We start from the raw sequence: 47,929 nt of genomic DNA, 5'->3' as shown, positions 1-47,929 counted from the left end.
TCAAATCCGGTTGCCGCCTCCAAATGTAATGCCGGTGTGGCGGAATAGGCAGACGCGCACGACTCAAAATCGTGTTCCTCTGGAGTGCCGGTTCGACCCCGGCCACCGGTACCACATCGCGGGTGTAGTTTAGTGGTAAAACCTCAGCCTTCCAAGCTGATGATGAGGGTTCGATTCCCTTCACCCGCTCCAACTTACATACGACAGGCTTTCTCATATGAGGAAGTCTTTTTTATTGTCTAATTATGAAATTCATCTGTTTAGCATGACTTTCATCGTTATTGACGTTTATCTAATCGACTTCGCTCCATTTACTTTCGATCAAGACAAATATATTTTCAAAACTGGACCATTTATTTTCAATTCCACGATTTTATTTTCAAATTTTCCACTTTTATTTTCAATTCCAGGATTTTATTTTCAAAAACCCATTGCACGCTGGGGTCACCTAACTAAACCAAAGAAGTCCAACCATTTCATTTACCCATACCACACACGACCAAAACCCATCTAGTCAAAATTTTACACCTTCTTTGTCAATTGAGTTCCCCTTTTTAAGTAAGCGCTACCATTATAATATAAGAAAGCGATTACATAATTAAGGGTGGTGAGACGGGTGGAACCAAAGATTCAGACTGGACCGGTAAGTAGAGACGTACAAATGAAAGCAGTGACGAAGAAGAAGTTCAAGTATAAGAGCTTGCTGACGTATGCTGCCTTTGTTGGACCGGCACTTATATTTTTCTTAGTGATTCAGATTCTTCCATTTTTGATGGGTGTGTATTATTCGTTTACCTCATGGAATGGTGTCAGCTCAGTTGTAGAGTGGGTTGGATTTGATAACTACAAAAAGATCTTCACAGATGATAAGACATTCTTTAATTCCTTTATGTTCACGACGAAGTTTATGTTTGCGGCCGTGATTATTAGTAACTTGATAGGTTTCGGGTTTGCGCTGCTGCTGAATGCAGCATTGAAGACGAGAAACATTTTGCGGACAGTGTTTTTTATTCCGAACGTGATCGGTGGATTGCTACTCGGGTTCATCTGGCAGTTCATTTTTGTTAAAGGGTTTGCCTCACTTGGGAATATGACGGGGATTGGATTCTTTAAGATGCCTTGGCTGGGTGATGAGACGACGGCATTCTGGGGGATTGTCATCGTGTTTGCATGGCAGATTTCGGGATACATGATGGTCATTTACGTAGCAGCTTTACAGGGGGTGGACAACTCACTGCTTGAAGCAGCGAGGATAGATGGGGCATCAAACTGGACGTTGTTGACGAAAATTATCATTCCATTGATTTTACCGGCGTTCACGATTTGTTTCTTCTTGACGATTTCAATGGCCTTTAAGATATTCGATTTGAACATCTCGTTAACAGGTGGGGGACCATTCAATTCTACACAATCTGTGGCGATCAATATTTATCAAGAGGCGTTCCAGAACAACCGCTATGGCCTCGGGACAGCCAAATCGATCCTGTTCTTTGTGGTAGTGGCAGTGTTTACTACGGTTCAGGTGATGGTGACGAAGAAGAAGGAGGTTCAGGCATAATGGGCAATCGCTATACGAAAAGAACGTTTGTATTAGAGATCATCGGTATTGTCATAGGGCTCATTTTCCTTATTCCTTTCTACTTCGTACTGATCAACTCGGTGAAGCCATTTGCAGCGATTTTGATCGATGCGGCTGCGTGGCCAAAGGAATTTGTTTTCTCTAACTATGCAAAAGTGTGGGAGATCATCAACTTCCCACGTGCATTCTGGAACTCCTTGGTCATCACCGTTTTCAGTAATATTGGATTAGTGATCATCAGCTCGATGGCGGCGTGGAAAATGGTTCGTACGCCAGGGAAGTTCAGCAAAATCTTATTTGTCATCTTTGTATCAGCCATGGTCATTCCGTTCCAGACAGTGATGATCCCTCTTATGAAGGTAGGGGGAACGTTAGGGCTTACGAATAGCATTCCAGGTTTGATCCTTATGTACTTCGGATTCGGCGTACCACTTTCCCTTTTCTTGTATCATGGATTTGTGAAAACCGTTCCGATTGAGATTGAAGAATCCGCGATGATTGACGGGTGCAGTCAGTTTGGTGTGTTCTGGAGAATTGTCTTCCCATTACTTAAGCCGATAACAGTGACTGTGATCATTCTGAACACTTTATGGATATGGAATGACTATCTGCTTCCGCTTCTTGTTTTACAGGATGCAGAGCTGCGCACGATTCCACTCGCAGCAAGCTCGTTCTTCGCTCAGTATACGAAGCAATGGGATATGGGTCTGGCAGCATTGGTGCTTGGCATTACTCCCATTATCATTTTCTTCTTGTTTTTACAGAAGCATATCATCAAAGGTATTGCTTCAGGGTCAATTAAGTAGATATAAAGTTTCTGTCAAGATGGTCTATCATTGATACAGAAATTTATATAAAATATTTTATATCAGGGAGGTCAATCCATTTATGAAACGTATACTTTTACTTTGTATGTCTTTGGTTTTAGTATTTGGAATTATTGCCGGCTGTTCTTCTAAAGACACTACAAGCAAATCAGGCGGAGAGTCTGGATCAGGTGACGATGTAGTAACCCTTAATTTCTTCCAGTTCAAGGTTGAAATTGCTGATCAGCTTCAAGAAATGATCAAGGAGTTCGAAGCTGAGCATCCAAACATTAAGATTAAGCTTGAAACAGTAGGTGGAGGTGCCGATTACGGTGCCGCTTTAAAAGCGAAATTTGCTTCTGGTGAAGAGCCGGACATTTTCAACAACGGTGGTTTTAAAGAGTTAGAGCTTTGGAAAGAGAAATTAGCGGATCTTTCCGGTGAGCCATGGGTTGAGCATGTTCTTCCAATCGGTAAAGTTCCGATGACGGATGAAGACGGTAAGCTTTATGGTATGCCGGTCAACCTTGAAGGCTATGGATTTGTATACAATAAAGATTTATTTGAAGAAGCGGGTATCACTGAGCCGCCAGCAACGATTGATGAGTTAAAAGACGCTGCGAAGAAGCTTGAAGCGAAGAAGATCACACCATTCTCAGCCGGTTACGGCGAGTGGTGGGTAATTGGTCAACATTTACTTAACATTCCGTTTGCTCAGCAGGAAGATCCGGATGCGTTCATCGCTGGACTTTATGATGGTTCTGAGAAAATCGTAGGAAATGAAAAGTTCAAGCAATTCAAAGAAGTGTTAGATGCTGAACTTAAGTATGCAAATGATAACCCATTAACGACGGATTATAATACACAAGTAACGCTTTTCGCTTCTGGTGAAACTGCGATGCTTCAACAAGGGAACTGGACGGAGAACATGATCACTGAGATCAATCCTGAGATCAACATGGGCTTCCTGCCAATTTCTATCAGCAATGATGATAGTGCTGATCGCCTTCCTGTAGGTGTACCGAATAACTGGGTATTAAACAAGAACTCAGAGCATCTTGAAGAAGCAAAAACTTTCTTGGAGTGGATGGTTTCATCTGAAACCGGTAAGCGTTATATCACGGAAGAGTTTGCGTTCATCCCGGCATTCGATAACATCGAGCCGAATGGTCTTGGTGACTTAGGTCAGTCCATCCTTGACTACTCTAAAGAAGAGAAGACGATTCCTTGGACTTGGTTCAAATGGCCGGATGGAGCGAATAAGGAATTCGCTGCAACGATCCAGGAATATGCTGCGGGCAAAATTGATTACGATACTGTACTTGAGCGATTCCAGCAAACATGGGATAACTTGAAGTAAGTGAAATAATAGAAAGCATGTCTACCCGGCATGCTTTCTATTTTATAAGTTTAATAGGAATATTTCGAAAAAATACTTCCAAGAGCGGGGAAAAACACTTTATACTAGTGTATAAGTGAGACCTGGGAGGTCCGTCCCTCATGTTAAAGACCAGCATTCGGAATAAGTTGATTGTGTTGTTGATGATTACGACGATTGTGCCGTTCGGCAGTTCGATTATTATTACATATTTGTATACGAAGGATTCCATAGAGGAGCAGGTGGTGGAGGAGAGCAGCAATCTTCTTTATCAGGGAAAGGTGAATCTGGAGAGCTATATTAATGAGCTCAACGGGTTAACGCTATCACTTTATAATAATCCTGATTTTATTAATTTCATGAGATCACCCGGCCAAGAGAATAATTACTTGACGATCGGCATTGTAAAGAATGTTGTGCAAACGATTCTCTACACGGGTGATACCATTAACGGGGTACGAATTTCCTTCGCAGATGGTGAACGCGTCATTTCGGCAACAAAGCGCTCTACTGTCGTATTTTCCAGTAAGGTAAGGGATTCTCAATGGGAATCCTTCAGAAATGCAGAACGCAGCCCTTATAACATGTATATTGAACCCACACATAGTCAGGAAGAAAAGAATATTAACCGTTCGAAGGATATTGTCACGATTCACCGGGCATTCCGAAACGTTCCCGGTGATGAGGTGCTTGCGTATATTTCACTGGAGGTCTCTCCTGACAAAATCATAGATTTGAGTAGAAACCTGTATAACGCTAAGTCAGAGGAATTTTATCTTCTTTCTTCGGAAGGGGAAATGATTTATAGCTCGGACCGGGATGTGTCGGACGATGGCAACAACCAGAAGTGGATTAAGAGGATAATGGAATCAAAGGATGTATCAGGCACCCTCGAGTGGAAGGAGGACTCCTTCAACGGGGTTATGATGTACGACCAGCTACCAGCTTCGGCCGGCGGTTGGCTGTTAGTGAAGCGGGTTCCTTACGTAAATCTTTATGAAAGCGCATTTAGTGTCGCAAAGATTAATATCCTGTTTGGAGTTCTTGGGCTATCCCTTGTGGTGCTTGCGACACTATTTGTTTCTTTTAAAATTACTTCACCCATACGGATTCTGCTTCAAAATATCCAACAGGTTGAAAAAGGGAATATGAAGGTGCAGCCTGAATCGTTCGGTTCCGATGAAATCGGGATCCTTGGCTTCAGGTTTCAGCAGATGATCGAGCGGATCAATCATTTGATCAATCGTGAGTACAAGCTCGAACTTGAGAACAAGACGAATCAATTAAAGGTCCTCCAGTCTCAAATCAATCCGCATTTTCTCTATAATGCCCTGCAATCCATTGGAACGATTGCTTTAAAGAACAAGGTTCCGCAAATCTACTCCCTGATCACCCACCTTTCCAAAATTATGAGGTACGGGATGAATATGGAGGAGGATGTTGTTCCATTAAGCAAGGAAATCAATTACACGAACGCCTACCTTCTTTTACAAAAAGAACGTTTTGGTGAAAATCTGGATTACAGTGTAGAGGTAGAAGATGAGGTGATGGAGATCCCAGTACCGAAGATGATCCTTCAGCCTCTCATTGAAAACTACTTCAAGCACGGATTCGATATCCGGGACGGGGTAGGGCGTATACGGCTATCTTGCTTTCAGGATGAGGAAGAGTTGGTGATGGTTGTCCGTGATAATGGTGTTGGAGTAACGGAAAGCAGACTTCTTGATATAAGGGACCATTTTAAAGCAGATGCATGGAATAAAACAGGGGATGAGACCAATATTGGGCTGAAGAATGTTTACGTTCGCTTAAAGCTCTACTATGATCACCATGCCACTTTACAGCTTGAAAATCATGATGAGGGAGGCTTTATGGTCACCATGAGACTGCCAATAAGAATGGAGGGTGAAGCAAATGAAAGCAATCATCATTGACGACGAAAAGCATGTGCGTGAGGGGTTACTTTTATTAGCGGAATGGGACAAGCATGGGATCCACACCATTCTGGAGGCAGAAGATGGGGACGAAGCCATCGAATTGATCACAGAGCACCGGCCGGAAATCATTTTCACTGATATGAGGATGCCGAAGCGGGATGGCATCAATCTTTTGAAATGGCTTCATGCCTCTGACCTTAAAAGCAAAACCATCGTTGTAAGCGGGTATGATGATTTCGAGTATATGAGAAACGCGATCTTTTATAAAAGCTTTGATTATATTCTGAAGCCGATTGAACCGGATGTGTTAAATGAAACGCTGGATAAAGCGGTAAAAGAGTGGAATGACCAGGCTCGATCAAGAAAATCCCAAGTCGAGGAAAATCGAGTGATGAATGAGGTAAAGCCCCTATATTGGGATCGGTTATTCTCAAGTCTCTGTGCGAAGGAGAGTATTACCACAGAAATGGTAGAAAAGGTTGAACAGGAGTTTGGGATTGCCATTACAAAGTTGCAAAAGACCGTTGCCCTCATCCCCATCAAACCGATCGTGGAGAAGCTCTTTCAAGGAGACCGGGACCTTGCCTTCTTTACCCTTAGCAATATTTGCAATGAATTGCTGCGAAAGCAAAATGATGGGGTTTGCTTCCGTAATGGGAACAAAGAGGAAGAGCTTGTGATTCTCTTCTGGAACGATAAAAATGTGACGTATCTGTTAGAAGAAATCTATTCATTGATCTATCAATATAGTAAACTCTTTACGATCATTGCACTTGGACAGAAGTCTAAGAAAGTAAACGAAGCGTATGAATCTGCTTTACAGGTTTATCTTAAGCATTCCCTGCTTGATCAAAAGAAAATCGTCACCCATAAAGATGTCAATAGACAGCCCCTTCTGCATTTGCTGGATCACTCCAATGAATTGAAATGGGCAATCCGTTCAGGGAGCCGGGAGCAGGTTCAATCCCAGTTGGACAGGGTATTTTCACAGCTGGAAACAGGTCATGCACTCTCACTGGAGCAGCTCCAGGTATGGGAAAATCAATTTGAGTTATTACGGAATAATTGGTTGAAAGAGTATGAGATTCAGCATCAAGCACAATTTTATAGAGGCCTGGATTATTGGAATGAAGACGGCTCGTTTTCGTTCAGGAAATTTAAAGAGGAAAAAGCGAAAGAATTCAGTGAATTAATTCAAACCCTCTCAAAGGCAAAGTATCAGCGGGAAAAGAACAATATGCAGCATATTGAAGAATATCTTCAGCAGCATTATCAAGAGGAAATCAATCTTCAAGACATTGCCGATCGCTTTTACCTAAGCAGGGAATATATCTCACGTAAGTTCAAACAGGATTATGGATCTACCATCACGGATTACGTTACGAATATCCGGATGGAAAAAGCAAAGAAACTGCTTGAAAATCCTTATTTAAAAATCTATGAAGTCGCCTATGGTGTAGGGTATGGGAATGAGAAATATTTCAGCAAAGTATTTAAGAAGCACGTCGGTATGACACCGAATGAATACCGGCACTTACAATCAAACACATAACTTGGAGGTTTTACAATGTTGAACGTTACAGTATGGAATGAAAATCGTCATGAACAGAAGAATCCGAAAGTGAGAGAGGTGTACCCTGAAGGAATTCATGGCGCCATTGCCTCCTTCCTGGGAGAAGCATCATTCAATGTGAAAACGGCTACATTAGACGAAAATGAGCATGGATTGACGGAAGATGTGTTGGATGGTACAGACGTATTGGTGTGGTGGGGACATATCGCCCATGATGAAGTGTCTGATGAAGTGGTTGAAAGAGTGAAGCAGCGTGTCCTTGACGGAATGGGCTTAATCGTCCTTCATTCAGGCCATTTCTCTAAAATCTTCAAAACATTGATGGGCACTTCATGTGATTTAAAATGGCGGGAAGCTGATGAGAAAGAACGCATCTGGATTGTCGATCCAAGCCATCCGATTACAGCCGGTTTAGGGGAATACTTCGAACTGGAAAAGGAAGAAATGTATGGGGAGCATTTTGACATCCCGGCCCCTGATCAGCTTGTGATGGTGAGCTGGTTCGAAGGTGGGGAAGTATTCAGGAGCGGGTGTACGTATCAGCGTGGTAACGGGAAAGTATTCTATTTCCGTCCGGGGCATGAAACGTATCCGACCTATTACAATGAAGACGTTCAGAAGGTCATCGTCAATGCAGTGAAATGGGCATCACCTGTAGATCATGCGAGACCGGTATACGGAAACGCACAGCCGTTAGAAGAAATCAAAGGATCTAACTAAAGAACAAGAGGAGGAAAAAATCATGAGTAAATTAAAAATCGGGGTTATCGGGTGTGGAAGCATCGCCCAGCATCGTCATCTGCCGGAATATGCAAACAATGAAAACGTTGAAGTGGTAGCAGTGTGTGACATCGTGGAAGAACGGGCATGGAAAATAGCCGATGCCGTCGGAGCGAAAGCGTATACCAATCATAAAGAACTACTGGCAAACGCTGAAGTGGAAGCTGTGAGTGTGTGTACACCGAACTACCTGCATGCTCCGATTTCCATCGATGCACTTAACGCGGGTAAGCATGTATTATGTGAGAAGCCTATGGCCACTTCAAGTGAAGAAGCTCAAGGCATGATCGATGCCGCTGTTAAAAACGGTAAAAAACTGATGATCGCTCATAACCAGCGATTTGTCCCTTCTCATCAAAAAGCGAAGCAGCTGATTGAAAGTGGTGAAGTAGGTAAAATCTACAGCTTCCGTTCTGCATTTGGTCACGGTGGACCTGAAGGCTGGAGTGCTGACGGGAAAGACAGCTGGTTCTTTAAAAAAGATGAAGCGTTCATCGGTGCCATGGGTGACCTTGGTGTACACAAAACCGATCTCCTTCGGTACATCTTAGGGGAAGAATTTGCAGAAGTCGGTGCCTTTGTTGAAACAAGTGCAAAGGAAAATGCAAATGTGGATGATACGGCTGTCTGTGTATTGAAAACCGAAAGCGGTACAATCGGTACCCTTGCAGCAAGCTGGTCTTATGTTTCGAAAGAAGACAACTCTACGATCATTTATGGAGAGAAGGCCATCCTACGTTTAGAGGATGATCCGGTCAACTCTCTCATCGTTCAATACTCAAGCGGAGAAGTGGTGAAGTATGAGCTTGGCGGTATTCAGACAAATGACGAGGGCGGTCAGACGAATTCCCGTGTGATCGATCAATTTGTCGACAGCATCCTTCATGATGCAGAGCCTCCTGTTCCAGGGGAAGAAGGAAAGAAATCGTTAGAAGTGGTATTATCTGCCTTGGAATCAAGTGAAACAAAACGGATTGTAAAATTGTAATAGAGGTGAATGCAGCAATGACTAAACTTCGGATGGGAGTGATCGGCGTAGGGGGCATTGCCCAAACGCGCCACATCCCTACTTTTATAAAACTTTCAGATTCTGTATCCATTGAAGCGATCAGTGATATCAATCCTGTCACTGCTCAAACCGTGGCAGAAACCTTTAGCATTCCGAACGTGTTCAGTGACTATCGGGACATGTTCGGGCATGTGGATGCTGTGACGATCTGTACTCCGAATAAATTTCATGCGGAAATCACGATTGCAGCGCTCAAAGCCGGGCTCCATGTGTTTTGTGAGAAACCGATGGCCATGACTCCTGAAGAATGTGAAATGATGATCGAAGCTGCGGAACAGTCAGGGAAGGTTCTGGCTATCGCCTATCATTATCGTTTCATGAAGGATTCACGTGCGGCAAAGCGTGTCATCCTGGAAGATGAAATCGGTGAACCAATGGTCGCACGGGCAAGGGCGATACGTCGCCGCAAAGTTCCTGGCTGGGGAGTATTTACCAATAAGGAGCTTCAAGGTGGTGGCAGCCTGATCGACTACGGGTGTCACTTTCTGGATCTATCCATATGGCTCCTTGGGAACCCTGCACCTGTCGAAGTAACAGGGACGGCCTATAACAAGCTTAGTAGAATGCCAGATCAAGTGAATCTGTGGGGAGACTTTGATAAAGAGAAATTTGAAGTCGACGACCATGTCACGGCTTATATCAAGTTCGATAACGGTGCTTCCATGCTCTTTGAAACGTCTTGGTCTGCAAACGTCAAGAGCGATGAAGAAAGCATGAGCATTTCAGGCGAAACGGGGGGAATCGATCTATTCCCGTTCCAAATGAACCAAATGAAACATGGCATGCTTTTGAATAGTGAAGCGGATTGGGTTCCCGGTGAAGATGATCCGAGTCTTCCACAAGCCCGGAACTTTATCAACAGCTGTCTCGGTTTAGAGGAGCTGGTTGTGAAGCCCCAGGAAGCCATGCAAGTGTCTCAAATCATTGATGCCATTTACAAAAGCAGTGAAACCGGACAAAGCATCCGATTGAAATAGGAGGAAGCACAAATGAAACTAGGTGTATTTACTGTATTATTTTCACAGAAGAATCTTGATGAAATGCTGGATTATGTAAAAGAAGCCGGACTTCACGCAGTTGAAATCGGCACGGGAGGATATCCTGGAAATGCTCACTGTGACCTGGACGCTCTTTTAGAAAGTGAAGAAAAGAGAAACGAATACTTAGAAAAAGTAACATCGAGAGGACTTCAAATCAGTGCCTTCAGCTGTCACGGAAATCCGATCTCGCCAGATGCAGCTTTTGCGGAAGAATCCCATGTGGCACTTCAGAAAACGATCAAGCTTGCCGGACTGATGAACGTACCTGTCGTGAATTGTTTCTCAGGAACGGCAGGCGACCATGAAGGAGCAAAGCACCCAAACTGGCCTGTATCCCCTTGGCCGAATGAATATGGGGATATCCTTAAATGGCAATGGGAAGAAAAGTTGATTCCATATTGGAAAGAGATGGGTCAGCTTGCAGAGGATCATAATGTTAAGATCGGTCTTGAACTGCACGGAGGTTTCCTTGTCCATACTCCATATACGTTGTTGAAGCTTCGTGAAGAAACATGTGACGCGATCGGTGCGAATCTGGATCCCAGTCACCTTTGGTGGCAAGGAATCGATCCGGTTGCCGCGATTAAAATCCTGGGAAAAGAAAATGCGATTCACCATTTCCATGCGAAAGATACGTATATCGACCAGGATAACGTCAACATGTACGGTCTGACGGATATGCAGCCCTACGGCAGCATCCAGACAAGAGCTTGGTCATTCCGCTCAGTGGGCTGTGGGCACAGCTTGCAGGAATGGTCCGACATGATGAGTGCGCTGCGCACATTCGGATACGATTATGTCGTAAGCATTGAGCACGAGGATCCGATCATGTCGATTGAAGAAGGCTTTGGACGTGCGGTGAAGAATTTGAAATCTATCTTGATTGAAGAGCAGCCGTCGGATATGTGGTGGGTGTAGATTGGTAAGAAGGGAGTCCATTGGGCTCTCTTTTTTTTGTGGGGTACTGGCGCGATAGTGATAGTCGCTCATATGCAGTGTTTAATTTGCAGTTAATGTAAATCGGCTGGATTATTTGTAAAATCGACCGGATTTTCACAAGAAATGGCCGGATTAATTGTGATTTCGGCTGGATTATCGGGAAAAACGGCTGGATCATCGTGGCTTTCCGCCGGATTGACTCGCGGCCATGGTCGAAATCGGGCTGGAAATGCCACTTTGTCTATGGAATATGCTTTAGAACTTTAAGATCGGCTGAGATTTCTGAAGATCAGCAATGGATTATCGTACAATCTCCATAAAAAAACAAGACCCCAACCAGGGACCTTGCACAAATTTCTATCCGCACACCACTTCAAACGATCCTTCTCCACCATGGATCCTGATGAACATATCCATCAACGATTTCGTCAGTTTCCCGCTTTCTTCTATAGAAAGGAAAGGCTTCAGAAAGATGATCTGAACGGCATTTTTGGTTCCCTCACCGACGGGGGCCCGGTCTGAGTCGACGAATGGACTTCCGAAAGGTCCGTCCCCGTCACATGCGACAATCAGGTTTTCAAGGGAATTTTCCCGCCCGTTGAGCCCTATGTAGGTTTGTCCTGTTTCCCCCACTTTTAACTCGATGCCATCCCCCTTGAGACCTGAACAGTCGTAGATGCCGATGGGCACTTCGTATTGAAGGGAGAAGAAGTTGTTGAGATCGATGGCTGAATTTATGGTGCTCAGGTAGTTCTGTTTTTTAACCCGGCGAAAGAGGGCTTCGGCTGAATGACGGTAGCGATTCGGATCTTTTCCTGTTTTCTTGAAGATATCCCTCCACGCCGCGATCCCTTCCAGTTCTGTCACATTTTTATCATGAAGATCAAAGAAGATGGATTCCTGGAATAGCTGAAGTCTGCCTTTCAGCATTTGAGGAGAAGCTCCGACTTCGATATGATGGTATTGAATGAAGCCCACTTTAAAATCAGGGATTTTGGACGTTATGGATGAATCGATCGTGATTTCCACTTATTTTCCCTCCACATTTGTTTTAAAATAGTTTATCATAATACACATTGCTATTTCACGTAAGCTTATTTATAAGCGCTTATAAAATATATCATCAGAATCAGAAAGGAGGAAAGGGCAATGGATATGGATCGATTAAAGCAGGATATTATTGCGTACAGCAAGGAAATCGGCATTGATAAGATTGGCTTTACAACGGCGGATACGTTTTCCGAAATGAAAAACAGACTCCTGCGCCAGGAAATGCTCGGATATCAATCCGGGTTCGAGGAAAAGGACATAGAAAAGCGGGTTGATCCTTCTTTGATATTCGATAAACCGAAATCGATCATCGCCATTGCTCTCGCCTATCCTTCCAAGATGAAGGACGCTCCACAAAGCAAACGGGGAGAGAGACGGGGGATATTCTGCCGGGCATCATGGGGGACGGATTATCACCATGTGCTCCGGGATCGTCTTTCAAAACTGGAAGAATATATCGTATCAAGAGTTCCTCAGGCACGTTTCAAATCGATGGTAGATACGGGTGAACTCGTTGACCGTGCCGTGGCAGAGCGTGCCGGGATTGGTTGGAGCGGAAAAAACTGTTCGATTATCACACCTGAGTTCGGATCCTATGTATACCTCGGAGAAATGGTGACGAACCTTCCGTTTGCCCCTGATACACCGATGGAAGACCAATGCGGCACATGCAATAAATGCGTGGATGTCTGTCCAACGGGCGCCCTCATCGAAGGCGGTCAGCTGGATGCTCAGAAATGCATTGCCTTTTTGACGCAAACAAAGGGCTTTCTTGCGGATGAGTATCGGGTAAAGCTTGGGAACCGCCTTTATGGATGTGACACCTGCCAAACGGTATGTCCTGAAAATAAAGGAATGGACTTTCACTTCCATGAAGAGATGGAGCCTGATCCAGAGATTGCGAAGCCGCTATTAAAACCGCTGTTAACGATCAGTAATCGTGAGTTTAAAGAAAAGTACGGTCATGTATCCGGTTCATGGAGAGGAAAGAAGCCGATTCAGCGAAACGCGATCATCGCACTCGCCCATTATAAGGATACAACCGCCATTAAAGATCTCGTTGATGTGATGAAAAAAGATGTGCGGCCTGTCATCCGGGGTACCTCTGCCTGGGCCCTGGGCAAAATAGGCGGGGGAGAAGCACAAGAGGCACTACTGAAACAACAGTCAGTGGAAACAGATGACGATGTACTAAACGAAATTCAAAAGGGTCTAAACCTTATAATCAAATAGTCCAAAAGGATAAGCTCAATTCACCTGAGTTTATCCTTTTTTGTTTTGAACAGTCCTCTCCCCGCATAACCATTAGGGAGGAGGGAAGACAATGATCAGAAAGCTGTTAATGGAAAATGTCCAACATGTGATTGATGAATACACATCACGCAGTCAGTCAGACTATCACAGTGACAAAGTGAAAAGAAAGAAGGAATCTTGTCTTCAGCGGAATGCGGAGATTGTGAAGGTGGATGCAGCAGGGAAAATCCGAGGCATGACACCACAGCGTAATGAAACACAAACCATTTTATACGATGTTCACTATAAATATCTTATTAAGCAGGGTGATCTTCTTTATTTGGAAGAAGAAGTAGAGAAGAGGTGTGCAACTTTTTATAAGGATAAAATCTATGAAGACAGAGAGATTCCGATTCACTATGAAGAAATGGAACATGAAGATAGCTTCTCCCTCTACGAGAATGAGGAAAGAGTGAACTACCATTATGATCGTCTGAGTGCGGTGCGGTATGCTGAACGATGGTGGAACAGCTATAATCCTGCGTATAAGAAGTTTGAGAATGATTGTACGAATTATATTTCTCAATGCCTCCATGCCGGGGATGCCCCCATGCGTGGATATCCGGCCAAGGGAAAGGGCTGGTGGATGAGAAATCAGAACTGGAGCTATAGCTGGACGGTGGCGAATTCCATGAGATGGTATATCCCGAACTCGACGGTGGGGTTAAGGGGTAGACAGGTGAATGATGCTAAAGAGTTAAAGCTCGGAGATGTCATTTGCTATGACTTCGAAGGGGATGGGCGCTTTGACCATACAACGATCGTAACGGGTAAAGATGCTGCAGGGGAGCCTCTGGTGAATGCCCATACGTTCAATAGCAGAATGCGATATTGGAAGTATGAGGACTCGACTGCCTATACACCAAATATCAAATATAGATTTTTTACAATAGTAGATGACCGCTAAGTCTTGTTCTGTGGGGAGGAAATGGTATAATGTCACTTAGAGTTTTATGAATGAGGTGACAGTAACATGGGAGTACATGTTGTATTATATCAACCAGAGATCCCTGCCAACACAGGGAATATTGCGAGAACGTGTGCAGCAACGGATACCACTCTGCACTTGATCCGTCCGCTCGGATTCTCTACAGATGATAAAATGTTAAAGCGGGCCGGCCTTGATTATTGGCAGTTTGTAAACATTGTATACTATGATTCGCTTGAGGAGTTTTTCGAGAAAAACGATGGCGGTGAATTCTTCTACTTAACAAAATATGGAAAGATCCCTCACACTGACTTTGATTACAGTGTGGAAGAGAAGGATTACTTCTTTATTTTTGGAAGGGAAACATCCGGATTGCCGGATGACATCATCCAAAATAACTTAGATCGAGCCCTGCGGATTCCAATGAACGAAAACGTCCGTTCATTGAACCTCTCCAATACAGCGGCAATTTTGATTTATGAAGCATTAAGGCAAAGAAATTATCCGGGTCTTTTATAAAAAACGAGGAATGAGGATCATATGATTTTCATTCCTTTTTTTATTTGGATTATACTAAGGGAAAGAATGTGAAGGAGAGAGTACATAATGAACGAAACCATTGAAACGATTCTTAAGCATCGGTCCATTCGTCATTTCAAGAATGAGCCTTTAACAGAGGAGCAAATCCGGACAATTGTCTCGAGTGCCCAGGCTGCGAGTACGTCGAGTTATATTCAAGCATATACCATCATCGGTGTAAAGGATCCTGCTAAAAAGAAGAAGCTTTCAGAGCTTGCCGGTCCACAATCATATGTAGAAGAAAATGGTCATTTCTTTGTATTCTGTGCCGATTTGTACCGCCACGAAAAAATAGGAGAATGGGAAAATGCAGATGTCATTCCAACACTTGAAAGCACGGAGAAATTCATGGTGGCTTTGATTGACGCTTCCCTAGCGGCTCAAAATGCGTCCATTGCCGCTGAATCCATGGGATTGGGCATTTGCTATATTGGTGGGATCCGGAATGATCTGGAATCAGTGAGTGAACTGCTGGAGCTTCCTGATCGCGTCATTCCTTTATTCGGGCTGGCTGTCGGTTTCCCTGAAGGAAGTTCTGATATGAAGCCGAGGTTGCCGATGGAAGCCATTTACCATGAGGATTCATACCAACGTGAGGAAGGGGTCATGAAAGAGGGACTCGACCGTTATGACGAAACCATCTCTTCCTATTATCATGCACGAACGGCGGGTAAACGATCAGATCGATGGACAGAGCAAATGGCCAAGATGCTGTCAGGAAAGAAACGCATGTATATGAAGGAATTTGTGGAGAAGAAAGGGTTTAATAAAAGGTAGAAACCGTGTTCAGATAAATAATCATAGAAAAAGCCCGAAAGGCTCAAATCCTTTTCGGGCTTATTTCAATCCATCTCCGGAAACTCGACTTTAAAATGTTCTGTGACTAACCGTATGAACTCCCTTGTTGTCTTAGGCAGATAGAAGTCTTTTTTCCATACGATCCCGTAGCTTGCGTTGTTCATGTTCTCGATTTCCAACAGTTGAACATCTTTATGCTTAAATACTTGCAGAGCACTATGGGGAACGATGGAGGAAGCGAATCCCTGTTCTACAAGATTGGCAAGGAGGACGGTATCCGAACATTCTGCCTTTATATAAGGCGTCAACCCTATTGATATAAATGACTGGACGATCATTTCGTACAAGCCCAAACTTTGTGTACTGGGAAGGATCAATGGCTTTTGAACAATATCTTCTAATGTAATCCTGTCATGACTTGAAGTCGGAACATTTGTGATGTAGAAAAATGGCTCATCTTGAAGGATCACCTTCGCTATATTGTCTGCTGAAAAAGGCAGTCGGATCAGAGCAGCATCAATCTCGCGTAATTCTAAAAGATGAATGAGCTGTGAGGATTCGTTTTGATGAATGTTATAGGTGATGTTCGGGAAGTTCTTTTCATACTTTGTTAAAATATGTGGCAAATCACTATCAGATAATGTATTTACACCAATCCTCAGCTTGCCTTTTTCTCCTGAACCAACTTCTTTTACTTCTGCTTCTGCAGCCTCCATTAGCTTGAGCATTTGATAAGCATGCTGGTATAGGGCTTTACCAGCCTCAGTAATCACCAGTTTTCTTCCCCTCCGGTAAAACAAGCTCACACCGAGATCCCTTTCCATCGTGCGAAGCTGCTGACTCAGGGGGGGCTGAGACATATGCAGTCGTTTTGCTGCAGCAAGTATAGTTTTCTCTTCCACAATCGTCATGAAGTAGCGCAGTTGTTTAAGGTCCAGAATGGAAATCACCTCTCTTATATAAAAAATATATAATAATACAATTTAATAGATATTATTCATATAAATCAAGCCGTGATACCCTAAAAGTTGTTAGGGGGAGTGAAAATGAAGAAAATGCTCATTGCTATCTTTATCAGTTCTCTAGCTGGATGTTCGTTAAATGCACAAGAGGAGGAAAAAGAAGTGATTTTCACCTATATAAAAGAAGGATATATTGAAGAGGTAGAAACGTTAATTGATGAAGGAGCCGATATTAATCAACAGGATGCCCTTGGTAGAACGCCTGTGATGCTGGCGACGTATCAAAATAATCCGGATATGGTCCGATTGCTTATTGATAAGGGAGCTGATATTCATTTAAAGGATGAATTAAAAAACAATCCCTTCCTGTATGCTGGTGCAGAAGGAATGAATGACATCCTTCTTCTCACGATCGAAGCGGGAGCAAATCCTGCTTTACTGAACCGATATGGCGGAACCGCTCTCATTCCAGCTGCGGAAAAAGGCCACGGTGAGACCGTCAAACTTTTACTGGATAAAACAAACGTCGATATCAATCATGTAAATGATCTTGGCTGGACGGCCTTGATGGAGGCCATCGTATTGAGTGATGGTGGAGAGGTGCATCAAGAGATCATTGCCACATTAATCGAGCATGGTGCAGATGTAACGATTCCTGATCGGGAAGGGAAATCACCAATTGAGCATGCCAGGGAAAGAGGTTATGTTGAAATGGAGAAGATGCTCTTAAAAGCAGGAGCCGTTAAAGGATCATGAAATACAAAGGGCAGAGCGTAGGAATCGCTCTACAAAGCATTCAATGGCTCATGTTTTTAATCGGAACGTCGATTGCTCTTCCGGTTGTAATCGGTAGCGTGTTTGGATTAAGTGAGACCGAGATATCAGGGTTAATGCAAAGAACACTTTTCCTGGTTGCTCTCGGCTCGATACTCCAGAAAGTGATTGGACACTCCCTTCCGATCATTGAAGGACCGGCTGGATCCTGGGTAAGTGTGTTTGTTATTTTGGCAGCCTTTTCCGAGCGAAATGGTCTGTCGGTTGAAGAATCACTATCACTTGGTATGGGCTCACTTGCTTTAGCAGGTTGTATACTGATCCTCATGGGAGCAGTGAAAAATAAATCATTTTACCAAAGAGTATTTCCACCATTGGTTTCAGGTGTATTTTTGTTTCTTCTAGCGATTCAGCTTAGTGGTATCTTTTTTAATGGGATGATCGTGCAGGAAGAAGGAAACGTTGACTGGAAACTGACGATGCTTTCCATATTCGTTTTTGTCTTTATTGTGATTCTGTCAATTAAAGCAAAAGGATGGGGGAGGCAGTTTTCACTCTTGATCGGCATTATTGTCGGCTGGGGTGTGTTTGCCATGTTCGGTGGGGCTGCCAACCCTTTTGGACAGAGAAGTCTTAATAGTGCAGCTGTGCCTGAATTATTTTCATGGGGGACGCCTGCAATCAATGGTAGTATCATCATTGCGACCATTCTTTTTTCTTTTACCTTGATTCTAAACAATATTGCAGCTATTGATTCGATGTATGATGTTTACGACGGGGAAAAAATCAATAAACAAGACAGTATAAGAAGAGGGTTTGTTGTCGGAGGGATCAATCATTGGTTATCGTCCATTTTCTCTGCTCTTGCCATTGTGCCCTTACCGGTTACATCCGGTTTCGTACAAACGACGAAACAAAGAAGCGGGTTGCCATTTCTTATAGCAGCAGGCAGTTTATTACTCATATCCTTTATACCACAAGTGGTGCATGTAGTATCTACTTTGCCCGTAGCCATCGCAAGTGCAGCGTTACTTTCAACAATTGTGAATATGTTTATCATTTCGGTAAAAAAGATAACTTCGATTGAGTTGAAACAAAGGGAATTATCGATCATTGGTGTTTCGCTTTTGGCTGGCACGAGTCTCTTCTTTCAATCCCAGGATCTTTTCAAAGACCTTCCGAATTCGCTTCAAATTGTAATGAGTAATGGGTTGATCGTGGGGACGGTTGTAGTGATAGCTCTTAATTTAATATGGCGCAATAACTAAAAAAACTGGCCAAGGCCAGTTTTTTTGGTTATGAATTAGTTAGAGCCGGGTTTATCATTGTATCCAGCAGTGAAAATCGCTACTAAAAACGCTAAAGATACACCTAAAATCATTACAGTACCCATGTTTGGTAACCTCCCAGTTTCACTTATTCCACAGTCTGTCTTTAGTATAGCCTATTTTTTATTTGATGTGAATGAAATCAGTCATTTTTTTACTGAAACGATGGCAGCTTGATGAATTGAAAATGGAAACCTTTTTATTCCACAGGCAGGCCCTATTGTTTGCCATGAATATCGGACCTTTGTCTGTAATAAATATATCTTGTTAACATGTTCAGTTGACCAAGCGCATACAGTATATTAATCGTCTCTCATTAAGCGACAGGGGGAGGTCCTTATGGATATTTTAAAAAAAATCGAACATTACCGAGAAGAAGAAGAGAAACTGAAATGGGAAGGGACGTTTGCTCAGTATTTAGACCTGCTGAAAGAGAAGCCTTGGGTTGGGCAATCCGCTCATTCAAGAGTCTTTAATATGATTAAGGATGCCGGGGTTGAGGAGGTCGAGGGGAAACGAAAGTATAAGTTCTTCAGCAATCAATTATTTGGCTTAGAAGAGGCGCTGGAAAGACTCGTTGAAGAATACTTTCATCCTGCTGCGAAGCGATTAGATGTCAGAAAGAGAATCTTGTTATTGATGGGGCCAGTCAGTGGAGGGAAATCAACCCTTGTTTCCATGCTTAAACGCGGGTTGGAGCAGTATTCCCGGACTGAAAGAGGAGGCGTCTTTTCAATCAAAGGCTGTCCGATGCATGAAGATCCATTGCATTTGATTCCTCAACATTTACGTGAAGATTTTTACAACGAATATGGCATTCGAATTGAAGGGAATCTCTCTCCGTTAAATACAATGCGTTTGGAGAAAGAATATCATGGCCGCATAGAAGACGTCCAGGTTGAAAGAGTCTTTTTCTCTGAAGATAAACGTGTCGGAATCGGTACGTTCAGTCCATCTGATCCAAAGTCACAGGATATCGCCGATTTAACGGGAAGTATCGACTTCTCCACTATTGCTGAATTTGGTTCTGAATCAGATCCACGGGCTTACCGATTTGATGGTGAATTAAATAAAGCAAACCGGGGATTGATGGAATTCCAGGAAATGCTGAAGTGTGATGAAAAATTCTTATGGCATTTATTATCCCTTACTCAGGAAGGGAACTTCAAGGCAGGGCGGTTTGCACTGATTTCGGCTGATGAGCTGATTGTGGCCCATACGAATGAAACGGAGTATCGATCCTTCATTTCCAATAAGAAGAATGAAGCCTTACACTCCCGTATCATCGTCATGCCTGTCCCATATAACCTGAAGGTCACCCAGGAAGAGAAAATATATGAGAAAATGATTAACGAAAGTGATGTGTCAAACGTCCATGTCGCTCCTCATACGTTAAGGGTCGCGGCGATGTTCACGATTCTGACTCGTCTGAAAGAACCAAAACGCGGTGACATTGATCTGATCAAGAAAATGCGCTTGTATGACGGTGAAAATGTCGAAGGTTTTAACTCTGCTGATGTGGATGAAATGAAGAAGGAGTACCAGGATGAAGGGATGAGTGGAATCGATCCGCGTTATGTCATTAACCGTATCTCATCTACGATCATCCGAAAAGAGATACCGACCATTAACGCGTTAGACGTTCTCCGTGCCCTGAAAGAAGGACTGGATCAGCACCCATCCATTACGAATGAACTTCGTGATAAGTATTTGAACTTTATCTCTCTTGCCCGTAAAGAATACGATGATATTGCCAAGAAAGAAGTTCAGAAAGCATTCGTGTATTCATATGAGGAGTCCGCGAAGACGCTTATGGATAACTATCTTGATAACGTTGAAGCATACTGCAATAAGGCAAAGCTTCATGATCCGTTAACCGGTGAAGAAATCAATCCGGATGAAAAGCTGATGCGTTCGATCGAGGAACAAATCGGTATTTCGGAAAATGCGAAGAAAGCATTCCGTGAAGAAATTCTTATCCGTATTTCTGCTTATGCCCGTAAAGGGAAGCGATTCGACTACAATTCACATGATCGTCTGCGAGAAGCCATTCAGAAGAAGCTATTTGCTGACTTGAAGGATGTAGTGAAAATCACGACTTCATCCAAAACGCCAGACGAACAGCAGCTGAAGAAAGTAAACGAAGTCGTTGCCCGTCTCATCGATGAACACGGCTACAACTCAACTTCCGCAAATGAACTTCTGCGCTACGTAGGAAGCTTGTTGAATCGATAATAGAAGTGAAATCGGGAGGTGCCAGTCACCTCCCGATTTCACATTGTAGTTTAAATCTCTCACCTAACGGGAAAAGTAGTAGCCAAGAGGTGAGAAAAATGAGTAAAAACAAACATGAACTGGATAAAAACTATGAACCTGAAAATGGTTCCATGGCACATGATATGGAAGAGATGGAGCAGCTGGGGAAGCAAATGGACAAGCTCAGAACGAATGAAGAGCTAAAAGAAGACCAGAAACAACCCGATCCTGTTCAATTTAAAGACAAAGACAAGGAATAGTTGACAGAAAACTCTGAATATAATAGTCTATAGATAGAGAGCTGGGCCCATTATCTTAAATGAAAGTGGGTGGAGAGGATGTCTTCTAAACCTCATCGTCGAGAAGAAGCAGAACCTCTTAACGGAAGCATGGCCTCCAATATGGAGGAAGTCATTAAGTTAGGGAAGCAAATGGATAAATTACGTTCCAGTGGCGAATTAAAGATACACAATCGAGTATCAGACCCGGCTCAATATGAAGAAGAAGCTTAATCAGGTGTTTCTGCCTGGTTATTTTTTTTGCCTGAGCGCGCCTTTTAGTCATTTCTATAGAACGATCAATGACTTCCACACAACCTGTCAGAAAAATAGGCTTGTCCAATCAAAAAAGAACGTTTAATTGTCGAAATTATTTGTAAATTTATCAATACTTCTGCATAGGATAGAGTAATCCCCGTTTCACTTCATGGGATAAAAGCAGTTTAGACAGTCAACATAGTGTATGCAGGAGAATGAAGAAATGTGAAAAAACTTTAAGGAGGGGAATTATTTGAGTCAAATGGATAATCATCAGTTTGTCATTTCCAAGGAAGATTGGGCCCTCCACCGCAAAGGTCACGATGATCAACAAAGACATCAAGAGAAGGTACAGGATGCGATTCGAAATAACTTACCTGATTTGATTACGGAAGAAAACATTGTCATGTCCAATGGTCGAGACGTCGTCAAGATCCCGATTCGTTCTTTAGATGAATATAAAATTCGTTACAACTATGATAAGAATAAACATGTCGGGCAGGGAGACGGTGAGAGTCAGGTAGGTGACGTCATTGCAAGAGACGGCTCACCACAGCAGCAGGGTCCTGGAAAAGGTCAAGGGGCCGGAGATAAAGCCGGTGAAGATTACTATGAAGCAGAAGTGTCGATGCTGGAGATTGAAGAAGCCTTATTTAGCCAATTGGAACTTCCGAACCTAAAGAAGAAGGAGCAAGATGTTCAAACCGTCGAGCACATTGAATTCAACGATATCCGCAAAACAGGCCTAATGGGGAATATAGATAAAAAGAAAACGATGATGTCTGCCTTTAAGAGGAATGCCATGAAAGGAGCACCAAGCTTTCATCCGATCTATACAGAAGACTTGAAATTCAGAACATGGAATGAAGTGTTGAAACCTGAATCCAAAGCGGTCGTATTGGCCATGATGGATACGAGTGGAAGTATGGGAGTATGGGAGAAATATATGGCACGAAGCTTTTTCTTCTGGATGACCCGCTTCTTACGCACTAAATATGAAACCGTTGAAATTGAATTCATCGCACATCATACCGAAGCCAAAGTGGTGTCAGAAGAGCATTTCTTCTCCAAAGGGGAAAGCGGAGGAACCATCTGTTCATCAGCTTATCGTAAAGCGTTGGAACTCATCGATGGAAAGTACACACCGAGCCGCTACAACATCTATCCGTTCCACTTCTCTGATGGAGATAATCTAACGTCTGATAACGTGAGATGTGTCAAGCTTGTAGAAGAATTAATGAAAGTATCCAGCATGTTTGGATACGGGGAAGTAAATCAGTATAACCGTCATTCCACTCTCATGTCAGCCTACAAGAACATTAAAAACGACGATTTCCGCTACTATATTCTCAAACAAAAAGCCGATGTGTTCCACGCAATGAAAAGTTTCTTCCACAAGGAACAGGACAAAGCATTCGCATGAGAAAACCAGCCGATGAGGCTGGTTTTTCATTGTCATCTACTTATCTGCTTACATATTAAAAAATTAGGCTATTCTGTATGCAAAATGCTAGAATAGAGAAAGGTACTTTTAAAAACATTCTATAAGTGGTGAGGTTTATCATGATAACTGAAGGTCAAGAAACTCAACAATTAAAGCAGGAAATTAAAGAATTGAAAGAACAGCTTGCTCAATCAGAGCAGCTAATCATGGAGATCTCTGCCCCCATCATCCCATCCATCATCCCGGAAACGATCTTGATCCCGATTACGGGCAGACTGAGCCCAGAGCGGTTTGAAAAAATCATTTCAAAAATATTGGATGTATCGTATGGAGAGGATATTAACACAATCATTGTAGACTTCTCAGCCATATCAGAAAAAGAAATCGGCGAAATTGACATCTTCGGTACTTACATCCACAATATAGAAAAATCTGTCAGCTTAATGGGGATCGAAACCCTCTTTGTCGGATTTACCCCGTCTCTGACTCGAGTGATGATCAATTCAGGTGTAAGGGAGCTTCACAGTATCAAAAGCTTCTTGACATTCCGTACAGCTTTGCAGTACTTAATGAGGGAAAAGAACCTTACATTTCAAAAGATAAATGAGTAAAAGAACCAGCCTAAACGGTTGGTTCTTTTTTATAATTGGAAAAAGCCTTCATGATTGATGTGTGATAGGGAAAGCTATCCTTAATTGACACATAAAGGATTTGAGTTGCGTTGGTAGATATTAAAGACTTAGGTATCGTAGGATTAAGGATCTTTACAATTCTTCCATTTATGATTTTTGTCACATTATATATGGGAAAGCGATCGATTGGGGAATTGCCGGTATTTGATTTTTTAGTGGTACTCGTATTCGGTTCTGTCGTAGGAGCTGATATAGCGGATCCTGACATTAATCATATCCATACGATCGTGGCAATGATTCTGATTGGTATACTACAAAAAATCTTGACCAAAATGAAAATTTCCTCGCGAAAAATGGGAAAACTTCTTTCCTTTGAACCTACTGTTGTCATTGAAAACGGTCAGATTCTAAAAAAAGAATTAAAGAAAACTGGTTATACAATTGATAATATCTTGATGCTCCTTCGGGAAAAAGAAGTTTTTCTACTGGAAGATGTGCAAATAGGAATCATTGAGCCGAACGGAAGTTTATCGATTCATAAGATGCCTTCAAAGCAAACAGTTACAGCTGAAGACGCAGGAATCATGAAGCGATCGAGCCTTGCATACCCCCTTATTGTAGATGGAGTACTGCATACCAGCGTTTTAGATAAATTAAACGTGGAGGAAAAGTGGGTATGGGGGGAAATAGAAAAAGCGGGCTTCACTTCAATCGATGAGGTATTCTATGCCTCCATCAATGCAAGGAAAGAAATCCATATTGTGAAAACACCTGATATTCATACCTATCCTGATTTCTTTAACTGAGCATTCATAAAAGAAAAAATCAGGTTAGAGGAGTATACTAGAAGCAAAAAAGGTGATGCCTGTGCAAAAGCTACTCAAATGGACTGTAGTTGTTCTTCTGGGGATTTTAGTTGTAGGTGGCCTCGGATTTTATGTTTGGTCAGAACAGACATATTCAGCTACAGAAGAGGTAATGAAGACAATCAGAATCAAAGAGGATCCATTGATTCAAGAAAAAAACGACTGGCTTATTTTTGATAGCCGAGAGTCTAACGGCAAAGGGCTCATTATATATCCAGGAGCAAAGGTGGAGGTCGAGGCCTACGGGTATTTAGGTAAGTCACTTTCTGAGAAGGGATATACCGTCGTCATTCCAAGGATGCCCCTTCATATCGCTTTTCTTGGTGTTGACGAGGCTGAAAAGATCATAAACGGTATTGATGAGAAGCTTGATTGGTATGTGTCAGGTCACTCATTAGGTGGCGTTGCAGCTGCTTCATACGCGTATGATCATCAGGATGTGGTAAAAGGGGTCATTTTCCTGGCTTCCTATCCGACAAACTCAGCGGATTTTTCCTCTAGTGATGTTCCTTTCCTCAGCATCTTTGCCGAGAATGATGGGCTTACTACAGGGGATGATATTGAAGAAAGTAAAAAGTTATTGCCACCATCAACGGTTTACCACGAAATTGAAGGGGGAAATCATGCAGGCTTCGGAATGTATGGTCCGCAAAAGGGAGATCTGGAAGCGGATATTCCATCTTGGGAGCAGCAGGATGAAATCATACGGACGATGGATGAATGGATCAGAGAACATTGATTCCATTTTTATCATGAAAGCTGTTGAGCACGCTCAACAGCTTTTTTACATGTCAAGATGGAGGAATCCTGTTAAGGGAGGTAGTATATATAGAGAAGAAGGAGGTTCGATACAGATGGAATTTATCTATGTTTTAAAGCTCATCCCGCGCTTACATAAAGAAGAAAATTGGACAACCGTGGATGAGGGGATTGTACAACGTCATTTTGAGAGGCTGAAGGAGCTTACGGGCTCCGGAGAGGTGATCCTTGCCGGCAGAACTTTAAATGAAGAAGAAAATGCTTTTGGAATCGTTATTTTTGAAGTGGAAGATGGGGAAAAAGCCAGGGCTTTCATGCAGGAAGATCCCGCCGTGAAAGAGGGGATCATGACAGCAGAACTGTATCCGTATCGAGTGGCTCTCCTGAGAAAAGAATCCAATACTTTAGTAGAGTAGGAGAAGGTTCGATGGAAAAATGGATTGAAGAACTTTTTACAGAAGGGGTATTGGCGGAAGCAGCCTCACGATATGGCTGTAACACTGCCAAAGCGAAGAAACTCGGAGACTTTGAAAATTATGTGTATGAGGTGCATAAGGGAGACACCCCTTATATCCTCCGCCTCACCCACTGCTCTCATCGATCAGAAAGAGAAGTGACAGCAGAACTGAAGTGGATTAACTACCTACATAAACACGGAGTGAATGTATCATTAGTCAATCAATCTGATAAAGGAAAGCTCGTAGAAGTGATCAAAGCAGAAGACACGTATTTCTATGTGTGTTTGTTTCATAAAGCCCCAGGCAGTCCGGTTAAAATAATTGATCCATTGTTCGATGAGGAACTTTTCTACAAATGGGGGAAAGTCACCGGACATATGCATCGGGTGACAAAAGAATATGTCCAGGGTGAAGATCGTCGTGACCGCTGGGAAGAGGATGATGTGTTGAATTATGAGAAGTATTTATCTCCTGTGAAAGATGAGTACATCATTGAAAAAGGTGAGATAAATAAAAAAACGATCAAAAGCTATGAGGAAACGAAAGATACCTTTGGACTGATTCACTCAGACATCCATCCAGGGAACTTTTTTTATGATGAGGGTACTATTCATGTGTTTGACTTTGATGATAGTACACAGTTCTTTTTTATAAGTGACGTCGCCATTCCACTTTACTACTCCGTATGGTGGAAGTTTCGTAATGAGAACTTAGATATCCGCAGTGAATTTGGCAGAAAGTTTCTCGTTTCATTTTTAAAAGGATATCTGACAGAGTGTGATTTAGAAGAAGAGTGGGTGGGCCGAATCCCTCATTTCCTGCTGCTCAGGGATTTAACACTGTATTCTGTTTTTCATAAAAAGTGGGATCTTGAGAATTTATCGGAGGTCGAAGAGTCGCTTCTTTCTCAGGTCAGGGACAGATTGCTCAAAGATGAGCCAATCGTTGATCTGGACTACGGTGAAATTCTTGAAAAAGCGAGAGCGGAATGATTTGGGCACTCCTTATGACAGGTGTGATCATCGGATTATTAGTCCGGCTTATGAGGACGACCTATAAGAGTGGGTATGGTATGTCTGAGGATTTATTTGATCAGCCTGTGTATGTGAAGACATGCAATCATTGTCACAGGAAGATTCCAAAGGATTATCAAAAATCTCTTTGTCCCCATTGCGGGAAGCTGGTGGAATGATGGAAAGGTTTGAAGGATTTCTCCTTTGAACCTTTTTAAATGCCGTTCATTTTATATTTGGAGATAAATTTGATATGATGCTAAAGACTATTTACATACAAACTGAAGAGGTGGAAAAATGGATAAAACCATTGGATTTATAGGGTGTGGAAATATGGCACAAGCGATCATGGGTGGAATATTGCAGTCCGGTTTAGTTGATAAACGTTCGGTTAAAGCAAGTGCCAGAACCGAAGAGACGCTGGAAAAAGTAGCAGGTGAATTTGGAGTAGGTGTTACGAGAGATAATAAAAGCGTAGCAGCCTTTTCAGACATTGTGTTTTTATCAGTGAAACCTGACCAATATCAAAGCATTATCGAATCGATAAAGGATTCTTTGAAAGAGGATGCCATCATCATTACCATTGCAGCGGGAATCACGATTGAATGGATGGAGAATCAGCTTTCTAAATCGATGAAAATCGTCCGGACCATGCCTAATACACCGTCTCTTGTCGGGGAAGGCATGACAGCCTATTGTGTGAATGAGGAAGTAAAAGAAGTGGATCTCGAAGCTGTGCGAGCTATTTTAGAAAGCTTCGGAAAGGCTGAGAAAGTGGAAGAAGGCTTGATGAATGCCATTCCTGCTGTTAGCGGATCATCTCCTGCATATGTATTTATGTTCATAGAAGCACTCGCTGATGGAGCCGTTCTCGAGGGCATCCCGAGAAATCTAGCCTACCAGCTGGCATCACAGGCTGTACTTGGAGCGGCGAAAATGGTCCTTGAAACGGGCACTCATCCAGGGGAACTGAAGGATGCCGTTTGTTCACCGGGCGGAGCAACGATAGAAGCAGTGTCAGCTCTGGAGAAAAATAATTTTAAAGGAGCCATTTTAACGGCAATGGAAGCATGCAGCCGTAAATCGAATTCCCTGGGTGAGTAGAGTGGAAACCATTGACAAATACTCATGACTGATGTAGTTTGTACATACAAACATAAACGGAGGTCGAGGATAGTGGAAGATCAATTCTGTAACTGTCTCTATTTCTCTGCCAATCACTTGGCAAGAATGATGAACAAGATGGCGGAGGAAGAGTTTGCCCCAATCGGTTTGTCTCCCACTTATGCATTTTTGTTGATGACCTTAAAGGATAAAGACGGTCTAACACAAAAAGAGCTTAGTGGAGCTTTAAATATCGCTCCTTCAACAAGTACCCGATTTGTAGATAAATTAGAAATGAAGGGACTTGTTACACGAAAGAACAAAGGAAAGCTAGCAATCATTGCCCTGACGGACAAAGGCTATAGCATGCAGGATGACATTTCTCAGTGCTGGAAGAACCTGTTTAAACGCTATGCTGAAATCATGGGTGAGGAACAGGCCCGGAAGCTGACGCGTGATGTGAACGAAGCAAATTCGATATTGGAAAATAAAAAATAAAATTTTTTAATGTTATATTTGTATGTACAAACAAATGATGATATTATTTGTACATACAAATAAGGAGTGATTGAATTGAAAACACTAGTTTTAGTAGGACATCCAGATTTACAAGAATCAACAATGAACAAAGCCTGGTCAGAACGTTTGGAAAAGGAAGAGAACGTTACTGTGCATGACTTATATAAAGAGTATCCGAACATGAACATTGATGTTAAGAGAGAACAAAATCTTTTATTGGAACATGACCGAATCGTCTTCCAATTTCCATTCTTCTGGTACAGCACACCGGCGATGTTGAAAGAATGGCAGGATAAGGTGTTAGAATATGGATGGGCTTATGGGGCAGAGGGGACGAAGCTTCACGGAAAAGAATTCTTAGTCGTGACTTCAACCGGTGGTCCGGGCGGAGCTTACCGATCAGGAGGCTTTAATCACTACTCAATGAGTGAACTGCTGAAACCACTGCAGGCTACTGCCAACTTAACGGGAATGACTTTCTTGCCTGCTTATGTAGAGCATGGGGTTCGAATGATGAGTGACGATGAAGTGGTTGCGTCTGCTGAAAAAGTGGCAGCACATGTGGTGAATCCTGAGTTGAAGTTTGGTCGATAGGATAGGAAGAGCTCATTCGTTCTGGGGAGGGGCTCTTTACTATTTTCATGGGGGAAGAGGGTTTTGATACATAAAAGAAGAACCCTTCTTATAAAACACAAAGCCTGAAGGTCCGTCCACCTTCACTTTATTCAAACTGCCAAAGTAGTGATCTGCTTTGGCAGTTTATTGTTTAGCTGCTATGAAATTCTACTGTCAGGATGGCTGTGACGGCAATTTGTCCTGGCTGGACGGCTGTACTTTCTTCAGCGGCTTTCACAAATCCGGTAGTCATAAAGGGGGTGACGATTGGGCTTGATTGCTCTGTGATGGACTTTGGCTGGGGATTGAGCTGCTGCCCCGATTGGCTGGATAATGTGAGTGCTTTTTGATAGGCCTTTTGATATGCGATAGCAAGGGCCTGCTGATAAGATTCGATGGGATTTGAATTGACAAATGAAATGTTTTCTACACGATTCGCACCGCTCTTTATAGCATCATCAATAATCATCCCGACTTTTTCAATGTCCTGAATGGTAACCCTGAATACTTGGCGAACCTCATATCCTGTGAAAATCTGCTTCCCGTCCTCATAGTTGTATTGTGGGAACACTTGATAGGTGGTGGTTTGGATATCCTTTTGTGACACTCCATTGTTTAACAGGGATTGAATGACTTTACTCGATTGTTGCTGGTTCTGGCTTTGGGCCGCTTCAAGCTCTTCATCTTTAGTGACGACGCCGATAGAGACAATGGCTTGATCAGGATCTACATAAAGTGTATGCTCACCTGTTACAGTAATCGTCCCATTGGTGTTGCCGGTCCTATAGTATGGATATGAATACATGAGCAGTCCTACACGCACGTAAAGGATTCAATTTTATCCAAGTCGATACCGAAGTAAACCCATGTGAATCCGATCCATCTCCATCCGGCAATGGAACGGCGTCCGACAAAGACAGGATAGAACCAGAAAGCATCTCTTCTTAACCAAATATAAGTGTACCTGAATAAACATCTCCTGATGGCACCTGGATCTACTGCAAAGACACTAGGTCCACCTTGGGTTCCTTGCATCACCGTTTTTTGCGGTTGGAAGTTCGGTGGTGGTCCGGGTGGTGGTTGATTTTGTCCGCCTGCAGGTGGTGGAGAGCTCGGGGCGCCTTGTCCTCCACCAGGAAAACCGGGAAAGCCGCCACCTGAACCTTGGCCACCTCCAGGGAATCCAGGAAAGCCGCCGCCTCCTCCGCCTGGAAAACCAGGGAATAATTGTCTGTGATCGTACATAGAAGAACCTCCTCATAAAGAATTCTCTTTATCTTATGAGGAGGTTGGGTGGGCGTGCGTGTCTATTAAGTTAGCTAAGGGAATGAATCAAGTCTCCATCGCTTTTTTCATCACATGTTTGAGTGTTTCGGCTGAGTGAGCGAATTGAGCTTTTTCTTTATCATTTAATGGAAGCTCGACGACTTTCCTGATGCCCTCACGATTAATAATCGCAGGAACACCGATGTAGATATCGTCTTGTTGATACTCTCCTTCAAGGAGGGCGGAAACGGTTAATATACTATTTTCATTGTTAAAGACCGCTTTGGTAATCCTGGCAAGGCCCATGGCAATGCCATAATAGGTTGCGCCTTTCCGTTCAATGATGTGATAGGCTGCGTCCCTTACATTGATGAATATGTCATCGAGCTGTTTCTGCACGTCATCCCTGTGGAGGTCAATTAACTCACTTAGATGACTTGCTCCTACAGTTGTGTGGCTCCAAACGGGAAATTCCGTGTCGCCGTGCTCTCCCATAATATAGGCGTGAATATTCCGTGTATCAATATCAAAGTGCTCTCCTACTAAGTAACGAAGTCTGGCTGTGTCGAGAATCGTTCCTGATCCTATGACTCTTTCTTTCGGCAGGCCGGAAAATTTCCACGTTGCATACGTTAAGATGTCGACTGGATTCGTCGCCACAAGGAAAATGCCGTTGAACCCACTATCCATAACAGAGTCTACAATATTTTTGAAGATTTTCACGTTCTTTTCCACCAGGTCCAGACGGGTTTCGCCAGGCTGCTGATTCGCTCCTGCAGTAATCACGACCAGGTCAGCATCCTTACAATCACTGTAATCTCCTGCAGATATTTTCATAGGGGAAGCGAAAGCAAGACCATGGTTTAAATCACGTGCGTCTCCGTCAGCTTTCTCCTTATTCAAATCAATCATTACAAGTTCATGTGCGATTCCTTGATTTAGAAGAGCAAAGGCATAACTTGAACCCACAAATCCTGTACCGATTAAAGCTACTTTGTTTGTGCATTTGGTTGTCATACGTCATCACCTATTCATAAGTTTTTTGGTAGTATGATTCATAGCAATGTTAAGTTTTTAAAGAATGAAATGAGAGTTGAAAGATATTTGGTCAGTACATTGTGAAGTAATTCACAACCAAATGATAACATGAAACACATTGATATTCTACTCTGAAATATAGCATAACATACTTGATTGTGAATTAATTCACAATATTGACATATACAAAGACTTGTCCAGGTGACTTGTCCCTCAAAGAAAAAAGGGTTTTTTCTGATGTGTGATGAATGTATAGAGGAAGATGAGAGTTATGGGAGGTGTGTGTATGAATGTCAGGAGTGGGGACTTATTTATCCGCCCTTTAGTGGAGGGGGATAAATACACGTTGGCAAGGTGGTTGCAGGATCCCGAAGTACTGGAGTTTTATGAAGGGAGGGACCGCCCCTTCACCCTTCAGCTGGTGGAGGAGAAATTCCTTGCGGAAAGGGACGTCTCAGGTTGTCTGGTTGAGTATAAGGGGGATGAAATCGGTTATCTCCAGTATTACCAGCTCGATGAAGAAACAATGATCCGGTATGGTTACTCGAATTTAGATGAAGTGATCTACGGTACGGATCAATTCATCGGAGAAGCGACATATTGGAACCGGGGAATAGGGACGCAACTCATTCGAACTGTAGTAGAGTACTTGCTTAAGAAAGAGGGGGTCCACCGCCTTGTGGTGGATCCCATGACCTGGAACACCAGGGCGATCCGATGCTATGAGAAATGTGGATACTGTAAAGCGAGAATACTGCGGGAGCATGAGCTTCATGAAGGGGAACATCATGATTCCTGGCTGATGGAGTTCATTCCCGAATAAATGGGAGACTTTAAGATGAATAAAAAAATAGAAGAAGCCATTGAATTGAGAGAGTCGGGAGAATGCCAAGCTTCCATTGAAAGGTGGAAGCGATTGATTCAGGGAGACCCAGATAATGGTTTTCTGCATTACCAATGTGCATGGACCCATGACAAAATGGGACTCGAAAGCGAAGCCGTTCCTTATTACGAGAATTCGATTCAATTGGGACTGGATGATAAAGATTTACAAGGCGCCTACCTTGGATTGGGTAGTACATATCGGACATTGGGTGAGTATGAAAAAAGTAAATCCGTGTTCGAGGAAGGAATCCGACGATTCCCTGAAAATAAAGCGATGTCGGTCTTTTATGCCATGACCCTCTACAATTTGAACAAACACAGTCAAGCGATGGAGCTGCTATTGATAAGTATTTGTAATACATCTTGTGACGCTGACATACAAGCTTATCATAAGGCGATTTTATACTATTCCAATCAATTGGATAAGGTGTGGAAATAGTAAGCGATACATTTATCGAAACATATTTAAGACGTGAAGGGACACAATATGAAAACATTTTTATATTTTATCAGGCACGCACATTCTGTATATACTCCGGATGAATTAAACAGACCGTTATCGGAACGAGGAAAGCGTGATGCAGAAAGAATCACCGATAAGTTAAAAAAAGAAAAAATAGAAGTCGTCTGTTCAAGTCCTTATAGAAGAGCCATACAAACAGTAGAAGGACTGGTGGTCGATAAGGATAAAGAAATAATCCTTCTAGATGGCCTTAAAGAGCGATTGTTGTCGACAAAACCGGTGGAGGACTTCGATTCAGCTATTTGTAAAGTTTGGAAGTGTCCTTCTTTTGCGTTTCAAGGAGGAGAATCAAATCTCCTTGCCCAGAAAAGAGGTGTGAGTGCTACTTTTTCGTTGTTGAATACATATCGGGGGAAAAGAGTGGCCGTAGGTACACATGGAAATCTTATGGTCCTTGTTTTGAATCACTTCGATAAACGATTTGACTATGATTTTTGGAAGAATCTTGAGATGCCGGATGTCTATAGGCTTACATTTGATCATGAAAGGCTGGTCGACGTGGAAAAACCTGTGTATTAGTTATGCACAGGTCATTTTTATTAGCGATTATTAAAAATAAATCGATTGACTAAAGGTAGGATTAAAAGCAACACTGCAAGGGTAGCTACAAAAACCGCTCCCGACTTATTCCCATCCTTCCAAACGAACTTTGTAAATCTGAAAGTGTAGAGGGAAATCAAGACGATAAAAAAATACAAAAATGTGTCCATGCCCATCCCTCCATCAATCTCTAATTTTTTCAAGATTCCTCGGTCGTAAATGTTTTCCGAATTGATCAAGCCTGATGTGGAAGTTCACATCCACATCTGCATCGGGATAGGATTTCATCCAGTCGTATTTTTGATAATCATCCAATGTTAAAAATTGTTTCCTACCTTCTAAATACCATCTAAAGGGCTCTGCGCCTAATTCTTGAGTTTTTATGATGAACCTGTTACTGATTTCTTTATACCGTTCTTGTAGATGCTCATCAAGTAGCTCTTGCTTACGGATGTCTTCAACGTAATTGACGGCACTTGGAATAGAAAGAATCGTCACGGACATCCACACATCGACTTGGATGGATGGGGACGGCTTTGAAACATCGACATGAACCTTCGTACTAATATTTCTTGAATTCCCTATCACTCTAAATTCCTCATTTAAGGGATCGGGAAAGGAAAAGCGCATTTGTTGAGGTTTTTTTCCAGTGGTCAATACGGAAATCAGCCTGACTTCTTCCCCGGTAAAAGTATCGATCATCTTCCCTTCTTTAAAAACCGCTGCTCCAATCATTTGTGTGGGTGTCCCCCCTTTTTTATCAAGCTGTCCAGAAAGAATATCATCTTCATTCAATGTGTTTTTTGCTTCTTTTTTAATCCCGGTAGAATAAATACTGAGTGAAAGACCTGCATCTGCTTCTGTCTGAGTTAAAAATTGGTGATAAGTTGAGGGTGGGACCATGGAGCTGATATCCCACCTACGCGACATGAAATCGTAATATTTGTGTGGACTTGTTTCAAATGCGGGCTTGTTGTTTCTGAGATAATCTTCAGCCCTTTCTTTCGACACAATCATAAACATATCCCTTCTGACTTGTGGATCCCTGGCTAGTGTACTGATTAAAGGGAGGAACTCCTTTGATCTGGCGAATTCTTCACCTACTACCATGGCTTTAGTATGGAAAAAGTTAATCTTCCTCGTTTCAGATACGTTTAATAAGTATTTAGCCGTAATGAGGTCTGGAGCCTGGAGGGTGATTGTTTTTTCCTCTTGTTGACCTGCAGGCTGACTTCCAGGACTTCCCGACAACGGGTCTGCCAGTTGAAATGTAATGACGATTCCCTTTCCGTCAACAGGTTTGTCCAAGCCGATGACCAGTACAAAACCAGCTTCCTCTATTTCAATTTTATTGGCACATCCACTTAAAAACACGAAGACTATAAAAATGGACAGCACCTTAGCCCTTTTCATTCTTTAAAACCTCTTTTCCTTTAGAAACAAGGTAAATCAATATAGGAATCAAGAAAAGCAGCAGGGAACCGAATGTTAAAATGAAATCTCCCCTAAAGTAAAGCATGTTTTTGATATTGTTCTCAGGTAATATGCCAATGACCACAGTCAGGGCTGCCAAAGGGAGCAATAAAGGTTCAAATTCTTTTATTTTAAGCGTAGCAGAGAATACATAAGCAGAGATATACAGATAAAATGAAAAGCGAATAATGCTCGCTACACACCAAAAAGCAAAGAAAAGAGATTCAACATGAGAAACAAACCTTCCCAACCTAATCATGCGTAATAGTTCATGAAAAGGATAAGCGATAAATTCGAATGTAGGGTAATCGAAGAATGCGATGAATACGGCAAGAAATAAAGACAATTCCATTACAACGATTCCATAGCCGATAAGAATTCCCTTTTTAAAGGAGTTGAAACCTTTAACGAATGGAAAAATCATGGCCATATACAATATATCTCCTGATATGGATGAGTATTTTGCGCTTTCCATCAGCAATGGCTTGAGCCCGGGACCCAGTATAGGAAAAAGATGACTGAAATAGAGTTTATTCCACATTAGAATGATGACCAATAATAACGAGATTTTTACATATGGAATACAAATCCAAGCTGTACGCCCAATAGCCAATAATCCACGATTTGCTAAATAATAGGAAGCTCCTACGAGTAGAATATAGTAGGTTAGGTTTGTAGATTCCTGGAAGTACATTGACGTGATAATATCAACATAACCTCTTGTGTTTACGATAGTTGAAGAATAAGCAATCAGAAATAATATCATCCCTATGAAGAACCCTATATACTTGCCGGTTACCTGGTTGGCAATTTCAATAATGTTTAAATCTTTGTACTGCTTCACTAAGGAAAGAATAGTCACAAGTGGAATGATGATAATGACCGCTGATATAAACGGAATCATCCAGGTTGCAGTAGTCGTCTCTTTAAAAAGGATGGTAGCGGTCATATCAGTGAACTTTATCCCAAGAATCAGCATGATAATCGCAACAAATTCCCTTGTTCTTACCTTCTGATCCTCCTTGATTCTCATAAACTTATTCTCTCCTTTCTGGTTTTCTCATACGCTGAGTATCCGTTTGCCATAGGTTTTTGGGACGCATCCATTCTCTCCAAGCTACTCTCCTGAATACCATGTCACTAGAGGATGCATAATGGGGAGCCATGGGTGATAAGAAAGGGACATCGAAAGAAGTGATGGAGGTCAAGTATCCGATACTGACGGTCAAACAGACCGCAATTCCAAAAAAGCCCCATAAGCCCGCGAATAGTAGAAAAATATAAGTGGACATACGAACCATATAATTAAGGGAGAGGTTAGGAATCGCAAATGAAGCTAAACCAGTAATGGCAATGACTATCACAAGGATGGGACTGATAATACTTGCTTCAACTGCAGCCTGACCCAATATCAATGCCCCTACAATCCCAATTGTCGGTCCAATTGGAGTTGGTACCCGAATTCCCCCCTCCCGGATCAATTCAAATGAACCAAGAAGGAGTAAAACTTCCAAAATGGCCGGAAAGGGGACTTCTTCTCGTGTGGAGGAGATGGCTAATGCCAGATCGGTCGGTAGCATTTCAACATGATAATTCGTTGCTGCAATATAGATGGCAGGTGTCAGGGCAGTAATGAAGATTGCGATGATCCTTAATAGACGTGAAAAGTTTCCATATATCCATCTGGAATAGTGTTCTTCAGGGGTATGGAAGAAAGACCAGAAAGTTACGGGAAGAACCAGGCAACTCGGTGAACTATCCATTAATAAAATGACATGACCTTCACTTAGGAATGAAACTGCCCGATCGGGTCTTTCTGTATATAATATAGTAGGCACAATTGAATAAGGACGCTCTTCCAAGTGTTGTTCCAAAATGCCCAAGTTTAGTATTTCATCGGTTGTGATCTGCTCCAGGCGCTTTTTTACTTTTTCCAATAATGCAGGATTTACGATTTCATTCATGTACAGTAACCCTATATTACTGATACCCCTTTCACCCACTTGGATATATTCCGTCAATAAATTACTTGAACGAAGTTGTTTGCGAATGAGTGAAATGTTAGTACTGATCGACTCCACAAATGCTTCTTTCGGGCCTTTCAGGACATTTTCGTCCTGAGGCTTGTCTACATTCCTTTTTTCAAAAGAAGTCGTACCGATCACGAATGCGACATACACTTCTTCAATCAGAAGAATGGTATTACCCATAAGAATCCCATTCACCAATTTTGGCAGGTTCACTTCAGAATCAATGGAAGACGAAGGTATGTTGTTTTTTAGGAGAATTAGAAGAGAATCCGAAACGTTTTCCTTGTTATCTATATTTTCAAAAGAAGGAATCAGTGTTTTTTCAAGGAAGTCATTGTTATACATCCCATTTAAAAAATACAGAACAGCTTTTTTATTTATGGTTGGTATATTTAATTCTCTTTTGTTCAAATCTTGGTTAACAGGGTAAGTGAACATTTTTTCAATGTAACGGATATTTTCTTCCATATCATAGTTAACTAATAAGGTTTCCTTATATTCAGACACTGTATCACCTCCATATAATCATAGAGTGGTGTATTAAGGGCTAAAATATGTATAGAAAGAGAAGATGAAAAAAGACCGTTCATGGTGAACGGTCTTTCGAGTATCGATATAAAATCAATGAGGCAGGAATGCCAGCTGATAGAAGAACAGGACGGCAAAGATATACACGAGTGGGTGTACCTGCTTCCATTGTCCTTTTACTACTTTTAATAAGGGATAAGAAATGAATCCCAGTGCAATTCCAGTTGCGATGCTTGATGTTAATGGCATGCTCAGGATGATTAAAAACGCAGGGAAGGCTTCATCTAATTGATCCCACTTAATTTGGGAGATACTTCCCATCATAAGGCTTCCGACGATGATAAGTGCGGGAGCAGTAATGGCTGAAATTCCTGATACGGCACTGACAAGAGGTCCGAAGAATGCAGCGGCGATGAACAACACAGAAACGGTTAATGTTGTTAATCCTGTTCTTCCTCCAGCGGAAACACCGGCTGAAGATTCAATGTAAGCGGACGTAGGACTTGTTCCAAACATCGCTCCAACAGTCGTTGCAATGGAATCCGCGAGAAGTGCTTCACGTGCTCTTGGCATTGTGTTGCCTTTCATAAGACCTGCTTGTTGAGCCACTCCAATCATTGTTCCTGTTGTGTCAAAGATGGTCACAAGCAAGAAAGAGAAGACAACCGCATATAATCCATACTGGAAGACATCAGCAAAAGCAGTTACCGGATTTGCTACGATCAATCCTTCTGGAAGATGTGGGAGAGCGACAAACCCCTCCTTAAATGACAATTCTCCCGTGAAAAATGCAACGAGTCCAGTGACAATCATTCCGATAAATAAAGCTCCATGGACACGTAACACCATGAGGATGAGTGTTACAGCCAACCCGATCAACGCTAAGATCGCCGAGGATGAATGCAGATCCCCAAGCTGTACCAGATTGGTAGGGTGAGCCTGGATAAGGCCAGTCAATCGTAATCCAATAAAAGCAATAAATAAACCGATTCCTGCTGTTATACCGTGCTTTAGATTTTGAGGAATGGCTTCGATTAATTTTTTTCTGAACGGTGTTAAAGAGAGAATGATAAAGATGATCCCTGCTACAAAAACGGCAGAAAACGCAACGATATAAGAAATATCATCATTCGCCCCGACTACTGAGTACGTAAAGTAAGCATTCAATCCCATCCCTGGTGCGATGGCGATCGGGTAGTTTGCGAACAAGGCCATCCATAACGTTCCGGCTACGGCTGAAATAATGGTTGCTAAGAAGACTTGGTCAAATGGGACACCTGCATCAGCCAAAATAATGGGATTCACAACGACGATGTAAACCATCGTTAAAAATGTTGTAATACCTGCCAGTATTTCAGTTTTAGGATCAGTGCCGTGTTCCTTCAATTTAAACATGGTAATACCTCCAATAAAAACGAACATTAAAAACACGCAACTTCTATAATATTCGGTAATAGGTTGGATTTCAATAGGAAAAACCGAAATTTTTTTAAGAAAATATATTGAAACCCCTTCCAAACCCCTTTCGTTTTCGATAAGATGTTATCAATTATAGAAGAATCAGTCTCTATAATGCCCAGGCAATAAACGATTTACCAAGAAAAAGTGACATCTCTTACGGAAAGGAGCGGTACTAACGTGTATACAAAATTGAAAAACAAATCAATCTCTGAGCAGATTGAACTGATCACACGATCCTTAGTCGCTCTGAAAAGCTATAACGGAACAACAGGCGAACGTGAAAAAGCCCAGTATATATATGAAATGATTTCCTCATTTCCTTATTTTCAGGAGCATCCTGACCGAGTCTGGCTTCAAGAAGTCCCGAACGATCCGACAGGGAGGAAAAACGTGTTTGCCCTTGTGGAAGGAACGTCCTCGAAAACTGTATTATTCCATGCCCACTATGATACGGTGGGGACGGATGATTATGGGGCACTTCAAGATATGGCTCATGATCCCGACTTTCTTCAGAAATTCTTTATGGATTATGAAGGAGAGGAAAAGGTAAGGGATGATGCACTATCTGGAAACTGGCTATTTGGAAGAGGGGCTTTGGATATGCAGAGCGGGATCGCCGTCCACATTGCCAACCTTTTACACCATACGGAGCAAGCAACCCCAGATGGGAATTTACTCTTCCTATTTAATGGTGACGAAGAAAGTGAACATGCCGGAATGATTACTGCTTTAAGTGATCTCTATCGTTTAAAGAAAGAGGGCTTTGATTATTTGGCAGCGATCAATACGGATTTCATCTCTCCGATCTATGACGGGGACTGTAAACGATATATTTACACGGGTGCTGCAGGAAAGCTTCTGCCAAGCTTCTATATATATGGAAGAGAGGCGCATGTAGGGGATGTGCTGACATCCATCGATCCAACTGTGATCGCTTCCAAAATCAATCTCGAAATCAATCAGAACTTAGATTATCTGGAGGATATACCAGGTGAATTCACGCTTCCGCCATCTTGCTTGTATTTCAAGGATGATAAGCATACGTATAATGTCCAAACCCCTCTTAGCGCCTCTCTATACTTCAACTATTTTGTATACGAGAGAACCGCACGGGAAGTACTCTACGATATGAAGAAGGCAGCATTAAAGGCAGTAAATGAACTGGAAGAACGGAGTAAAAAACAGTTTGAAGAGTATCGGAGCTATCATGGCTTCCCTGAAAGGGAGTTTTCTTGGGGAGTAGAAGTGCTGACGTTACGGGAGTATATCTTCTGGCTGAAGGAAAGAGGCATCGATCCGGATCCTGTCATGAAAAAGATCTTTCATGATATGGAGGGGGAGGATAGAAGAACGATTGCATATACCATGGTGGAAGCATTGCAGCATCTGGATCCCGATCGAACACCCAGGGTGATCATCTTTTTCGCACCTCCATTTTTGCCTCACAACTTTGTGAATGAAGAAAATGAGTATGGCAAAAAGGTACGGGAAGTATTGGGGGCATGTTTAAACGATATAGCAAATGAAACCGGTGAAGAATTCATCATTAAACGGTTTTTCCCTTATCTCGCAGATGGCAGTTTTCTCTCTCTTCATGAAGAAGACGAGGATATCGAGGTCTTTAAAAAGAACCTGCCACTGATCGATCATTTGTATCCTGTCCCTATCGAAATGATCCGCAAGCTGAACATCCCTTCTATTAATATAGGAGTATATGGAAAGGATGGGCATCAGTGGACAGAGAGAGTGTATAAGCCTTACACATTCTCGGTACTGCCGGAGATCATCCAGCGGGTGACGAAGGATTTATTGAAGATATGAAGTGCGGGAATAACAAAACAAAAAGAGAGGCCGTTCGCTTAGCAAACGGCCTCTCTTTTTTAATTGGCTATTTTACAATTTTTGTAGATTGGCTGGATTAATTAAGAAAACGGCTGGATTTTCGTTAGAATCGGCTGGATTATTGATGATTTCCGCCGGATTATCCAGAAAACCGGCCGGATTTTTGATGATTTCGGCTGGATTCGATAGGACATCAATGAAGTACCGGACCTTGATATCGCCACAAATCCATTGAAAAAGTTGATTTCAAATGAAGTATCCATATTTCCTATGAATTGATGAGACATTTAATTGTAAATTATCCCCTCACACCGCATTCAAATCTGCCTGTATTCTTAAATTGTCATAAAAAGGTCAATCCTAAAAGATGCAAGAAGGGAACAAGTTTACTATAATAGAGATATTGATTTGTGAAATGTTTCACTAACTTTTTATCTTTTGGAGTTGAGATAAGTTATGAAAGAGCTTAATCAAATGGCTAAACAGCAGAAATCATCCATGATGACCCTTTACGGAACGTCCCTTATGATGGGAGGAGTCGTGATTGGACAAGCTTATTTGCTGGTCAGCATTGTAGATAAAATGTTTATAGAGGGAGCTCTGTTTCAAGACATCCTCCCAATGCTTGGTGCTTTGCTCCTTATTCTAGTGGGAAGGGCAGCACTTTCTTATGTGAACGGACGAACAGGAATCAGGATGGCTTCGAAGGTAAAGAGTGATTTGAGAAAACGGCTATTAATTAAGTGGGCAAAAAATCCACTTCAAGCATCCATTCAAGGTCAGTCGGGACAAAAGGTCAGTACGATGATGGATGCAGTCGATGGTTTGGACGGGTATTACAGTCAGTATGTACCTCAAAGAATTCAAACGACGATTGTCCCGTTGATCCTTTTAATGACTATTTTTACTGAGCATGTGTATACGGGTCTGATCATGGTGATTACAGCTCCGTTCATTCCTTTGTTTATGGCGATTATCGGAGTCATGACAAAGAATAAATCCGAGAAGCAAATGGATAGGCTGACGGCTTTTTCGGGACGATTTCTCGATACCCTGCAAGGGTTGACTACCTTGAAGCTACTTGGGAGAGGGGAGCAACAAAAAGAGGGGATACGTTCTGCCAGCCTTGACTTTCGTGAAGCCACGATGGAAGTGTTAAAGACTGCCTTCTTATCTTCCTTGATGCTAGAGTTCATCTCAATGTTAAGCATTGGATTGATTGCCCTGGAAGTGGGGCTTCGATTAGTCGTCTTTGAAAGTATTTCATTTTTCACAGCATTCTTTGTTCTCGTTCTTGCACCAGAGTTCTATCTTTCATTAAAAGAGCTGGGGCATGCCTTTCATACCGGGCGCGGGAGCATGGGAGCCGGTAAGAAGGTCTTTGAAGAGCTTGAAGAGAAGGATCAACCAGCAAAATGGGGAGAGAAGAAGTTTGAAAAGAGTGGGACTCCTCCTACAATTACCCTATGTAATGCAGGGTTTTCCTACGGGGATAAGGGATTTAATCTTCGAGGAATTACGGCTGCTTTTCCTTCCTGCAGCCAAGTGGCGATCGTCGGACAAAGTGGAGCAGGAAAAACTACGCTCCTTCACCTTTTATCAGGTCTTCTGAACCCCTCTGAGGGAGACATTTTAGTGGATGGACTTTCGAGAAGTGATTATGGGGAGAGAGACTGGTTTGATCAACTAAGTTATATCTCACAGAATCCTTACTTATTCTCGGGCACGATTGCCGAGAATATTGCCGTTGGCGGACGAGAGGGTGTCACCCTGGAAGAGATTGAATACGCTGCTGAAAAAGCAGGAATCTCACAAATGATTGCAGGTCTCGATAAAGGATATGAGACCCCGATTGGTGAAGCAGGGAGAGGGCTTTCTGGTGGAGAAAAACAGCGAATGGCCTTAGCCAGGGCTTTTCTCAAAAAGCCGGCTCTTATTCTCTTCGACGAACCGACAACGGGATTGGATCTTCAAACGGAGAGGATACTGCAATCATCCATACAGGAATTATCAAAGAATTCAACAGTGATTACAGTAGCTCACCGTCTTCATACAATTCGTGAAGCGGATCAAATTTTGTTTTTGGAAAATGGGAGATTAGCGGGCATAGGAAATCATGAGGAATTAATGAAGTCTACTTCTCACTATCGTGATATGGTGACTGTACAGCAAGGAGTGAAACGTTAGATGAAAGAGTTAGGGTTTGTCGTAAGGCTGATGATGAAGGAAAAGAAGGATATGGTGTATTCTATTCTTTTTGGCTTTTTGGCCGGGTTAACCTCGGTCGGACTATTTGCCTCCAGTGGCTATTTAATTTCTAAAGCGGCCTTGGAGGTACCTCTTTATGCTCTGACGGTAATGATTGCTCTCTTGAAGCTGTTCGGTTTCACGAAGGCATTAAGCCGGTATGCGGAACGTTATTTCTCCCATCGGGCTACGTTCACGATTCTTTCGAACTTGCGGGTTTCCATCTATGAAAAAATCGAGCCGCTGGCGCCGGGGATTTTCGGGCGATATCGAAGTGGAGATCTTCTTTCAAGAATCGTAGGAGATGTAGAGAGTTTACAGAATTTCTTTCTTCGTGTCTTCTATCCACCGATTATCCTGGTGATGGTGTTCTTAAGTACGATCTTGTTTACGATGTTTTATTCTGTTTCTGTTGCATTGATCCTTATTGGGGGGCTTCTGTTGACGGGATTTATGGTCCCGGCTTATTTTGCTTTTAAACAGAGAAAAATAGAAACGACCTTACGGGAAAGACGAGGGGATTTATCCACAGAGGTAACTGAATTTCTTTATGGATTCAGAGATCTGAAAATATATCAAAGATTGGAGGACAAAGAGAAAAGTCTTGTTCAAGCAGCAGCAGGATATGTGAGCGAGCAAAAACGGGAGAGCATCTATTCTCTCTATAGTCATTCAACGAACATCCTGGTTTCCCAGCTCATTTCATGGATCGTTTTGGCTTTAGGAGCTTATTCAGTCGGGGCAGGTCAAATGGATGGAATATATCTTGCGATGCTTGTCATGATCTCTTTAACCGTATTCGAAAATGCCACACCAATGGCGATTCTGCCTATACACTATGAAGATTCACGAAGAGCGGCAGCCAGACTCTCTTCTGTTTTTCCCGAAGAACGCATCGAGAGGGACGGACCTTCATTATGCGGGACTCTTGATGGGGATGCTCCATCATTCAGCATGAAGGATGTCAGCTTTTCCTTCGACGGAGAGGAAAGAAAGGCATTGGAAGAGGTGAGTCTTGAGCTGCCTGCAGGCTCGAAAACGGCGATCGTGGGACCTTCGGGATCAGGGAAGTCCACATTGCTTCAATTGTTATTAAACTTTTACTCAGCGGATCAGGGATCGATTTTCGTGAATGATGCTTCAATGAAAGATATCGATAAAGAGTCGTTATGGGAGCATGCCAATGTGGTTCTTCAAGAAAATCATTTCTTCTACGGCACAATGAAGGAAAATCTTATGCTGGTGCGTGATGATCTGACAGACGGGGAAATGGAATCGGCACTTGGAATAGTGAAGTTGGATCACTTTTCTTTAGAGGACACCGTATTAGAAAAAGGCGAGAATCTTTCTGGTGGAGAAAAGCAGCGATTAGCGATTGCCAGGGCCCTATTGAAAGGATCAACCTTATGGATGCTCGATGAACCGACATCTTCTGTAGATGCTTTGATGGAAAGAGAGATTTTTAATCATCTTTATACAGAAGCGGATGGTGATACACTGATCCTGATCAGTCACCGCTTGACAGGACTTGAGGAAATGGATCAAATCATCGTCATGGATCAAGGAAAGGTTGTGGAGGCAGGAGGGTTTGAAGAGCTAATGAAGGCAAAAGGATACTTCTATGAAATGAAGCAGATTGAAAAGAGCGTGCTCTTTTAAGGGATTGAAAAAGCCGCATCCCCTCGGATGCGGCTTTTTCATAAGCTTATTCTGCCCAATCAATTAAGTTACGGATATCTAAACGATCTGACTTACGTGCTTTTTGAAGCGGTTTCCCAATCGTAATCAGCATGATCGGGATATAACGCTCCGACACATTGAATTCGCTTGTGAGAGCTGCCGGATTGAAGCCGCCGATCGGGCAAGTATCCCAGCCCTTCGCCTTCGCAGCAAGCATGAATTGCATGGCAGCAAGGGAAGCATTACTGAATGCTGCGTCCCGTGGGTATTCGTCACGGCTGTATGCCCCGTTGATTTGTTTCTTCAGGACCTCTTTAATTTCAGCCGTCATTTCCCCTTTTTCAATGGCCGGGTCAAAAACAGGGTCGATGTTCTTATTGGCTTCCAAGTCACCAAGTATAGCCACAACGGCAGATGCATCATGTACTTGCTGCTGGTGATAGGCAATCGGAAGTAGTCGTTCTTGAACTTCTTTATGATCGAATACAAGGAATTTCCACTGTTGAAGATTCCAGGCAGAGGGAGCTTTCCCTGCTGTTTCGAGCAGGCTGACTAATTCCTCGTGGGGGATCTCCACTTGAGGGTCGTACACTTTCGTTGAGCGTCGTTCATCGACTACTTGAAAGAAATTATCCATGATAAAGCCTCCTTGATGTTTAAAAAAGTGTTATAATATGGTATATATTTGTATGTTACTTACTTTTTGTAAGTGTATAAGCAATATGAACAATATAACCGACGTTTTATTTTGCGTCAAGGGTTAAAGATTTAGGATGTGTGAATGAAAATGGAAACAAAACTTTGTCCGAAATACGCCTCTGCCTTTGAATTATTAGGGAAGCGCTGGATCGGTATGATTATAAAGGTATTATTTGAAGGAACATGCCGTTTTAAAGATATAAATGAAGAAATACCAACTATCAGTCAAAAGGTGTTGACTGACAGGTTGAAGGAATTGGAGGACCATGGGATAGTGTTCAGGGAAGTTCTCGACGAAAAGCCGGTCAAGGTACTCTATAGCCTGACGAAAAAAGGTAGAGAACTAGAGCAGGTGATGGATGCCGTCCAGGTCTGGGCAGTGAAATGGGTAAAATAAAAGCCTGCTTCATTGAGGGCAGGCTATAATTTAAGTTTATTGTTGTATATGTGCTCAAATGGATCCTCTTCATCGCGGGGATCAGAGAAATGGATGGGCTTTAATGCAGCGTAGCTTCCTCCGATGATGATGGCACAGAGAACGGGTAAGTATAAAATGCCGAGCATAGTATAGCCTCCTTATCATGTTTTAGGGATTGGAAATGCCATTCTGGCCCCTTTCACGATTAACTCTAAAGTGTGAAACGCGTTTCAGAGCAAGCGTTTTATTTGAGTTTTGTGCACAATCAGTAGGGGCCATTCAGAATATCTAGCGAGGGGTATGAGTATGACAAATATTCGCAGTATCGCGAAGCTTGCGGGAGTCTCGGTTTCAACGGTTTCAAGGGTATTAAATGAACACCCTTATGTGAAAGAAGAAAAACGTCAAAAGGTTCTCGAGGCCGTCGAGCAATTAAATTATATAAAAAACGCAAACGCTGTCCATTTATCCAAAGGCAAGACCTATAGTATAGGAGTTGTTTTGCCGTATTTGAACCTACCTTACTTCGGAGAGATTCTTCAAGGAATAGCAGGGGAAGCATTGAAACATGGATACCATCTTCAGCTTTTCCAAACGAATTATGACAGGGGAGCGGAACTTGACGCCTTTCATCGAATGCAAATGAAGGAAGTGGATGGATTGATCCTGACGTCGCGCTCCAATTCACTGGATGTACTTGCCCCATTCATCGGTCCCAATGTGGTTTTTTGTGAAAATGTGTACGATCCCACATATAAAAAGGTGTTCATCAATCACTACGAGGGAATAAGAAATGGACTCAAATACCTTTATTCAAAGGGTCATTCAAGGATCGGCCTGTGCTTGAACAGGACTTTCGGGACGAATAGCGAGGAAAGGATACGGGGGTTCTACGATAGCTCAGAAGCTGCCGGACATCCAGTGCGTGAAGAGTGGATCTTCAATGACTGCTATCATCTTCAAGATGGGAGAGAGGTGGTAAAAGCTTGGGAACAGAAGAAAGAAAAACCCTCAGCCCTTATCGTAACGAGTGATCAGGTTTCAGCCGGTATGGTGACAGAGGCTGGTAAAAGAGGAATCAGGATACCAGATGATTTGGCTATACTAAGCTTCGATAATCATCCCATTGCCGATGCAATGGACATTACGTCCTTTGAAGTCCCGATACGAAAAGTGGGGGAAGAATCGTTTAAACTATTTCTTGAAAATGGGAATCCTCAACCGGTGCTACTGGAAACGACATTATTGGAAAGAGGGACCGTATAAGTTCCTCAAGGGATTAGAGGAGGAGAAAAGGATGCCTGGGAATAAAGATGAACAAAAGTTGATCATTTTAATGGGCGTTGTTGCTTTTATTGTGTTGCTTGTTATAGTAGGGAAATATCTTGTTTAGGACTTTTTTGACCTTGTCTTCATAACTCATTTGTTTCTGCCATATGGTAAGAGTAGTGAAGCGGTAGGTGAATGTATCATGTGGTCTGAATTCAAACAATTCATTTCAAGGGGGAATGTCGTTGATTTAGCGATTGCGGTCATCATAGGCTCAGCGTTTGGGAAAATAGTTGAGTCACTCGTTCAAGACATGATGATGCCGGCAATCGGAGTTTTATTTGGCGGCATTAATTTAGAAGGCCTGCACCTTCGAATTGGAGCAGAGGTGATTGAATTGGGGAAGTTTCTTCAAGCCCTTGTAGACTTTCTACTCGTTGCCATGAGCATTTTTCTGATGATTAAGGTGGTCAACCGCTTAAAAGGCGGAGAGAAGCAGTACAAAGTGAAGCAAACGACGAACCTTGAGGTCTTACAGGAAATCAGGGATATTTTGAAAGATGATCAAAAACCTTCCCTTAGACAAGATTTCCAGAGACCGGGTGAGCAGTTCACCAAAAGTGGTATGAAAATTCAAATGAGAACCGAAAGAAAAACAAGGTGAATTCATGATCATTGACCTAAATCCTACTTTTATAGTAGGATTACTTTGTGTTGTGTGACTATTTTAAATCCTACAGACAAATGGGGTAATGATCGTGAAAAAAATTCATATTATTCATGAAAACAGTGATTGGACCAATCATTTAACGACTCGTCTCGACGAGCTTCAATTGCCTTATGAGGAATGGTTCCTGGATCAAGGAGTCGTCGATTTATCATCAGAACCGCCAGAAGGTGTTTTCTATAATCGAATCAGTGCATCTTCCCATACGCGAAATCATCGTTTTGCGCCTGAGTTAACGGAAAGCGTTCTTTCTTGGTTAGAAAGATATGATAGAAAGGTACTGAATGG

Annotated in this window: 48 protein-coding genes and 2 tRNA genes (1 of these 50 cut by a window edge); 39 read left to right on the top strand and 11 right to left on the bottom strand. The window is 42.5% G+C overall.

Going from position 1 to position 47,929, the window contains the following annotated elements; genetic code table 11:
• Nucleotides 1-30: 30 nt before the first annotated feature.
• The 11 genes from TV75_RS07150 to TV75_RS07095 all read left to right on the top strand — a co-directional run bounded on the left by TV75_RS07150 (nt 31) and on the right by TV75_RS07095 (nt 11,080).
• Nucleotides 31-114, top strand: a tRNA-Leu gene (locus tag TV75_RS07150).
• A 4-nt stretch (nt 115-118) separates the two neighbouring features.
• A tRNA-Gly gene (locus TV75_RS07145) sits at nt 119-192 on the top strand.
• A 469-nt stretch (nt 193-661) separates the two neighbouring features.
• Nucleotides 662-1,558, top strand: a complete 897-nt coding sequence (locus TV75_RS07135) for a carbohydrate ABC transporter permease (protein WP_172655666.1) — start codon at nt 662-664, stop codon at nt 1,556-1,558.
• The gene (locus TV75_RS07130; RefSeq protein WP_044337913.1) at nt 1,558-2,385 is read left to right on the top strand and encodes a carbohydrate ABC transporter permease; all 828 of its coding nucleotides are present in this window, start codon (nt 1,558-1,560) and stop codon (nt 2,383-2,385) included. Before TV75_RS07135 ends, TV75_RS07130 begins: the two co-directional genes overlap by 1 nt.
• A gap of 82 nt (nt 2,386-2,467) precedes the next feature.
• Nucleotides 2,468-3,745: an ABC transporter substrate-binding protein gene (locus TV75_RS07125; RefSeq protein ID WP_044337912.1), complete on the top strand. Its 1,278-nt coding sequence runs from the start codon at nt 2,468-2,470 to the stop codon at nt 3,743-3,745.
• A gap of 140 nt (nt 3,746-3,885) precedes the next feature.
• Entirely contained in the window at nt 3,886-5,697 is a 1,812-nt protein-coding gene (locus tag TV75_RS07120; protein ID WP_044337911.1) for a sensor histidine kinase, read from the top strand.
• Nucleotides 5,678-7,252: a response regulator transcription factor gene (locus TV75_RS07115; RefSeq protein ID WP_044337910.1), complete on the top strand. Its 1,575-nt coding sequence runs from the start codon at nt 5,678-5,680 to the stop codon at nt 7,250-7,252. The genes TV75_RS07120 and TV75_RS07115 overlap by 20 nt, the downstream gene beginning before the upstream one ends.
• Before the next feature lie 15 nt (nt 7,253-7,267).
• A complete protein-coding gene (locus TV75_RS07110; protein WP_044337909.1) occupies nt 7,268-7,993 on the top strand; it encodes a ThuA domain-containing protein in 726 nt (241 codons plus the stop codon).
• A gap of 22 nt (nt 7,994-8,015) precedes the next feature.
• On the top strand, nt 8,016-9,041 hold the full coding sequence (locus TV75_RS07105; protein ID WP_044337908.1) for a Gfo/Idh/MocA family protein: 1,026 nt from the start codon (nt 8,016-8,018) through the stop codon (nt 9,039-9,041).
• Nucleotides 9,042-9,058: 17 nt separating this feature from the next.
• Nucleotides 9,059-10,099: a Gfo/Idh/MocA family protein gene (locus TV75_RS07100; RefSeq protein WP_044337907.1), complete on the top strand. Its 1,041-nt coding sequence runs from the start codon at nt 9,059-9,061 to the stop codon at nt 10,097-10,099.
• Nucleotides 10,100-10,111: 12 nt separating this feature from the next.
• Complete coding sequence (locus TV75_RS07095) at nt 10,112-11,080, top strand: sugar phosphate isomerase/epimerase family protein (RefSeq protein WP_044337906.1); 969 nt, start codon at nt 10,112-10,114, stop codon at nt 11,078-11,080.
• A 378-nt stretch (nt 11,081-11,458) separates the two neighbouring features.
• Here the strand turns inward: TV75_RS07095 and TV75_RS07090 are convergent, their stop codons facing one another.
• Nucleotides 11,459-12,130, bottom strand: a complete 672-nt coding sequence (locus TV75_RS07090; protein ID WP_044337905.1) for a B3/B4 domain-containing protein — start codon at nt 12,128-12,130, stop codon at nt 11,459-11,461.
• 120 nt (nt 12,131-12,250) lie between these two features.
• Between TV75_RS07090 and queG the strand changes: the two genes are divergently transcribed.
• The 4 genes from queG (at nt 12,251) to nfsA (ending at nt 15,728) form a co-directional block, all read left to right on the top strand.
• Nucleotides 12,251-13,384: a tRNA epoxyqueuosine(34) reductase QueG gene (queG, locus tag TV75_RS07085; protein ID WP_044337904.1), complete on the top strand. Its 1,134-nt coding sequence runs from the start codon at nt 12,251-12,253 to the stop codon at nt 13,382-13,384.
• A 94-nt stretch (nt 13,385-13,478) separates the two neighbouring features.
• Nucleotides 13,479-14,351 carry an amidase domain-containing protein gene (locus tag TV75_RS07080; protein WP_437176702.1) on the top strand — a complete coding sequence of 291 codons (873 nt, stop codon included), beginning with the start codon at nt 13,479-13,481 and terminating at the stop codon, nt 14,349-14,351.
• Between the two features lie 66 nt (nt 14,352-14,417).
• Nucleotides 14,418-14,891, top strand: a complete 474-nt coding sequence (gene trmL, locus TV75_RS07075) for a tRNA (uridine(34)/cytosine(34)/5-carboxymethylaminomethyluridine(34)-2'-O)-methyltransferase TrmL (RefSeq protein WP_044337902.1) — start codon at nt 14,418-14,420, stop codon at nt 14,889-14,891.
• A gap of 87 nt (nt 14,892-14,978) precedes the next feature.
• Nucleotides 14,979-15,728 (top strand): oxygen-insensitive NADPH nitroreductase, encoded by a 750-nt coding sequence (gene nfsA, locus TV75_RS07070; RefSeq protein ID WP_044337901.1) that lies wholly within the window; start codon nt 14,979-14,981, stop codon nt 15,726-15,728.
• A 65-nt stretch (nt 15,729-15,793) separates the two neighbouring features.
• On the opposite strand, the gene TV75_RS07065 is transcribed toward nfsA, so the two are convergent.
• Nucleotides 15,794-16,699: a LysR family transcriptional regulator gene (locus TV75_RS07065; RefSeq protein WP_052504446.1), complete on the bottom strand. Its 906-nt coding sequence runs from the start codon at nt 16,697-16,699 to the stop codon at nt 15,794-15,796.
• Nucleotides 16,700-16,795: 96 nt separating this feature from the next.
• Here TV75_RS07065 and TV75_RS07060 point away from each other — a divergent pair, with 96 nt between their 5' ends.
• The 14 genes from TV75_RS07060 (at nt 16,796) to TV75_RS06995 (ending at nt 28,994) form a co-directional block, all read left to right on the top strand.
• Nucleotides 16,796-17,467 carry an ankyrin repeat domain-containing protein gene (locus TV75_RS07060; RefSeq protein ID WP_044337900.1) on the top strand — a complete coding sequence of 224 codons (672 nt, stop codon included), beginning with the start codon at nt 16,796-16,798 and terminating at the stop codon, nt 17,465-17,467.
• A complete protein-coding gene (locus TV75_RS07055; RefSeq protein WP_052504445.1) occupies nt 17,464-18,753 on the top strand; it encodes a purine/pyrimidine permease in 1,290 nt (429 codons plus the stop codon). Before TV75_RS07060 ends, TV75_RS07055 begins: the two co-directional genes overlap by 4 nt.
• 399 nt (nt 18,754-19,152) lie before the next feature.
• Entirely contained in the window at nt 19,153-21,048 is a 1,896-nt protein-coding gene (locus tag TV75_RS07050; RefSeq protein ID WP_044337899.1) for a PrkA family serine protein kinase, read from the top strand.
• A 98-nt stretch (nt 21,049-21,146) separates the two neighbouring features.
• Complete coding sequence (locus TV75_RS07045; protein ID WP_044337898.1) at nt 21,147-21,329, top strand: hypothetical protein; 183 nt, start codon at nt 21,147-21,149, stop codon at nt 21,327-21,329.
• Nucleotides 21,330-21,407: 78 nt separating this feature from the next.
• A complete protein-coding gene (locus TV75_RS21790) occupies nt 21,408-21,581 on the top strand; it encodes a hypothetical protein (protein ID WP_156142333.1) in 174 nt (57 codons plus the stop codon).
• A 286-nt stretch (nt 21,582-21,867) separates the two neighbouring features.
• The gene (gene yhbH, locus TV75_RS07040; protein WP_044338062.1) at nt 21,868-23,028 is read left to right on the top strand and encodes a sporulation protein YhbH; all 1,161 of its coding nucleotides are present in this window, start codon (nt 21,868-21,870) and stop codon (nt 23,026-23,028) included.
• A gap of 140 nt (nt 23,029-23,168) precedes the next feature.
• On the top strand, nt 23,169-23,660 hold the full coding sequence (locus TV75_RS07035) for a hypothetical protein (protein ID WP_044337897.1): 492 nt from the start codon (nt 23,169-23,171) through the stop codon (nt 23,658-23,660).
• A gap of 110 nt (nt 23,661-23,770) precedes the next feature.
• A complete protein-coding gene (locus TV75_RS07030; RefSeq protein WP_156142332.1) occupies nt 23,771-24,487 on the top strand; it encodes a DUF421 domain-containing protein in 717 nt (238 codons plus the stop codon).
• A 61-nt stretch (nt 24,488-24,548) separates the two neighbouring features.
• A complete protein-coding gene (locus TV75_RS07025) occupies nt 24,549-25,286 on the top strand; it encodes an alpha/beta hydrolase (protein WP_044338060.1) in 738 nt (245 codons plus the stop codon).
• A gap of 115 nt (nt 25,287-25,401) precedes the next feature.
• Entirely contained in the window at nt 25,402-25,722 is a 321-nt protein-coding gene (locus TV75_RS07020) for a YciI family protein (protein ID WP_044338059.1), read from the top strand.
• A gap of 11 nt (nt 25,723-25,733) precedes the next feature.
• Nucleotides 25,734-26,756 carry a phosphotransferase enzyme family protein gene (locus tag TV75_RS07015; protein WP_044337896.1) on the top strand — a complete coding sequence of 341 codons (1,023 nt, stop codon included), beginning with the start codon at nt 25,734-25,736 and terminating at the stop codon, nt 26,754-26,756.
• A 318-nt stretch (nt 26,757-27,074) separates the two neighbouring features.
• On the top strand, nt 27,075-27,881 hold the full coding sequence (proC, locus tag TV75_RS07005; protein ID WP_044337894.1) for a pyrroline-5-carboxylate reductase: 807 nt from the start codon (nt 27,075-27,077) through the stop codon (nt 27,879-27,881).
• Nucleotides 27,882-27,953: 72 nt separating this feature from the next.
• Complete coding sequence (locus TV75_RS07000; RefSeq protein ID WP_253275475.1) at nt 27,954-28,379, top strand: MarR family winged helix-turn-helix transcriptional regulator; 426 nt, start codon at nt 27,954-27,956, stop codon at nt 28,377-28,379.
• A gap of 75 nt (nt 28,380-28,454) precedes the next feature.
• A complete protein-coding gene (locus tag TV75_RS06995; protein ID WP_044337893.1) occupies nt 28,455-28,994 on the top strand; it encodes an NAD(P)H-dependent oxidoreductase in 540 nt (179 codons plus the stop codon).
• A 172-nt stretch (nt 28,995-29,166) separates the two neighbouring features.
• Here TV75_RS06995 and TV75_RS06990 read toward each other — a convergent pair whose 3' ends face one another.
• From TV75_RS06990 to TV75_RS06980, 3 genes are all read right to left on the bottom strand, one after another.
• Nucleotides 29,167-29,820, bottom strand: a complete 654-nt coding sequence (locus TV75_RS06990) for an SIMPL domain-containing protein (RefSeq protein WP_052504441.1) — start codon at nt 29,818-29,820, stop codon at nt 29,167-29,169.
• Nucleotides 29,821-29,828: 8 nt separating this feature from the next.
• Nucleotides 29,829-30,260, bottom strand: a complete 432-nt coding sequence (locus TV75_RS06985; protein WP_044337892.1) for a hypothetical protein — start codon at nt 30,258-30,260, stop codon at nt 29,829-29,831.
• An 87-nt stretch (nt 30,261-30,347) separates the two neighbouring features.
• Nucleotides 30,348-31,298 carry an L-lactate dehydrogenase gene (locus TV75_RS06980; protein WP_044337891.1) on the bottom strand — a complete coding sequence of 317 codons (951 nt, stop codon included), beginning with the start codon at nt 31,296-31,298 and terminating at the stop codon, nt 30,348-30,350.
• A 307-nt stretch (nt 31,299-31,605) separates the two neighbouring features.
• Here TV75_RS06980 and TV75_RS06975 point away from each other — a divergent pair, with 307 nt between their 5' ends.
• The 3 genes from TV75_RS06975 to TV75_RS06965 are packed head-to-tail and all read left to right on the top strand — an operon-like array spanning nt 31,606 to nt 33,246.
• The gene (locus tag TV75_RS06975) at nt 31,606-32,142 is read left to right on the top strand and encodes a GNAT family N-acetyltransferase (protein WP_044337890.1); all 537 of its coding nucleotides are present in this window, start codon (nt 31,606-31,608) and stop codon (nt 32,140-32,142) included.
• A 15-nt stretch (nt 32,143-32,157) separates the two neighbouring features.
• Complete coding sequence (locus TV75_RS06970; protein ID WP_044337889.1) at nt 32,158-32,643, top strand: tetratricopeptide repeat protein; 486 nt, start codon at nt 32,158-32,160, stop codon at nt 32,641-32,643.
• 48 nt (nt 32,644-32,691) lie between these two features.
• Nucleotides 32,692-33,246, top strand: a complete 555-nt coding sequence (locus tag TV75_RS06965; RefSeq protein ID WP_044337888.1) for a histidine phosphatase family protein — start codon at nt 32,692-32,694, stop codon at nt 33,244-33,246.
• Between the two features lie 204 nt (nt 33,247-33,450).
• On the opposite strand, the gene TV75_RS06960 is transcribed toward TV75_RS06965, so the two are convergent.
• The 4 genes from TV75_RS06960 to TV75_RS06945 form a co-directional block, all read right to left on the bottom strand.
• Nucleotides 33,451-34,680 carry a Ger(x)C family spore germination protein gene (locus tag TV75_RS06960; RefSeq protein WP_044337887.1) on the bottom strand — a complete coding sequence of 410 codons (1,230 nt, stop codon included), beginning with the start codon at nt 34,678-34,680 and terminating at the stop codon, nt 33,451-33,453.
• Nucleotides 34,667-35,773: a GerAB/ArcD/ProY family transporter gene (locus TV75_RS06955; protein ID WP_044337886.1), complete on the bottom strand. Its 1,107-nt coding sequence runs from the start codon at nt 35,771-35,773 to the stop codon at nt 34,667-34,669. Before TV75_RS06955 ends, TV75_RS06960 begins: the two co-directional genes overlap by 14 nt.
• Before the next feature lie 4 nt (nt 35,774-35,777).
• Nucleotides 35,778-37,277 carry a spore germination protein gene (locus TV75_RS06950; RefSeq protein ID WP_044337885.1) on the bottom strand — a complete coding sequence of 500 codons (1,500 nt, stop codon included), beginning with the start codon at nt 37,275-37,277 and terminating at the stop codon, nt 35,778-35,780.
• A gap of 114 nt (nt 37,278-37,391) precedes the next feature.
• Entirely contained in the window at nt 37,392-38,693 is a 1,302-nt protein-coding gene (locus TV75_RS06945) for an NCS2 family permease (RefSeq protein WP_044337884.1), read from the bottom strand.
• A 243-nt stretch (nt 38,694-38,936) separates the two neighbouring features.
• Here TV75_RS06945 and TV75_RS06940 point away from each other — a divergent pair, with 243 nt between their 5' ends.
• From TV75_RS06940 to cydC, 3 genes are all read left to right on the top strand, one after another.
• A complete protein-coding gene (locus TV75_RS06940; RefSeq protein WP_044337883.1) occupies nt 38,937-40,580 on the top strand; it encodes a M20/M25/M40 family metallo-hydrolase in 1,644 nt (547 codons plus the stop codon).
• Nucleotides 40,581-41,057: 477 nt separating this feature from the next.
• A complete protein-coding gene (gene cydD, locus TV75_RS06935; protein ID WP_044337882.1) occupies nt 41,058-42,788 on the top strand; it encodes a thiol reductant ABC exporter subunit CydD in 1,731 nt (576 codons plus the stop codon).
• Complete coding sequence (gene cydC / locus TV75_RS06930; RefSeq protein ID WP_044337881.1) at nt 42,789-44,507, top strand: thiol reductant ABC exporter subunit CydC; 1,719 nt, start codon at nt 42,789-42,791, stop codon at nt 44,505-44,507.
• A gap of 46 nt (nt 44,508-44,553) precedes the next feature.
• Here the strand turns inward: cydC and TV75_RS06925 are convergent, their stop codons facing one another.
• Nucleotides 44,554-45,165, bottom strand: coding sequence for a nitroreductase family protein (locus tag TV75_RS06925; RefSeq protein WP_044337880.1), 612 nt, complete (start codon nt 45,163-45,165; stop codon nt 44,554-44,556).
• 144 nt (nt 45,166-45,309) lie between these two features.
• Between TV75_RS06925 and TV75_RS06920 the strand changes: the two genes are divergently transcribed.
• On the top strand, nt 45,310-45,624 hold the full coding sequence (locus TV75_RS06920; RefSeq protein ID WP_437176698.1) for a winged helix-turn-helix transcriptional regulator: 315 nt from the start codon (nt 45,310-45,312) through the stop codon (nt 45,622-45,624).
• A 23-nt stretch (nt 45,625-45,647) separates the two neighbouring features.
• Here TV75_RS06920 and TV75_RS21785 read toward each other — a convergent pair whose 3' ends face one another.
• Complete coding sequence (locus TV75_RS21785) at nt 45,648-45,791, bottom strand: hypothetical protein (RefSeq protein ID WP_156142331.1); 144 nt, start codon at nt 45,789-45,791, stop codon at nt 45,648-45,650.
• 160 nt (nt 45,792-45,951) lie between these two features.
• On the opposite strand from TV75_RS21785, the gene TV75_RS06915 reads away from it, so the two are divergent.
• The 3 genes from TV75_RS06915 to TV75_RS06905 all read left to right on the top strand — a co-directional run.
• Entirely contained in the window at nt 45,952-46,911 is a 960-nt protein-coding gene (locus TV75_RS06915; RefSeq protein WP_044337879.1) for a LacI family DNA-binding transcriptional regulator, read from the top strand.
• A 205-nt stretch (nt 46,912-47,116) separates the two neighbouring features.
• Nucleotides 47,117-47,578 carry a large conductance mechanosensitive channel protein MscL gene (mscL, locus tag TV75_RS06910; protein WP_044337878.1) on the top strand — a complete coding sequence of 154 codons (462 nt, stop codon included), beginning with the start codon at nt 47,117-47,119 and terminating at the stop codon, nt 47,576-47,578.
• A gap of 94 nt (nt 47,579-47,672) precedes the next feature.
• Nucleotides 47,673-47,929 carry the beginning of an ATP-grasp domain-containing protein gene (locus tag TV75_RS06905; protein WP_044337877.1) on the top strand. It continues 676 nt past the right edge of the window, so 257 of the gene's 933 nt are visible here — the first part of the coding sequence; it begins with the start codon at nt 47,673-47,675; its stop codon lies off the right edge, out of view.

The organism is Rossellomorea aquimaris (genome assembly GCF_000935355.1).
GTDB classification, from domain to species: Bacteria; Bacillota; Bacilli; order Bacillales; family Bacillaceae_B; genus Rossellomorea; species Rossellomorea aquimaris_B.
This window is presented reverse-complemented; position numbering and strand designations above follow the sequence as displayed.

Coding starts and splice junctions, on each gene's coding strand:
- mscL (WP_044337878.1), top strand. CDS start 47,117: ATGTGGTCTGAATTCAAACAATTCATTTCAAGGGGGAATGTCGTTGAT.
- TV75_RS06915 (WP_044337879.1), top strand. CDS start 45,952: ATGACAAATATTCGCAGTATCGCGAAGCTTGCGGGAGTCTCGGTTTCA.
- TV75_RS06970 (WP_044337889.1), top strand. CDS start 32,158: ATGAATAAAAAAATAGAAGAAGCCATTGAATTGAGAGAGTCGGGAGAA.
- TV75_RS06965 (WP_044337888.1), top strand. CDS start 32,692: ATGAAAACATTTTTATATTTTATCAGGCACGCACATTCTGTATATACT.
- TV75_RS07055 (WP_052504445.1), top strand. CDS start 17,464: ATGAAATACAAAGGGCAGAGCGTAGGAATCGCTCTACAAAGCATTCAA.
- TV75_RS21790 (WP_156142333.1), top strand. CDS start 21,408: ATGTCTTCTAAACCTCATCGTCGAGAAGAAGCAGAACCTCTTAACGGA.
- TV75_RS06955 (WP_044337886.1), bottom strand. CDS start 35,773: ATGAGAATCAAGGAGGATCAGAAGGTAAGAACAAGGGAATTTGTTGCG.
- TV75_RS07125 (WP_044337912.1), top strand. CDS start 2,468: ATGAAACGTATACTTTTACTTTGTATGTCTTTGGTTTTAGTATTTGGA.
- TV75_RS06920 (WP_437176698.1), top strand. CDS start 45,310: ATGAAAATGGAAACAAAACTTTGTCCGAAATACGCCTCTGCCTTTGAA.
- TV75_RS07060 (WP_044337900.1), top strand. CDS start 16,796: ATGAAGAAAATGCTCATTGCTATCTTTATCAGTTCTCTAGCTGGATGT.
- TV75_RS07050 (WP_044337899.1), top strand. CDS start 19,153: ATGGATATTTTAAAAAAAATCGAACATTACCGAGAAGAAGAAGAGAAA.
- TV75_RS06975 (WP_044337890.1), top strand. CDS start 31,606: ATGAATGTCAGGAGTGGGGACTTATTTATCCGCCCTTTAGTGGAGGGG.
- queG (WP_044337904.1), top strand. CDS start 12,251: ATGGATATGGATCGATTAAAGCAGGATATTATTGCGTACAGCAAGGAA.
- TV75_RS06980 (WP_044337891.1), bottom strand. CDS start 31,298: ATGACAACCAAATGCACAAACAAAGTAGCTTTAATCGGTACAGGATTT.
- cydD (WP_044337882.1), top strand. CDS start 41,058: ATGAAAGAGCTTAATCAAATGGCTAAACAGCAGAAATCATCCATGATG.
- TV75_RS07095 (WP_044337906.1), top strand. CDS start 10,112: ATGAAACTAGGTGTATTTACTGTATTATTTTCACAGAAGAATCTTGAT.
- TV75_RS07015 (WP_044337896.1), top strand. CDS start 25,734: ATGGAAAAATGGATTGAAGAACTTTTTACAGAAGGGGTATTGGCGGAA.
- TV75_RS07130 (WP_044337913.1), top strand. CDS start 1,558: ATGGGCAATCGCTATACGAAAAGAACGTTTGTATTAGAGATCATCGGT.
- nfsA (WP_044337901.1), top strand. CDS start 14,979: ATGAACGAAACCATTGAAACGATTCTTAAGCATCGGTCCATTCGTCAT.
- yhbH (WP_044338062.1), top strand. CDS start 21,868: ATGGATAATCATCAGTTTGTCATTTCCAAGGAAGATTGGGCCCTCCAC.
- TV75_RS07105 (WP_044337908.1), top strand. CDS start 8,016: ATGAGTAAATTAAAAATCGGGGTTATCGGGTGTGGAAGCATCGCCCAG.
- trmL (WP_044337902.1), top strand. CDS start 14,418: ATGGGAGTACATGTTGTATTATATCAACCAGAGATCCCTGCCAACACA.
- TV75_RS07020 (WP_044338059.1), top strand. CDS start 25,402: ATGGAATTTATCTATGTTTTAAAGCTCATCCCGCGCTTACATAAAGAA.
- cydC (WP_044337881.1), top strand. CDS start 42,789: ATGAAAGAGTTAGGGTTTGTCGTAAGGCTGATGATGAAGGAAAAGAAG.
- TV75_RS07110 (WP_044337909.1), top strand. CDS start 7,268: ATGTTGAACGTTACAGTATGGAATGAAAATCGTCATGAACAGAAGAAT.
- proC (WP_044337894.1), top strand. CDS start 27,075: ATGGATAAAACCATTGGATTTATAGGGTGTGGAAATATGGCACAAGCG.
- TV75_RS07115 (WP_044337910.1), top strand. CDS start 5,678: ATGAAAGCAATCATCATTGACGACGAAAAGCATGTGCGTGAGGGGTTA.
- TV75_RS07100 (WP_044337907.1), top strand. CDS start 9,059: ATGACTAAACTTCGGATGGGAGTGATCGGCGTAGGGGGCATTGCCCAA.
- TV75_RS21785 (WP_156142331.1), bottom strand. CDS start 45,791: ATGCTCGGCATTTTATACTTACCCGTTCTCTGTGCCATCATCATCGGA.
- TV75_RS07035 (WP_044337897.1), top strand. CDS start 23,169: ATGATAACTGAAGGTCAAGAAACTCAACAATTAAAGCAGGAAATTAAA.
- TV75_RS07120 (WP_044337911.1), top strand. CDS start 3,886: ATGTTAAAGACCAGCATTCGGAATAAGTTGATTGTGTTGTTGATGATT.
- TV75_RS07135 (WP_172655666.1), top strand. CDS start 662: ATGAAAGCAGTGACGAAGAAGAAGTTCAAGTATAAGAGCTTGCTGACG.
- TV75_RS06925 (WP_044337880.1), bottom strand. CDS start 45,165: ATGGATAATTTCTTTCAAGTAGTCGATGAACGACGCTCAACGAAAGTG.
- TV75_RS06945 (WP_044337884.1), bottom strand. CDS start 38,693: ATGTTTAAATTGAAGGAACACGGCACTGATCCTAAAACTGAAATACTG.
- TV75_RS06985 (WP_044337892.1), bottom strand. CDS start 30,260: ATGTACGATCACAGACAATTATTCCCTGGTTTTCCAGGCGGAGGAGGC.
- TV75_RS07045 (WP_044337898.1), top strand. CDS start 21,147: ATGAGTAAAAACAAACATGAACTGGATAAAAACTATGAACCTGAAAAT.
- TV75_RS06960 (WP_044337887.1), bottom strand. CDS start 34,680: ATGAAAAGGGCTAAGGTGCTGTCCATTTTTATAGTCTTCGTGTTTTTA.
- TV75_RS06990 (WP_052504441.1), bottom strand. CDS start 29,820: ATGTATTCATATCCATACTATAGGACCGGCAACACCAATGGGACGATT.